The sequence below is a fragment of the Pseudolysinimonas sp. genome (assembly GCF_044239695.1).
In the GTDB taxonomy this organism is placed as follows: domain Bacteria; phylum Actinomycetota; class Actinomycetes; order Actinomycetales; family Microbacteriaceae; genus Pseudolysinimonas_A.
The window spans coordinates 1-48,723 of the sequence record NZ_JBIIAW010000010.1 but is presented as its reverse complement, the minus strand read 5'-3'; the positions used below and the strand labels follow the sequence as shown (position 1 = coordinate 48,723).

The window sequence follows — 48,723 nt, the reverse complement described above, 5'->3', positions numbered from 1 at the left end:
CGAGTTTGGCGGCGCTCGCCCGTCCGATGGAGCCCAGCCCGACGACGAGCACCGTCGAGGACCGCACCGAACCGACGACGCGGTGCTCGCCCCAGACGTGCCGGGCCTGGTCGTCGCGCAGGCGACCGAGGTGGTGGGCGCCGGCGAGGACGCCGAACACCGCGAACTCGGCGAGCGCCTCGGCGTGCACCCCGGCCGACGTCGTGAAGACGATGCGTTCGAGGTCGGCAACGCCGAGCCCGGCGGACTTCACCTGCTGGCCACCGCCGGCCGGGATGGTATGCACCCAGCGCAGTTTCGGGTTCGCGGCGACCGTGCGCGCGAGGGCCTTGCCCGACTGCTGGGGTACGCCGAACAGCGCGTCGGCCGAGTCGACGAGAGCCTCGAACTCGGCCTGCTGCGCGGGGCTACGCCGGAAGCCGGGGTCGTTGCGGCCGACGAGGATGTCGACCGGGCCGAGCAACTCGGCGGGGTAGACGACGTCGAGGCGCGGCTCCAGCCGGGCGAGCCTCTCGACCTCCTCCGGCGGGTGCGGGTTGGTGATGACGATGCGCAGGTCAGACATCCGGGGTCTCCTTCCGCAGCCGGCCGACAACCAGCTCGACGATCTCGTCGGGCCGCAGCGCCACATCCACCGGGATCGCCTCCTCGTCGGGCGCCGGGATCTCGAGCGTCGCCACCTGCGACTCGAGCAGCGCCGTCGGCATGAAGTGACCCTCGCGCCCCTCCATCCGCCCGGCGAGCAGCGTCGGGGTGCCGTGGAGGTAGACGAGCGCGAGGTCAGGAGCCGCCTCCCGCAACCGGTCGCGGTATCGACGCTTGAGTGCCGAACAGGCGACCACGACCGGGCGGTCGAGTCCGGCGGCGATCCGGTCGAGCCACGGGGCGCGGTCGCCATCGGTCAACGGGATGCCGGCCGCCATCTTCGCGACGTTGGCCTCGGGATGCAGGTCGTCGCCTTCGACGAACGGGATGCCGAGCGCGTCGGCGAGGGCGAGCCCGATCGTCGACTTGCCGGTGCCGGAGACACCCATGACGACGACGGGGCGGGAGAAGGTCACCGGATCCACGCTAGTAGCCTGGGGAACCGTGACCACCACTGAAGCCACCGCCAACATCGGAGTCGTCGGACTCGCCGTCATGGGATCGAACCTCGCCCGCAACCTCGCCTCGCGCGAGGGCAACACGGTCGCGATCTTCAACCGCTCGCCCGAGAAGACGGACACGCTCGTCGCCGAGCACCCCGAGGCGAACTTCGTCGCCACCAAGTCCTACGCCGAGTTCGCCGCCTCGCTGCAGAAGCCGCGGGCCGCGCTCATCATGGTGCAAGCCGGCAAGGGCACGGATGCCGTCATCGACGAGCTCGTGAAGGTGTTCGAGCCGGGCGACATCATCGTCGACGGCGGCAACGCGCTGTTCACCGACACCATCCGCCGCGAGAAGGCGGTGCGCGAGACGGGCATCAACTTCGTCGGCGCCGGCATCTCCGGCGGGGAGGAGGGCGCGCTCAACGGCCCGTCGATCATGCCCGGCGGCTCCGACGAGTCGTGGGTCACCCTCGGCCCGATCCTGAAGTCCATCGCCGCCATCGCCGAGGGCGAGCCGTGCGTCACCCACGTCGGCCACGACGGCGCCGGCCATTTCGTGAAGATGATCCACAACGGCATCGAGTACGCCGACATGCAGCTCATCGCCGAGGCCTACGACCTCATCCGCCGCGGCACCGGCAAGACGCCCGCCGAGATCGCCGAGATCTTCGCCGAATGGAACCGCGGCGAACTCGAGTCGTACCTCATCGAGATCACCGCCGAAGTGCTGCGTCAGGTCGACGCCGACACCGGGAAGCCGCTGGTGGATGTCATCCTCGACCAGGCCGGCTCGAAGGGCACCGGCGTCTGGACGGTGCAGACCGCGCTCGACCTCGGCATCCCCGTCTCCGGCATCGCCGAAGCCGTCTTCGCCCGCTCGCTGTCGTCGAAGCCCGCGCAGCGTGCCGCGGCGTCCGCGATGCCCGGACCCGACTCCGAGGGCTGGAAGCCCGCCGACCCCGACGCGTTCATCGAAGGCGTGCGGCTCGCGCTCTACGCCTCCAAGGTCATCGCCTACTCACAGGGCTTCGACGCGATCGTCGCCGGCGCCGAGCAGTACGGCTGGGACATCAAGAAGGGCGAGATCGCCAAGATCTGGCGCGGCGGCTGCATCATCCGCGCCCGGTTCCTCAACCGCATCACCGAGGCCTACGCGGCCGACCCGGGCCTCGTCGCCCTCGTCACCGCCCCGTTCTTCGCCGACGTGATGGGCAAGGCGCAGACCGCGTGGCGCAACGTCGTCGCGGATGCGGCGCACGCCGGCATCCCCGCCCCCGCGTTCTCGTCGTCGCTGTCGTACTACGACGGCCTGCGCGCCGACCGGCTGCCCGCCGCCCTCGTGCAGGGTCAGCGCGACTTCTTCGGGGCGCACACGTACAAGCGCGTCGACAAGGACGGCACCTTCCACACGCTGTGGTCGGGCGACCGCACCGAGATCGAGTCGACCGACTCGCACTAGCCCGCCCCACCGCGGGTTGAGTGCCCGCGCAGCGGGTGTATCGAAACCGCCCCCGAGCCACTCGAAGGTGGGTTTCGATACACCGCCTTCGGCGGCACTCAACCCGCGGTGAGGGGGACGGCGTCGACGAGGGGGGTCGGGGTGCCGAAGCGGTGGGCGGCGATCGAGATCGCCTGCTCGCGGAGGAACGGAAGCATCTCGATGCGGCCGGCCTCGGTGACGGGGCCATCGTGCACGGCGACGTCGGGGCGGCCGCCGATCGCTTCGAGGAAGGCTGATGCGGGTCCACCGACGAGCCGGATGCGGGCATCCCGCAACCCTCGAGCGGAGACGAGCCAGGCATCCCGGTCTTCGACGCGGACGTCCAAGCCGGCGAACGGGGTCGTGTCCCACCCCGGGGGCACCGAGATGGTGAGGGGGGCTCCGGCGGCGAGGCCGGCGAGCACGACGCGGGCCACCTCGACCGGCGACGCGAGGTGGTCGGCGCGCACCGTGACCGGCACCGGACGGTAGCGGAAGGCGTTGCGTTCGGCGGTGAGACCGCTGACGTCGCGCGCGACGCCGAACTCGGCGGCAACCGCCCGGGCGTCGCTGCCTGCGGCGCGGCGCAGGAAGGCCTGCTCGCCGGCGTCGAACGCCGTCACGATCCGCTCCACGGCCTGCGGCAGCGCGCCGTCGAACGGAGCCGCCTCCGCCGCACGGAACGACCCGAGGCCGAGCAGGTAGTTGGGCCCGCCGGCCTTGGTGCCCGGGCCGACGACCGACTTTTTCCAGCCGCCGAACGGCTGCCGCTGCACGATCGCGCCCGTCGTGCCGCGGTTGACGTAGAGGTTGCCCGCCTCGACCCGGTCGACCCAGGTGGCGACCTCACCGGCATCCAGCGAATGGAGGCCGGCGGTCAGCCCGTAGTCGACGGCGTTCTGCAGCGCGAGCGCCTCGTCGAGGTCGCGGGCCCGCATGATGCCGAGCACCGGCCCGAAGTACTCGACGCGGTGGAACTCCGAGTCCGGCTGCACGCCGGTCTTGATCCCCGGCGACCACAGGCGCCCCGCCTCGTCGAGCCGACGCGGTTCGAGCAGCCAGCTCTCCCCCGGCTCGAGCGTCGTCAGGGCCTTGAGCAGCTTGCCCTCGGCCGGCTCGATGAGCGGACCCATCCGCGAGGCGGGATCGGCCGGTGAACCGACGTGCAGCGACCCGACCGCGTCGAGCAGCTGCGCCCGGAAGCGGTCCGAGTCGGCGACCGAGCCGACGAGGATCGCGAGCGACACCGCCGAGCACTTCTGACCCGCGTGGCCGAACGCGCTCGCCGCGACATCCCGGGCCGCGAGGTCGAGGTCGGCGCTGGGCGTGACGACGAGCGCGTTCTTGCCGCTCGTCTCGGCGAGGAGCTTCAGCCCCGGACGGAAGCCGCGGAACTGCTCCGCCGTCTCGAACCCGCCCGTGAGGATGACCTGGTCGACGCGGGGATCGGCGATCAGCCGCTCCCCGAGCGAGGAGTCCGCGAACTGGATGAACCGCAGCACCTCCCGCGGAACGCCCGCCTCCCACAGCGTCTCGGCGAGCACGGCCGCGCTGCGGGCCGAGCGACGCGACGGCTTGAGGATCGTCGCCGACCCGGATGCCAGGGATGCGAGCGTCGACCCGGCCGGGATCGCGACGGGGAAGTTCCACGGCGGGATGACGACGGTGAGCCGCGCCGGCACGAAGGACGCGCCGTCGATGCTGTCGAGGTGGAGGGCGCGTTCCGCGTAGTAGTTCGCGAAGTCGATCGCCTCGGAGACCTCGGGATCGGCCTGGTCGAAGGTCTTGCCGGCTTCGGCCGCCATCACCTCGATGAGATCGCCGCGGCGACGCTCGAGCAGCATCCCGGCCCGGCGCAGGATCGCCGCGCGCCCCATCGCCCCGAGATCGGCCCACGGGCCCGCGGCCGCGACGGATGCCGCCACCAGCTCCGAGAGCGCGGTCGCGTCGGCGACGCCGGACGCCGCGACGGTGGCGGCCCCGAGGTCGCTGCCGGGCACCCGGCTCAGGATGTCGCGCGCCCAGTCGCGATTCACGGCGATCGACGGGTCGCTGTCGGAGGCGTTGCGGAACTCCCGCACGACCTCCGTGACGGGGGCGGTGCGGTCCTGCACGCGGTGCGGGGCAGGCACGTCGGCATCCAGAGCCGTCAGCGAGGCGAGGAAGCGCGAGCGCTCGCGGTCGAACAGCTCCGCGCTTTCGGAGAGCTCGAACACCGCCGACATGAAGTTCTCCTGGCTCGCCCCCTCCTCGAGGCGGCGCACGAGGTAGGCGATCGCCGAGTCGAAGTCGGCCGCGGCGACGACCGGCGTGTAGAGCAGGAGGCCGCCGACATCCCGGCGCACCACCTCGGCCTGGGCGGGCGCCATGCCGAGCAGCATCTCGAACTCCACCCCGTGCGAGACGCCGCGGGAGGCGGCGAGGTGCTTCGCGAACGCGAGGTCGAAGAGGTTGTGCCCGGCGACTCCGACGCGCACGTCGTCGATCCGGTCGGGGCGCAGCGCGGCATCCAGCACGCGCTTGTAGTTCGTGTCGCTGTCCTGCTTGGAATGCCAGGTCGCCAGCGGCCAGTCGTGCAGCGAGGCGTCGACGCGCTCCATCGGCAGGTTCGCGCCCTTCACGACGCGCACCTTGATGCCGGCACCCCCGGCCGCCCGCCGGCGAGAGGCCCACTCCTGCAGGCGCAGGTAGGCGGCGAGCGCGTCGGGGAGGTAGGCCTGCAGCACGATGCCGGCCTCGAGTCCCGTCAAGCCGGGGGCGTCGAGGATCCTCTGGAAGACCGCGATCGTCAGGTCGAGATCCTTGTACTCCTCCATGTCGAGGTTGATGAACTTAGGGCTGGGAGCGGCGGCGGCTTGCTCGAACAGCGGCTGCAGCGCGACGACGATGTCGTCGACGGCCTCGTCGAACGCCCACGGCGAATGCGGCGCGACCGTCGCCGAGACCTTGATCGACACGTAGTCCACGTCGTCGCGGGCGAGCAACCGGGTCGTGCCCGCCAGCCGGCGCTGCGCCTCGCGCGCACCGAGCACGGCCTCGCCGAGCAGGTTGACGTTCGGGCGGGCGCCGCGGGCGCGGATGCGGGTCAGGGCCTTCCCGAGTCCCGGGTCCGTCGCGTCGATCACCAGGTGCGCGACCATGCGGCGCAGCACGGCCCGGGCGATCGGGACGACGATGCCCGGCAGGATCGGGGCGGCGATCCCGCCGAGCCGGATGGCGGCGCGCAGCGGCAGGGCGAGGAACCGCGGCGGGCGCTTCGCGAGCCGGGCCAGCGTGCGGGCGGCGACGCGGCGGTCTTCGGGGCGCACGACGCCGTCGACGAACCCGACGGCGAAGTCGAGCCCTGCCGGGTCCTGGAGCAGGCCGGCGAGACGTCGCGCCGAGACGTCCACGGGGATGGCGGCCGCGTCGGCGAGCCAGGTGCGCACTTGGTCGACGACGACGTCGGCGAGGGCGGCGGGGGTGACGGACTCGGTGCGGGATGCGCTCACGGCGTCAGTATCCGCCCGCCGCTCACATAAGGTAAATCAACGATTACTTCGCGATATCCATCGCTTCTGCTTAAGAATGGTGCGGCATGCTCGACGTGCGACGACTCGCCCTGCTGCGCGAACTCAGCCTGCGCGGCACGATCACCGCCGTCGCGGCGGCCCTTCATCAGACCCCGTCCTCCGTCTCGCAGCAGCTCGCGCACCTCGAGAAGGAGGCCGGCGTCCCGCTGTTGCTGAAGGCGGGCCGGCGTCTGCAACTCACGCCCGCCGCCTCGCTCCTGGTCGAGCACACGACCGGCATCCTCGAACAACTCGAACGCGCGGATGCCGACCTCGCCGCGTCGCTCAGCAGTGCGTCCGGCATCCTGCGGGTCGCGATCTTCCAGTCGGTCGCCCTGGCCCTGCTCCCCCGCGCGCTCGACGTGCTCGAGCGCGACCACCCGGGACTCACCGCGATCGTCACCCAGCGCGAACCCGAGACCGCACTCCACGAGACCTACGCCCGCGACTTCGACCTCGTGATCGCCGAGGAGTATCCGGGGCACGCGGCCCCTCGTCTCGCCGGTCTCGATCGCCGCCCGCTCACCACCGATGCCCTGCGGCTCGCGATCCCGCCCGGCGGCCGCTTCCCCGCCACGACGATCGCCGACGTCGCCGACGCGCCCTGGGTGATGGAACCGCACGGCGCGGCGAGCCGGCACTGGGCCGAGCAGGCCTGTCGGCGCGCCGGATTCGAGCCGAAGGTGCGGTTCGAGACGGCCGACCTCCAGGCGCACGTGCAGCTCATCCGCACCGGCCACGCCGTCGCCCTCCTGCCCGATCTCATCTGGCAGGGCACCGCCCCCACCGTCGACCTGGTGCCGCTGGACGGCGATCCGCGGCGCACGATCTTCACCGCGACCCGCATGACGATCGCCGAGCGACCGTCGGTCGTCGCCTTCCGGCACGCTCTCGAAGCCGCCGCCTCGGAGCTCGACCGCGACACCGGGGGCTGAGCGGGTCGCCCAGCCCGCGCGCCGGATCGTGGAGCGACCACCCATTACCCGCCCCGGATCCGGCGGTCAGACTGGGGGCATGACCGCATTCGTGGGCGTCCGGGACATGACGCGCTGGATCGCCCACCGGGGCGCACCCGCCATCATGAGCGGACTCGCCGAGTACATCGCCGACGACTTCCGCCGCTGGCAGTCCTTCGACAAACGCGAGCGGGTCGCGAGCCACACCCCGTTCGGCGTCATCGAACTGATGCCGATCAGCGACCCCGACTCGTACGCCTTCAAGTACGTGAACGGCCACCCGTTCAACCCGGTGCGCGGGTTCCAGACGGTGACGGCGTTCGGGATGCTCGCCGACGTGCACAACGGGTATCCGGTGTTCGTCTCGGAGATGACGGTGCTCACCGCCCTGCGTACCGCGGCCACCTCCGCTGCCGTCGCCCGGGTGCTCGCCCGGCAGGATTCGCGCACGATGGCGCTCATCGGCGCGGGCAGCCAGTCGGAGTTCCAGGCGATCGCGTTCCGCGAGGTGCTCGGCATCGAGACGCTGCGCATCTGGGACACCGATCCGCTCGCGATCGAGAAGTGCGTGCGCAACCTCAGCCCGCTCGGCTTCCGGGTCGAGGTGGCGACGAGCGCGGCGGACGCGGCGCGCGGCGCCGACATCATCACGACCTGCACGGCCGACAAGGCGAACGCGATCGTGCTGCGCGACGAGGACGTGGTGGCCGGCGTGCACCTCAACGCGATCGGCGGCGACTGCCCGGGCAAGACCGAACTCGACCCGTCCATCCTCGACCGCGCGTCGGTGTTCGTCGAGTTCGAGCCGCAGACCCGCATCGAGGGCGAACTCCAGAGCACCCCGGAAGGATTCCCGGTGACGGAGATGTGGGAGGTGTTCACCGGTCGGCGTCCGGGACGCACCGACGCCGACCAGATCACGCTGTTCGACTCCGTCGGCTTCGCGATCGAGGATTTCTCGGCCCTCCGCTTCCTGCGCGACGAGGTCACCGGTACCGACCTCGTGACCGACATCGACCTCGTCGCGGAGCCCGAGAACCCGAAGGACCTCTTCGGCTTCTCGATGACCCCGGCGCCGGCGGCATGACGGCGATGCGCCTCCAGCGCCGGGGCGACGACCACCACGACTGGTCGATCTACCGCGGCGAAGGCCGGGTGGGGGTCGAGTGGTACTTCCGCGAGACCTCGGCGCTGCCGACCTCGGTGATGCTCTACCACCTCGAGCCCGGCACCGAGGAGGGCGAGCACCTCCACCTCGCAGGCGACGATGCCTCCTGCTCCCCCGACAGCCAGGACGAGCTGTACCTGGTCGTCAGCGGCGAGGTCGTCATGATCGTCGACGACGAGCGCGAGGTGCTCCGGTCAGGCGACGCCGTCTACGTGCCCGCCGGGCCGCGCCACGGGGTGCGCAACGAATCCGACGCCCCCGCCGAGCTCGTGCTCTTCTTCGGCACTCCCGCCGGAAACCCGCTCGCCCAGCCGAAGGACCACCCGTGACCACATCCATCCGCGCCGAGGACATCGCCCCCCTCGCCGCCGGCTGCGCGATCTTCGGCACCGGGGGCGGGGGGTCGGTGCACAACATCCAGCTGTCGGTCGAACGCGCGCTCGCGGAGAACGGTCCGGTCGAACTGGTGACCGTCGACGACCTGGGGCCCGACGACACCGTGCTGCTGCTCTCCGGGATCGGCGCCCCGGCCGTCGGCATCGAGATGCTCAGCTCCGCCACCCAGGTGAGCAGCCTGCTGGCCGAGGCGGAGCGCTACCTCGGCCGGCGCGTGACGACGTTCATGGCGGCGGAGATCGGTGGGGGCAACGGCATCGTGCCCGTGGGCTGGGCGGCCCGCTTCGGCCGGAAGGTGCTGGATGCCGACGGCATGGGTCGCGCGTTCCCCCTCGGCACGATGGTGTCGATGAACGTCGTCGGCGTGCCCTGCGAGTTCGGGATGCTCGCCGACGTCGTCGGCAACGTCACCCTGATGCGCACCGTCGACATCCCGTGGCTCGAGCGCAACGCGCGCGCGATCGCGATCACGAGCGGCGGGATGGCGATCTCGGCGCACTATCCGCTCACCGCCGAGACGGCCCGCGGATCGCTCGTCGAGGGCACGGTCAGCCGGGCCATCGAGGTCGGCCGGGCCCTGCTCGGTGCCGCGGCCCCGATCGCGGCGCTCACCGAATCCCTCGGCGCGGCCGCCCTGATCGGCGGCAAGCTCATCGACGTCGAGCGCCGCACCGTCGAGGGCTTCACCCGCGGCGTCATGACGATCGAAGGCACGGGCGACGACCGGGGCCGCGTCGTCGTGCTGGAGGTGCAGAACGAGAACCTCGTCGCCCTCGAACGCGGCCAGGTCCTGGCGAGCGTTCCCGACCTCATCACGATCGTCGACACCGAGACGGGCGAGGCGATCTCCACCGAGCTCCTGCGCTTCGGGCAGCGCGTCACGGTGCTCGCCTGGGCGTGCGACCCGATCTGGCGCACGCCCCGCGGGCTCGAACTCACCGGCCCCGCCGCCTTCGGGTACGACAACCCGTACGTCCCCTTCGATCTCGAGCGGAGCGTCCGATGAAGCCGAGCACGCTGCTCTCCGTCGGCATCGACGTCGGCGGCACGAACACCGACGCCGTCGTCCTCGACGCCGGCGGGCGGGTGCTCGCCTCGACGAAGCAGGCGACCACCGAGGATGTCACCGGCGGCATCCGCGCGGCGCTCGGAGTCGTGCTCGACACCCTCGGCCCACGTCGCATCGCCGTGCGCCGCGTGATGCTCGGCACCACGCACGCGACGAACGCGATCGTGCGACGACGACCCCTCGACCGGGTCGCGGTACTGCGCCTCGGTGCGCCCGCGACGAGCGAGTACCCGCCGCTCATCGGCTGGCCCGACGACCTCCGCACCGCGATCCTCGCCGGCGCTCGCATCGTCGGCGGCGGGCACATGATCGACGGCCACCCGCTCTCCCCGTACGACGCGGACGAGATCCGGCGGTTCCTCGACGAGATCACCGGTGTCGACGACGCACCCGGCTTCGGGGCGGTCGCCGTCTCCGGCGTCTTCTCCCCGTCGTTCCCCGAGCAGGAGCTCGCGACCCGCGCCCTCGTCGAGCAGCACCTCGGCGCCGACATCCCGGTGTCCCTCTCGCACGAGGTCGGCGCGCTCGGCCTTCTGGAGCGCGAGAACGCGACGGTGCTCAACGCGGCGCTCCACGGCGTCGCCCGCGACGTGACGAACGCGCTGCTCACCGCCGTCGCCGAGCAGGGACTCGACGCCGCAACGTACTTCGCGCAGAACGACGGCACCCTGATGCCCGTCGACCTGGCGGCCCGGTTCCCCGTGCTGACGATCGGCTCGGGGCCGGCGAACTCGATCCGCGGCGCCGCCCACCTCTCGGGCGTGCGCGACGCGATCGTCGTCGACGTCGGGGGCACCACGAGCGACCTCGGCGTGCTGTCCGGCGGCTTCCCGCGCGAGTCGACCCTTCCCCGCGAGATCGGCGGCGTGCGCACCAATTTCCGGATGCCCGACGTCCTCAGCGTCGGCATCGGCGGCGGCACGATCGTCGACCTCGAGGCCGGGGTACCGATCGGCGACTCGGTCGGCTACCGACTGCTCGAGGAGTCGCTGCTCGGCGGCGGGTCGACCCCGACGCTGACGGATGCCGTCGCCGTCGCGGGGACCTCGCCGATCGACGGACTGACCCTCCCGGAGCCGGCCCCCGCGACGGCCGAGGGGCTGACGGCGGGGCTCGCCGTGGCCCGAGAGCGCCTCGAGGCGGCCGTCGAACTGATGTCGCTCGGTCGCGCCGGCCAGGTGCTCGTGGTGGTCGGCGGCGGCGGATTCCTCGTCCCCGACCGGGTGGCGGGAGTCGCCCAGGTGCTCCGCCCGACCGGGGCCGACGTCGCGAACGCCGTGGGCGCCGCGATCGCCCTCGCCGGCGGCCGCGCCGAGGAGGTCTGCGACCAGGCCGACCGAGCCGGGGGCATCGAGACCGCGAAGCGCGCCGCGATCCGACGGGCCGTCGAGGCGGGCGCCGACCCGGGACGGGTGGGGATCGTGGAGATCCTCGAGGTGCCCGTCGCGTACGCGGCCATCCCGACCCTGCGGATCTCGGTGAAGGCCGCCGGACCGCTGCTCTAGGCGGAGCGGAGCCGTTCCATCCGGGCCGCGAGCGCCGGGTTCTCGTACGGCCCGGGCGCCCGCAGCTGCGCCACGATCCGAGCGACGACCTCGTCGGATTTGTCCTGACTCATCTTGTCCTTGCCCTCGAACCGCGTGACACGCAGCCGGAACCCGACGGTGCCGTGCACGATCCGCTCCGCGTAGGCGGAGTTCTCGAGCGTCCCGCGCATGCGGAACGGGTTCGGCAGCGGGTCCTCGAAGTGGTCGACGAGTCTCTCGAGCACGGCGAGGTTCTCGGCGTCGGAGAGCACCTCGGGGATGCCGTAGGCGTGCACCGTCGCGAAGTTCCAGGTCGGCACGGCGGTCGGCAGCCCGTACCAGGACGGCGAGATGTATCCGCTGGGGCCGGAGAACACGACGCACGTCTCGGTCTCGCCGAGTCGATGCAGACGCTCGTCGGGCCGGCCGACGTGGCTGACCAGCACGATCCCGTCCGCGTCGGCATCCTCGTCCAGCAGGAAGGGGTAGTGCGACACGACGACTCCGTCGGGCGTCGCGCTCGCCATCGTCGCCCACGGGTTCGCGCGGATGAGCTCCTTCGCGGCCTCGGGCCGGGCGAGGGCGTAGTCGGGGTTATCGCGCATCAGTCGTCCTTCGCAAGTCGGCGCCAGGCGAGGATCGCGAGGATCGCGGCCTGCGTGGGCAGCACGGATTCGTCGAACACGGTGTGCTCGGAGTGCATGGCGGGCGGCGGTTCCGCGGCGCGGGCGCCGACGAACAGCAGGGTGCCCGGCACCTCGTCGAGCACGTAGGCGAAGTCCTCCGAGGCCATCGCGGTCGCCGGCATTCGCGGCACCCGGTCCGCGCCGAACAGCTCGTAGAGGGTCGCGAGCACCGCCTCGGTCTCGGTCGGGTCGTTGTAGGCGACGGGATAGGAGTCGGCCCACTCGAGCTCGACGGCGGCGCCGTGCGCAGCCGCGATCCCCGACACGAGCGGGGGAACCCGCGTGCGTACCAGCGCGAGGGTCTCGCGCGACAGCGTGCGGATGTTGACGAGCAGTTCGACCGACGACGACAGCACGTTCGGAGCCGTCGAGTCGCTCGAGATGCCGGTGACCGAGACGACGGCCGGATCGACGGCCGGAACCCGCCGAGCGACGAAGGACTGCAGGGCGAGCACCATCTCGGCCGCGACCGGGATCGGGTCGACCCCGAGGTGCGGATACGCCGCGTGGCCGCCCGTGCCGATCACCCGCACGGTGAGTCCGCTGGCGCTCGCCATGACCGCGCCCGGCCGCGTGGTGACGGTACCGGAGGCGAGCACCGAGTCGACGTGGATCGCGTACGCGGCGACCGGCCGCGCGCCCGCCGCATCGAGCACGCCCTCGTCGAGCATCACCCGGGCCCCGGCGAAGCCCTCCTCGCCGGGCTGAAACATCGCGATCACCGTGCCCGGCAGCTCCTCCTGCCGGGAGGCGAGCAGCCGGACGGCGCCGACGAGACCGGCCGCATGCAGGTCATGGCCGCAGGCGTGCATGGTGCCGGTGGTCGCTGCGAAGTCGAGACCCGTCGCCTCGGTGATCGGCAGGCCATCCATGTCGGCCCGCAGCAGCACGACCGGTCCGGGGCGGCCTCCGCGCAGCACGGCGGTCAGCGAGCTGAGCTGCTCTCCCGCGGTGAGCTCGAGCGGGAGTCCGGCGAGCGCCTGACGCAGCAGCGCCTGCGTGTCGGGCAGCTGGAGGCCCACCTCGGGACGCGCGTGCAACCGGCGGCGCAACTCGACCAGATCGTCGGCGAGCGCGCGGGCCTCCTCGACGAACGAGGAACTGGCGGATGTCGGCATCCCGAGGCTCCTTCCCGGTCGCTTCGACGCTACGGACGTGCGCGAACGCGCGGGAGGTGCCTTCGCCCCACCGTTGCCGCGCGGCGGGTGGGCGAAGGCACCAGCACGGGGCCGTCGAGATCAGTCGCCGCCGAGCAGGCCGGTCGGCGCCGACGACGTCACCGAGAAGCCCGAGATGTCGTCGGCGGTCTTCCCGTCGACGGCGAGCTCGGCGAGCACCCGGCCGATCGCCGGCGTGAACTTGAACGCGTGGCCGGCGCCGAGCGCGACGAGGATGTCCGGGTGCTCGTCGAGCGGGCCGATGATGAACCGTCGGTCCTTGGTGATCGCGTACTGACAGGTCACCGTGCGCAGCGCGGTGCCCGCTCCGGGGATCGTCGCGCCCATGAACCCGGACAGCTGGGCGAGTAGCTCCGGCGACGGCTCGAAGGTTCGCTGGGCGGGCGACATCCGGTTCTCCGACATGTCGCGCGCAGCCTTGATCGTCGGCTCGCCGTAGGTCGGGAAGCCGTAGTAGCACTCCTCGTCCTCCCAGATCCAGACCGGGAAGGCATCCTGGGCGTAGGCGTCGGGGTCGGCGGGCTTGAAGTAGGTCACCTGCTCCTGCATCGTGACGAGCGGGATGGCGGCGCCGAGCGGCTCGAGCAGTTCGTTGGTCCAGGCGTCGGCGGCGAGCACGACCTTGCCGGCGTGCACGTCGCCGGCCGAGGTGTGCGCGACGACGCCCGTGGCGTCCGGGGTGAGCGCCTCGACCCGGGTGCGGTCGCGGAGGATGGCGCCGTGCACGCGCGCCTGCATCTGGAGGGTCGCGACCGTGCGCGCCGCGTTCACGATGCCGGAGTCGGGCGTGTAGATCGTCTCGACGTCGTCGCTCACCCGGAATTGGGGCCAGCGCGCCTGGAGTTCCGCGGCATCCAGCAGCTCGAAGGGCACGCCTTCCGCCTCGAGCGCCGCCGTGAAGTCGCCGGCCGAGTAGGGGCCCGACTTCGGGATCATGATGACCCCTCCGGTGATCGTGGTGAGCCGCTCGCCCGACACCTGCTCGAGCTCGGCCCAGTCGCGATAGGCCGACTTGGCGAACCGCACGTACTCGGGCGCGCCGTAGGAGGTGCGGATGATGCGGGACGTGTCGTGGGAGGCGCCGCGCACGTGCCCCAGTTCGAACTGCTCGAAACCGACGACTCTCACCCCCTTGCGGGCGAGGTGGTAGGTGGCCGCGCTGCCGAGAGCGCCCATGCCGATGACGGCGACGTCGAATGACTCCATGGATCTGCCTTGCTGTCGTGGATCGGGTGAGGAAAGGGACTTACAGCACCTTCGCGAGGAAGGAGCGGGTGCGTTCGTGCTGGGGGGCTCCGAGCACCTGGGCGGGCGGGCCGGTCTCGACGACGACCCCGCCGTCCATGAACGTGACGGTGTCGGCCACCTCGCGGGCGAAGCCGATCTCGTGGGTGACGACGATCATCGTCATCCCGTCGGCGGCGAGCCCGCGCATGACATCGAGCACCTCACCGACGAGTTCGGGGTCGAGCGCCGAGGTCGGCTCGTCGAACAGCATGAGCTTGGGCCGCATGTTGAGAGCGCGGGCGATCGCGACGCGCTGCTGCTGGCCGCCGGAGAGGGAACGCGGGTAGGCGTCCGCCTTGTCGGCGAGACCGACCCGGTCGAGCAGGTCCCGCCCGCGGGCGCTGGCATCCTTCACCTTCTCCTTGCGCACCTGCACGGGCGCCTCGATCAGGTTCTCGAGCACCGTCATGTGCGGGAAGAGGTTGAAGTGCTGGAACACCATCCCGATCTCGCTGCGGCGCAGCGCGATCTCGTCGTCGCGCAGCTCGTAGAGCCTGTCGCCGTGTTTGCGGTAGCCGACGAGTTCGCCGTCGACGCTGATGCTGCCGGCATTGATCTTCTCGAGGTGGTTGATGCAGCGCAGGAAGGTGCTCTTGCCCGACCCCGAGGGTCCGAGCAGGCACATCACCTGCCCCGTCTCGACGGTCAGGTTGATGCCGCGCACGACGTGATTGGCGCCGAACTGCTTGTGCACCTCGATGGCTTCCACCATGGGGCGGCCGGTCATCGCCGGGCCTCCTTTTCGGGCTTGGCATGTCGCGGGATCAGATCGCGCAGCCACACCGTGAGGAATGAGCTCTCGCGCGCCCGGTCGCCGCGCTTGTAGCGGCGCTCGAGGAAGTACTGTCCGGTGCTGAGCACCGTCGTGACCAGGAGGTACCAGAGGCTCACCGTGATGAGCAGCGGCACGACCTGGAAGTTCTGCGAGTAGATGATCTGCACCGAGAACAGCAGATCCGGGATCGCGATGACGCTCACCAGGGAGGTGGTCTTGAGCATCGAGATCGTCTCGTTGCCGGTCGGCGGGATGATGACGCGCATCGCCTGCGGGAGCACGATGCGGCGGAACACCTGGAACCGGCGCATCCCGAGCGCCTCGGCGGCATCCTTCTGACCGGGGTCGACCGACAGCAGGCCGGCACGCACGATCTCGGACATGTAGGCGCCTTCGTTCAGCCCGAGGCCGAGGATCGCCGCGAGGAACGGGGTGATGAGCGCGTTGGTCTCGACGGCGAAGAAGGTCGGCCCGAACGGGATGCCGAGTCCGAGCGTCGGATACAGCGCCGCGAGGTTGAACCAGAAGATCAGCTGCACGAGCAGCGGGGTGCCGCGGAAGAAGCCGACATAGGCGCCCGCGGCGGCGGCGACCACCGGATTCCGCGACTGCCGGCCGACGGCCATGATCACGCCGATCACACTTCCGACGACCATGGCGATGAGTGTGAGCAGCAGCGTCGTGCCGAGCCCGCGCAGGATGCGGCCGTCGAGGAAGTAGCCGAAGACGGTCGGCCACCGGAAGTTGGGGTTGGTCACCAGCGACTGCGCGAGCATCGCGGCCAGCAGCAGGATGACGACCGTCGCCGTCCACTGCCCCCAGCGGCGCAGCGGGACGACCCGGGTCGGGGCCCCCTCGTGGGGAGCCCCGACCGTGAGCGAATCGGGAGAGGTCACGAATCAGTCCAGCTGATCCGCGGACGTGTAGAGCTCCGACTCCTCGATCGCGCCCGCCTCGACGCCGAACGCCTCGAGGTTCTCCAGGTAGGCACCGCTGGCGATGAGGCTGTTCATCGCGGCGACGAACGCCTCGCCGTAGGGCGAGTCCTTCGCCAGGGCGAGACCCCACAGGCTCGGGTCGTAGTTCACGTCGAGCGCCTCCATCACGCCGCCCGACTGCGCCGCCTGATACACCGACGGAGCGAGGTCGTTCATCGTCGCCTCGACCCGGCCCGACGTGAGCGCGAGCACCGCGTCGGCGGCGGTCGGGAACGTCGAGATCTCGATCGCGGGCTCGCCGTCCGCTTCGCACTGCGCGGCGAACTCCGGCATGTAGACGTCGGCGTAGACCGAGCCGATCTGCACGCCGATCTTGTGGCCGCACATCGTCTCGAGACCGATGTCCTCCGGGTTGCCGGCGGCGACCAGCAGCGACGTACCGCCGAGGTAGTCGCTCACGAAGTCGACCGACTCGAGGCGGTCGGCGGTGATGCTCATCGCCATCGCCGCACCGTCGGTCTTGCCCGACTCCATCGCGGGGATGACGGCGTCGAACTTGATGTCGTCGAGCACGATCTCGACGCCGAGCACCTCGCCGAGCAGCCGGACCTGCTCGATCTGGGCGCCGCTCAGCGTCGTGCCATCGGCCGCGAGGTCGAGGAAGGGCGGGTAGCCCGGCCCGGTCGCGATGTGGATCTCGGTGGTGCCCTCGGGCAGGAGCGCCGCGGCGGCCGCGTCGTAGTGCGGACTCGCGCCGGGGTCGTCCGCCGGGGCGTCGGACCCGGCGCAACCGGCCAGAAGGGCGACGGTGCCGAACAGGGCGACGCCGGTCAGGATGCCGCGCCGGGAGGCGCGGGTGAGGGACGACTTCATGGAACTCCTTCAGTGCTGTCAGGGGAGCAGACGTGGGGCGGTGGCCCGTCCGGAGGCCCGGGCCAGCGACGGTCCCGGGGGCCTCCGGACGAGTGCCGCTCACTATAGAAATCGGCCGATTCGGCTCTGTTACAGTGCGTGCTCAGTGCAATTCAATCGTCGCCGAATTGCACTGAGCACCGGAGGGGCCGCCATGACCGAGCACGTGACCGCCGCGCTGCGCGTGCTCCAGGACGTCGCCGGCCGACCGGATCCGACGGCCCCCCGGGCGGTGGGCTCGATCGCCCGGGACCTCGGGATGACGCTCAGCCGGGCCTCCCGGCTGTGCGCCGAACTCGAGGCGACCGGGATGCTGGAGCGCGGTGGCGCCTACGGCCACTACCGGATCGGCGCGGCCGGCGTCCGCCTCTCCGGCCGCGCCGCGGCGCCGTTCGCCCGGTCCCTGCGGTTCGCCCTGCTCCTCGCCGCGCAACAGACCGGCGAGACGGTCCTGCTCGCGGCACGCGGCGTCGACGGGTTCCGCGTCATCGACGCGGTCGAGTCGCTCTGGACGCTGCACTCCCCCGCGGAGGTCGGTGACCGCGTCACGGAAGGTGCGGTGCTCGAGGCCGCGGGGATCCTGGCAGGCGCCCCCGCGGAGGCCGGCCGGGCCGCCGTTCCGCTCTCCGAGTCGCCGATCGGCATGGGCGTCGAGATCGCCTCCCCCGTGCTCGGCCCGTCGGGAGAGTGCTTCGCGGTGCTCGCCGTGCGGCTCCCCGCCAACCGCCTCGAGCAGAACGGGCCGCGTGCCCGGCGCGCCGTCGTCGCGGCGAGCCGGACGATCTCGCGCACCCTCGAGGACTGGCTCTCGTCCCCTCCCGCGGCGACCGAACCGCAGGCCGCGACCGAGGCGACGAGTCCGCTGGAGGCGGCCCTCGCCATCCTGCGGGTGCTCGCCGATCGGCCCGACTCGGTCGCCGGCGTCTCGCGGGCCACCGGATTGCGACCCGACCGGGTCCAGCGGCTCATCGATTCCTGCCGCAACGCCGGACTGCTGCAGCACAGCCACGACCGCACGACCCGGTTCCAGCTCGGCTGGATCGTGCAGGGCTGGTACCGCGCCGCCAGCGTGCCCACGATGGTCGAGCACGGCCGGCCGCGCGTGGCCGAGGCGGCGAACCGCACCCTCACCTGCGGCTTCATCACGATCCTCAAGGGGATGCGCAGCTTCACCATCGTCGAAGAGCTGGGGCTCGCGGGCGACGGGCTGCGGATGACGCCGTGGCTCGGTCGCGCGCATCCGATGATCGGCTCGGACGGCGGTCCGACGCTGACGATGGACTTCCGCAGCGACGAGATCACGCTGCTCTTCCCCGCCCGGCACACCCCGCAGGAGCTCCAGCGCTTCCTCACGCACGCCGATCTGGTCGCCCGCGACGGAGTCCTGACGATGGAGGCGTTCGACGACGCCGGTCTCCTCTCGATCTCCGCGCCCGTGCGCGACGCGAGCGGGTCGGTGATCGCGGCGGCCTGCATCGTCGGCACGACGGCGTACATGCGAGCGAATCTGAACGATGTCGAGGAGGCGGCGCGGCGGCTCGCCGTCGAGGTCACCGCGCTGCTGCAGCCCTGACATCGCCCACCCCGGGGCGGACGCGGGTGGGCGTTCGGCACATTCCCGAGCCCCACCCGCCGCCATAATCTCGAGGAATGCCGCACACGATGACCGACGACATCCCGATCTACTACGAGGTCACCGGCGACCCGGACGCTCCCCTCGTGGTGCTCATCTCGGGCGGCGGCGCGCAGCTGCTCAGCTGGCACGAGGACTTCGTCGCCCTCCTCCACGCCGAGGGCTTCCGGGTCGTGCGGTTCGACAACCGCGACACCGGGCTCTCGCACCTCACCGGCGGACCCGAGGACCTCGACGGCGGCTACGGCATGGAGGAGATGGCGGATGACGTCATCCGCGTGCTCGACGATCTCGGGGTTTCCGCCGCCCACCTCGTCGGTCACTCGATGGGCGGCATCATCGCCCAGCTGACGGTGCTGCGCCACCCGTCCCGGGTGCTGAGCGTCGGACTGTGGTCGACCCTGCCGGGCAAGGACCTCGACCACGTCCTGCACGCCATGCCCGACACCCTCACCGTTCCGGAGTCGTACCCGGTCGAGCAGCTGCAGGGCTTCGCCGCCGACTACGCCCGCGTGCAGAGCGGAACCTACGACCCGCGCGAGGAGTGGCAGCGCGCGAAGGCGGCCGAGGCCTTCGCGCGCGGCTACCACCCGGCGGGCTTCACCCGGCAGTGGCAGGCGATGCTCCGCGCACCCGAACGCCTCGAGCTGCTGCGCGGCGTCACGGTGCCGGCGTTCGTGGTGCACGGCCGCGACGACGCCACCCTGCATTGGGCGGGGGCGGTCGCGATCGCGCAGGCGATCCCGGATGCCGAGCTGCAGATCCACCCCGGCATGGGCCACCTCCTCCCGTGGGAGCTGTGGCCCGAGCTCGTCGCCGGCATCGTGCGTGCGGCGGGACGATCGCACACGAACTTCGCGTGAACAGTGGTGAGCTGACACATATCCGGTTCCAGAAGCCCGAATTAGCGTCGAGACCCATAACCCCCCGTCCCGGTTCGACGACGCACCGGAGGATGCAGACCCCGGTCGGCCGACGAGGACAGCCCCACCCGGTACCACCCCCGCACGGCCCGGCCATTCCCCGGCGCCGACACCTACGAGGAGGCAATCGAATGAGGAAATCCATCGGCATCGTCGCGCTGGCGACAGCCGCGGCGCTGGTGTTCACCGGCTGTACGGCAGGCGGCGGAGGCGACGACGACGAGTCGACGCTCTACGTGCTCATGCCCGACACCGAGATGGGCTGGGACCCGGCGACCAACGTCAACTTCCCGTCCACGTACCTCGGTCTCGTGCAGCGTCGTCTGACGACGTGGGCGTTCACCGCCGACGGCGTCGAGGTCGTCCCCGACCTCGCGACCGACACCGGCACGCCCAACGAGGACGGTTCGGTCTGGACCTACACCTTGAAGGACGACATCTTCTTCGAGGACGGCACGCCGATCACCTCGGCCGACATCAAGTACGGCGTCGAGCGCACCTACGACGACGAGCTCGCGGGCGGCCTGCACTACCACAACGCCCTGCTCGTCGGCGGCTCCGAGTACACCGGCCCGTACGACGGCGGCGACCTCGCGTCGATCGAGACGCCCGACGACCAGACGATCGTCTTCAACCTCACCCAGCCCTTCGGCGACTGGCCGTGGCTCGCCGCGATGAACCCGTTCGTTCCGGTTCCCGCCGGTGAGGGCGAGGACGTCGCCGCCTACGACCAGAAGTCGGTCGCCTCGGGTCCGTACATGATCGAGTCGAACGAGGCCGGCAACGAGACCGTCCTCGTGCGCAACGAGTACTGGGAGCCGTCGAGTGACGACGCCCGGACCGCCGAGTACGACAAGATCGTCTTCCGGCAGAGCCAGAACCCGTCGACGGTCGCGCAGACGCTCATCTCCGACGTCGGTGACGCGCAGCACTCGATCAACTCCTCCGGCCTGAGCGCCGCCGAGCTCGCGCTCGTCAGCGCCGACCCGGCCGCCTCGGAGCGGCTCATCACGTCGGACGGCGGGCTGCAGTTCTACGTCGCCCTCAACAACGACAGCGAAGAGCTCGACGACATCCTCGTGCGCCAGGCCGTGCAGTACGCGGTCGACCGCGAGGCGATCGTGCTCGCTCTCGGCGGAGAAGAGGCGGCGGTCGCCACCTCGACGGTCATCCCGAACGGCATCAACGGCCACGAGGAGTCGGACCTGTACCCGCGGGACGTCGAGAAGGCCAAGGAGCTGCTCGCCGAAGCGGGATACGCTGACGGCGTGACGCTCGACCTGTGGGTCGCCAACGAGGACACCGCGGCGGCCGAGGCACTGCAGCAGGCTCTCGCCGAAGCGAACATCACCGTCAACATCAACCCGCTCGACCTCGGCGTGATGTACGGCGATGCGATGGGCGGCAACCCGAACTACGACATGTTCCTGTCGTACTGGATCGGCGACTACCCGAGCCCGGGTGCGTACATCGAGCTGATCTTCCAGTCGAAGTACATCGACGGCGGCTACAACCTCGCCCGCATGGTCGACCCGGAGATCGACGCGGCCATCGCCGCCGCGATCGCCGAGCCGGACATCGACGCGGCGGTCGAGAAGTGGACGGCGATCGACCAGTCGATCATGGAGACCGGATCGTTCCTCCCGCTGTACCTCACCCGGAACGCGTTCCTCCCGGGCAGCGGGATCGCGGCGTTCGATGTGCCGGCCTTCCCGTCCTACCCGAACTACCTCACGCTGAGCCAGGCCGAATGAGCGGGCAGGGTCGCGCCGAGACCATCCTCGCGGTGAGCGGACTTCGGATCGCCTTCACCCCGCGGACGGCCTCGGCCGGCCCTGTCCCGCCCGCCGTCGACGACATCTCCTTCGAGCTCCAGCGCGGTCGCGTGCTGGCGCTGGTCGGGGAGTCGGGCTCGGGCAAGAGCGCGACGGCCATGTCGATCCTCGGGCTGCTGCCGCCGACCGCCACGGTCTCCGGCAGCATCCGGCTCGAGGGCGACGAGCTCACGACCGCGGATGCGGCGCACCTGCGTCGCATCCGCGGGGGGCGCATCGGCACGATCTTCCAAGAACCGATGAGCGCCTTCACCCCGGCGTACCGCATCGGCTGGCAGATCGCCGAGGCGATCACCGCGCATCAGCCGCGACTGCGCGGCGCGGTCGTCCGCGACCGCGTCCTCGAACTCCTCTCCTCGGTCGGGCTCCCCGACCCGGCGCGCACCGCGCGCGCCTACCCCCACGAACTCTCCGGCGGCCAGCTCCAGCGGGCGATGATCGCGATGGCGATCTCCTGCGACCCGGTGGCCCTCATCGCCGACGAGCCGACGACCGCGCTCGACGTGACCGTGCAGGCCGGCATCCTCGAACTCCTGCGCTCGCTGCGGGACACGCGCGACACCGCCGTGCTCCTCATCACCCACGACATGGGCGTCGTCGCCGACCTCGCCGACGACGTCGTCGTGCTGCGGGCAGGCAAAGTCGTCGAGACGGGCCCGGTCGGCACGATCTTCGCCGCCCCCGAGGGCGACTACACGCGCGAGCTGCTCGCCGCGGTGCCGAAGCTCGACCGCATCCGCACGACCGACCGGGTCGTCGCCGCCGAGCACGTCGCGACCGGCGACGACATCGCCGCAGAGGCGGTCGACGCGCGCATCGTCTACGGCGGTCGCGGCCTGCGCGGCGGCGTCGTCGCCGTCGAGGGGGCGTCGTTCCGCATCCCGCACGGGCGCACCTACGGACTCGTCGGCGAGTCCGGATCGGGCAAGTCGACGATCGGCCGCGCGTTCGCCGGCCTGCTGCCGCTGCGCTCGGGCACGATCCGGGTCGCGGGCGCCGACATCGCGAAGGCATCGGCCGGCGAGCTGCGCCGCATGCGCCGCAGCATCGGCTACGTCTTCCAGGACCCGGCGTCGTCGATCAACCCGCGCGCGCAGATCGGGGACGCGATCACCGAACCCCTGCGGCTGCACACCCGTCAGACGGCCGACGCGCGCCGTGCGCGGGCCGCCGACCTGCTGGATGCCGTGCACCTGCCCCGCGCGACGATCGACCGCTTCCCGCACGAGCTCTCCGGCGGTCAGCGGCAGCGCGTCGCCATCGCGCGGGCGATCGCCCTGCACCCGACCCTGCTCATCGCCGACGAGCCGACGAGCGCACTCGACGTCTCGGTGCAGGCGCGCGTGCTCGAACTGCTCGCCGAGCTCCAGCGCGAGCTCGGGTTCGCCTGCCTCTTCATCAGCCACGACCTGGCCGTCGTCAAGGAGCTCGCCGACGAGGTCGGGGTGCTGCGCCGCGGGGTGCTGCTCGAGTCGGGGCCGGGCGAGCGGGTGCTGACCGCTCCCGAGCATCCGTACACCCGCCGGCTTCTCGCCGCCGCGCCCGTCGCCGACCCGGTCGAGCAGCGCGCGCGGCGTGAGGTGTGGCAGACCCTCACCCCGACCGACGATGAAGGAGTGGCGGCATGACGGCGACCGGAGTGGTGCGCGACGACGCCGCGGTGCCGAGTCGCAAGACGGGCTTCCGCACTCTCGTCGGCACGCTGCGACGCGACCCGATGGCGGTCGCGTCGTTCACGGTGATCGCCGCCTTCCTGCTCGCGGCACTCGCTGCCGACCTGCTCAGCGGACTCACCGGCAACGACCCGTACACCTATCATCAGGATCTGCTCGACGGGCGCGGCCAGCCCGTCGGCTGGGGCGGCGGCATCAGCGCCGCGCACTGGTTCGGCGTCGAACCGCTCACCGGGCGCGACCTGTTTTCGATCGTCGTGCACGGGGCGCGCACCTCGCTCTTCGTGGGCATCACGGCGACGCTGGTCGCGGTCCTGATCGGCACGATCGTCGGCATCACGTCGGGCTATTTCGGCGGCTGGTACGACCGCGTGGTGAGCCGGGTCGTCGACGTGCTGTTCGGGTTCCCGATCCTCGTCTTCCTCATCGCCCTGATGGCCGTCATCCCTCCGGACCTGCCCCGGCCGCCGTTCATCGTCCTGATCATCGGCCTCTTCGGCTGGCCCCCGATCTCGCGCATCGTGCGCGGCCAGGCGCTCGCCCTCCGCGAGCGCAACTTCGTCGTCGCGTCGAAGGCGATGGGGGCGCGCTCGTGGCGCATCGTCCTCGGGCAGGTGCTGCCGAACGTGGGAGCGACGATCGTCATCGTGACGTCGATCATCATCCCGTCGATGATCGCCACCGAGGCCGTGCTCTCGTTCCTCGGCGTCGGGGTCACCCCGCCGACGCCGTCCTGGGGTCGCACGATCAACGAGGCGATCCTCTGGGTGCGCACGAGCCCGATGTACCTGATCTTCCCCGCCGCGGCGCTGTTCCTCATCACCCTCGCGTTCAACGTGTTCGGCGACAGCCTGCGCGATGCGCTCGACCCGAGGACGGCCCGCCGATGAAAACGGAACTCGCATGAAGCTCGCTCGGTACATCGCGTTCCGGCTCGCCGGCGTCTTCGTCGTGCTGCTGTTCATCGCGGTCGCGACCTTCGCGATCTTCTACCTGCTGCCCTCCGACCCCGCGCGGCTCGCCTGCGGCCGACCGTGCTCCGAGGCGGACCTCGTGAAGATCCGCGAGTACATGGGCGTCGACCAGCCCTGGTTCGTGCAGCTCGGCGAGTTCCTCAAGGGCATCGTGTTCGGGCGATCCTTCGGCACCGGCGGATCCACGGTGTGCGACGCGCCGTGCTTCGGCTACTCGTTCCGGCTCAACGCGACCGTCACCGACCTCATCGCGGCGCGGTTCCCGGCGACCGCGTCGATCGCGGTGGGCGGCGCGGTGCTGTTCCTGATCCTCGGCGTCGCCGGCGGCCTGCTCGCCTCGCTCAAGCGGAACACGATCGTCGACCGCGGCATCATGCTCTTCTCGATCACCGGGGTCTCGACGCCGGTGTACCTCGCGGGCGTGCTCGCGATCCTCGTCTTCGGCTTCTGGCTCGGACTCCTGCCGGTCTCGGGCTACATCCCGTTCGAGGACTCCCCGGTGGAGTGGTTCCGGAGGCTCGTGCTGCCGTGGATCGCGATCGCCTTCGTGTACGCCGCGGTCTACGCGCGGCTGACCCGCGGCGAGATGCTCGAGGTGCTGGGGCAGGACTACATCCGCACCGCGCGCGCGAAGGGCTTGCGCGAGAGTCGCGTCGTCGCCCGCCACGGGCTGCGCACGGCGCTCCTGCCGGTCATCACGGTCTTCGGCCTCGACCTCGGCGCCCTGCTCGGCGGCGCAGTGATCGTCGAGCGGGTGTTCGCGATCCCGGGGATGGGGTCGCTGCTCATCGAGTCGGTGTCGTTCGTCGACGTGCAGGCCATCGTCGGGCTCACCCTCTTCGCGGCCTTCCTCGTCGTGCTGCTCAACGTCGCCGTCGACCTCGTGTACGGCATCCTCGACCCACGGGTGCGCGTCGGATGACCCTCTTCACCAACGCGGTCGTCTTCACGGGCCGCGACGAGAACGATCGGGCTTCGGCGCTCCGCATCGAGGAGGGGCTCGTCACCTGGGTCGGCGACGCCGCCGAGGTCGCGGGAGAGCCGTCGACGAACCTGGGCGGGCGCACGGTGCTGCCCGGACTGCTCGACCTGCACACCCATCCCGCGGTCATGGCGACGCGCACCGAGTTCCTCGACCTGCTGCCGCCCGCGGTGACCTCGCTCGCCGGGCTGCTCGAGCTGCTGCGCTCCCACCCCGCCGTGGGCAACGGTGCCGACGCCTGGATCCTCGGGTCGGGCTTCGACGACGCCGTCTTCCCCGAGGGTCGCGTGCCCGACCGGCACGACCTCGACGCCGTGTCGACGACGCAGCCTGTGCTCGTCTGGCGTTGCGACAGCCACTCCGCGTCGGCCAACACCCGGGCGCTCGAGATCGCCGGCATCACCGCCGCGACCCCAGACCCGGCCGGGGCGCGCTTCGAACGGGATGCCGACGGCATCCCGACGGGCGTGCTCACCGAGATCGCGGCGGTCGACGCGGTGGCGGCGCACCTGCCCGATCCCGGCGGGCCCGAGTACGCCCGCCGGCTCGCCGGCTTCGACGAGCACTTCCTCTCCCACGGCATCACCGGGATCTGCGACCTGCTGTCGACGTTCGTGCCCGACCCGGTCGCCACCTTCCGCGCGGCCCGCGACCTGGGGTTCCGGCCGCGCGCCGCGCTCTACCCGGGATGGTCGCCCGACCTGCCCGACCTCGCGCCCGGGGACGCCGAGGGGCCGGTGCGCATCGCGGGGTGCAAAGTGCTCGTCGACGGCGCCTTCTCGAACCGCACCGCGTGGGTCGACGACGCCTACCCCGACTCGCACGAGCACGGCATCCCGACCCTGACCGACGACGAGCTGCGCGCCGCTCTGGGCTGGGCGCGGCGCAACGGCGTGCAGCTCGCGGTGCATGCGATGGGCGACCGGGCCCTGCATCACGTGGTCGACCTGATCGGCGACGAACAGCCGTGGCTCGCCGGCATCCCGTCGGTGCGGTTCGAGCACGCGACGCTGGTGAGCCCCGGCCTCCTCGCGCGGATCGCCGGGGCCCGGGTCGGGTTCGGGATCGCGACGCACACGATCTTCCTGTTCGCCGAGACGGCCGCCTACCGCAGCAACCTCGGGCCGGAGCAGGCCGAGGTTGCGTATCCGATCAAGTCGCTGTTCGCGTCGACCCTGCCGCTCGCACTGTCGTCCGACCGCCCGGCGACCGCGTGGCACGACGCCGACGACGTGTTCGTCTCGGTGGAGGCCGCCGTGCGGCGTCTCGCGCACGACGGCTCCGACATCGGTCAGGCGGAGGCTGTGTCGGTCGAACAGGCCCTCCTGCTGTACACCTCGCGCGCCGCCCGGCTGGTCGCCTTCGACGCCGCGGTCGGTGTGCTGGCGCCTGGCGCCGCCGGCGATTTCGTCGTGCTCGATCGCGACATCTTCAGCGTCCCCGCCGCCGAGATCTCGACCGTACGGGTCGCGGAGACGTGGATCGCCGGAGAGAAGGTCTGGTCGGCCTAGAGGTCGAGCACGATCTCCGGCGTGAGCGAACGCGACACGCAGGGGTAGATCGTCGTCGACGACGGATCGGCCGTGAGCGAGTCCCGGTGATCGGGAACACCATCCAGGACGGTCACGGCGCACGATCCGCAGACGCCGCGCAAGCAGGACCCGGGCAGATCGAGACCGGCGCCCTGGAGCGTCCCGAGCATCGGGCGGTCAGCGGGAACCTCGACCCGGAGTTGCGACCGGGCGCAGGCGACGGTGAACGCCTCGTCGGGGCCGTGCGCCTGCCGCCGCGGCTCGAAGCGCTCGAGGTGCAGCCGCACCCCGGGCGGCAGCGCCGCACTTCGCTCCGTGAGCTCGTCCGTGAACCCGCCGGGACCGCAGGCGTAGACGTCGGTTCCGGTCGGCAGTCCGGCCAGCACGGCGCCGAGGTCGAGCCGGCCCTGCTCGCCGCTCAGGTGCACGCTCACGCGCTCGCCGAAGCCCGCCAGCTCGGCCGCGAACGCGACGTCGTCCCGCCGTCGGGCGAGAGAGATCATCCGCCAGTCGGCGGCTGCGACCGCGAGGTGCCGCGCCATCGCGAGGATCGGGGTGATGCCGATGCCGGCGGCGAGCAGCAGATAGCGGTCGGCGGGGCCGAGGGGGAACAGGTTGCGGGGCGGGCGCACATGCACGGTGCTGCCGACCCGCAGGAAGCGGTGCACGTAGGCGGATGAGCCGCGCGAGAGCTCTTCGCGCAGCACCGCGATGCGGTACGCCCGCACGTCGGCGGGGTCGCCGCACAGCGAGTACTGCCGTTCGTGCCGGGTGACCAGCTGAACGTCGATGTGCGCCCCCGGCTCCCACGACGGAAGCACCCGGCCGTCGGGATGCTCGAGCCGGATCGTCACGATCGACGGTGTCTCCCGCACCACGTCGCGGACGACGAGGGGCATCATGCCCGTGCGGTCGCGCATCAGTACAGCGTCCGGTAGCCCGTGATGCTCGCCTCGTCGATCACCTGGGCGACGTCGGCATCCCAGCCCGACATCGCGGCCCAGATCGTGCCGGCGCTCGGGACCTCGGCGGCGAGATCCTGCATCTCGGCATCCCAGAGCCCCGAGCGCAGCAGTGCCCGGCCGCAGTGCAGGTAGACCTGCTCCGTCTGCACGACGATCGCGAGCTGCGGCACGACGTGATCCTGCTCGAGCATCGCCAGCACGGCCGGGTCGTCGGTGATGAAGGCCGTGCCGTTGATCCTCAGCGTCTCGATCATCCCGGGCACGAAGCAGAGCAGCCCGACGTGCCCGTTCTCGAGGATGTTCGTGAACGAGTCGGCCAGCCTGTTGCCGAGCCGGTCGGGGATGACGACGGTGCGGTCGTCGAGCGCTCGCACGAAACCGGGATAGTCGCCGCGCGGGGAGCTGTCGCAGCCGCCGTCGGCCGCCGCCGTCGCGAGCACGCAGAAGGGGGAGTGCGCGAGGAACGCGAGACAGTTGTCGTCGAGGGCGTCCGAGATCTTCTGCGTCGTCGCCGCCTCCGGCGTCCCGAGGCGGACGCGGAGGCCCTCCAGATCGACCCGGCTCAGTTCGCTCGGCAGCATGGCGGACCTCTCGATGTCGGGAACGTTAAAGCGCGTTCCAGGTGAAGCGCCCGGCGAGCAGCGTCGCCGCCACCGGCAGGGTGCGCAGCTCCTCGCCGGAGAGGAGAGCGGGGTCGCGATCGAGGACGGCGAGGTCGGCGACCTCTCCCACCGCGACCCGGCTGCGCACGGACGCAGCGTGGGCGACCTCGAACGGGATGATCTGCTCGGGGTGCCAGGGGGCTCGCCCGGAGCGGGCGCGGGTGGTCGCGGCGGAGATCGAGATCCACGGGTCGAGCGCGGCGACGGGGGCGTCCGAGCCGAGCCGCAACTCGGCCCCTGCGGCGAGCAGCGACCCGAACGCGAACGCGCGTCCCGTGCGCCCCGCCCAGTGGATGTCGGCGACGTCGCGGTCGTCCATCGCGTGCTCAGGCTGCACGCTCGCGATCACCCCGAGGGCGGCGAATCGCGGGAAGTCGCGCTCGGCGACCAGTTGCGCGTGCTCGATGATCCCGCGCATCCGCAGGCTCTCGAAGGTGTCGAGAACGTCGCTGTTGGCGCGGTCGCCGATCGCGTGCACGGCGGCTTCGATGCCGGCCTCCCGGGCGCGGATCAGCAGCTCGCGCAGGTCGTCGACGGGCACGCTCGCGATGCCGTAGGGATGCCCGTGGTCGGCGCCGGCCGCCGGGTACGGGTCCCAGCACAGCGCGGTGCGCGTGTTCAGCGAACCGTCGACGACGACCTTGAGCCGCCCCATCCGGACGAGCCCGGGATGCGGTGACCCGGCGACGTCGAGCGGGTCGCCCGTGCGCACCCCGAGCGCGATCGCCTCGTCGAGCCGGTCGGGCCAGACGGCGGCCTCGACCCGCAGCAGGTCGACACCCGCGGCGACCCGAGCGGGCCAGTCCCGGAGGTTGTCGGCGTGCTCGTACTCGACGACGCCGACGACGCCGCGGCGGGCTGCGGCGAGCGCCGCCTCGCGGAACGCCTCGTCGGTGAGCGCCTCGGCCTCGCCGAGATTCTTCGCCGCGTTGATCCAGGCGTTCTCGCGGGCGAGGCCGGTGGCATCCGTCTCGATGCCCCAGCGCTCGCGGGCGGTGCGGTCGAGCCAGGCGCAGTGCAGGTCGCCGCTGATCAGCACGACCGGCACGTTCGCCCCGAGGGCGTCGATGCCCTCCCGGGTCGGTGCATCGGGCCAGGTTCCGTCGCGGAAGCCGTAGCCGACGAAGACCTCGCCCGGGTCGCGCGGGTGGGCGCGGAGTTCGGCGCGCACGAGGTCGAGCGTCTCGGCCGCGCTCCGGGCGCGCGTGAGGTCGAACCGCCGGCGCTGGATGACGTACTGGGTGAAGTGCAGGTGCGCATCCCACAGTCCCGGGCTGAGGTAGCGGCCGCCAAGAGCGACCTCCTCGGCGCCCGCGGCGTCGACGGTTCCGGGGGCGCCGATCGCGGCGATCACCCCGTCGCTCAGCAGGACGTCGGCCGGTGACCCGGTGTCGAGGAGGGCCTCCCGCAGCAGCAGCGACGTCATCTGGTCTCCCGGGTCAGACCGCGCCCGCGGCGCGCAGCCCGGCGACCTGGTCGGCGGTGTACCCGGCGATCCCCCGCAGCACGACGTCGGTGTGCTCGGCGAACCCGGGCGCCGGCCGGGCCGGCTCCGCGGGGGTCGCCCCGAGCTTGATCGGCTGTCCGAAGATCCGCAGCGGACCGAAGCCGGGCTGCTCGACCTCCACCACCATGTCGCGCTCCGCGGTGCCGGGGTCGTCGACCACCTGGTCGATCGTGCGCACGAGCGTGATCGGCAGCACGTCGCTCGCCATCGCCTCGAGCTCGGCGCCGGTGTGCCGCGACAACCACTCGACGACGATCGGCCGCACGCGCCGGAGGTAGGTCTGCTCATCGAAGCGCTTGCGCATCGTGTCGATCTCGGGATCGTCGGCGAGTTCGGGCTGCCCGAACACGGCGCAGGCATCCCGCCACAGCTTGTCGGTGTAGGCGCCGAAGAACACGTGCCCGTCGGCGCACGGGAACAGCTCGTACGGCCGCACCCAGCTGTGCGCGTTGCCGGTCGGCCGCGCGATCTTGCCGTCGACCGTGTAGTCGACGACCGCGGACTCGGTGAGGGCGATCACGCTGTCGACCTGGGCGACGTCGACGAGCTGCCCCTCCCCCGTCGCCTCGGCGTGCCGCAGGGCGAGCAGGGTGCCGGTGATGCCGAACAGCGTCGCGGCGAGGTCGCCCATCGTGACGCCGACCCGGGTCGGGATGCCGTCGGGCTCGCCGTTCATCGACCACAGGCCACCGGCCGCCTGGGCCGTGCTGTCGAAGGCCGGGCGCCGGCTGCGGGATCCGGTCTGCCCGTAGCCCGAGATCGCCGTGTAGACCAGGCGCGGGTTGACCGCCGCGAGCACGTCGTAGCCGAGGCCGAGCTTCGCCATCGTGCCGGGGCGGAAATTCTCGATCACGATGTCGGCGTGCGCGACGAGGTCGAGCAGCGCCTGCTTCCCGCCATCGGTCGCGAAGTCGAGGGTGATCGCCAGTTTCCCGTTGTTGTACTGGGTGTAGTACCCGCTGAGTTCGTCGTCGCCGGCCTTCAGGTACGGCGGGAAGCCCCGGGAGACGTCGGCGTCCCGCGGGTTCTCCACCTTGATGACGGTCGCGCCGAAGTCGGCGAGCATCTTGCCGCAGTACGGGCCGGCCAGCACGCGCGACAGGTCGAGCACGACGACGCCGGCGAGCGCGCCCGGACGGGTCGGGAGGCCGGGCAGGCCGAGCGGAAGCGCGTTGACAGGCACTCCTTCAAGCTAGGCGCTCGCGCGGACGACCGGGGATGGTGGTTCCGGACATGCTCCCGCCGGAGTCGTGTGACATTCCTCCGCCTCCTCGGCTTGAGGAATGAACCGCGCATGAGGCACGCTGAGGAACGACGGTCGCCCGAGACCGACGTGACGAGAGGGTTCCGCGTGGCGGACGACGAGCAGGCGACGGCGATCAGCGCCCTCATCGACGCCGTCGTCGGCCCCACCGCCGTCGGTGACGCCCTCGAAGGTCTGGGCCTCGAAGGCGTCGCCGCGACCGACCTCGCCGAGCGTGCGCACCGGGCCCGCGCCGAGCACACCCGCCTGCGCCGCCGGGAGCACGAACTGTCGGCGCTGTTCTCGAGCGCGCGCGAGCTCGCCGAGCTGCGGGACACCGACGCCGTGCTGGCCCGGCTCGTGCAGCGCGCCCACGAGATGATGGGCGGCGACGTCACTTACCTCTCCGAGTTCGACGCCGCGACCCGCGAGCTGCGCGTGCGTGAGACAGCCGGTACGGTCAGCGCCGAGTTCCAGCACCTCCGGGTTCCGCCGGGCCGGGGGCTCGCGAGCGTCGTCGTCGAGACCCGCACGCCGCAGTCGGTCACCCGCTACGCCGAGTACGAGCAGGAGCGTCACGACCAGGGCATCGACGACGCCGTCGCCGCCGAGGGTCTCGTCTCGATGCTCGGGGTGCCGATGCTCTCCGGCGATGACGTGCTCGGCGTGCTGTTCGTCGCCAACCGCGAGGCCTACGCCTTCGCCCCGGAGGAGATCGCGCTGCTCTCCGCCCTCGCCGACCACGCCTCCGTGGTGCTTCAGACGGCGCAGACCCTGCGCGAGCTGCGCGAGTCCGAGGACGAGACGCGGCAGGCGCTCGAGCGGCTCACCGGCCACATCGCCGAACGCGATCGCGCCAACACCGTGCACCAGGAACTCGTGCAGGCGGTGCTCGCCGGCGGCGGCTTCTCGCCGGTTGCCGAGACACTCGCCTCGGCGCTCGGTCGCACGGTCGCGATCGTCGACGCCCGCGAGCAGGTTCTCGCGGCCGCGGGGCTCCCGCTCGCCCCCGGCATGCTGCAGATCGCGGATGCCGTGCGCGGCGCGATCTCGGAGAGCCGGCGCTCGGGTCACTGCGTTCCGATCACCGACCCGGGCGGGATCCGCGCCGTCGCCGCGCTGACCGCGGGGTCCCAGGACTTCGGGGCGGTGCTGCTCGGCGACGGCGAGTTCGAGCTCGGTGCCGTCGACTTCCGCACGATCGAGCGCGCGGCGCAGGTCGGCGCGCTCCTCGCGCTGCAGCAGGAGGCGATCGCCGGCGCCGACCATCGCGTGCAGAGCGAACTCGTCGCCGACCTCCTCGACGACGTGCCCGAGCGCCGGGCCGACGTCGAGCGGCGTGCCCGGCGGATCGGCGTCGCGATCGACGAACTCGATGCCCTTCTACTGTTCGCGGTCCCGGGCGAGCACCGCACGGCGGCCGCTCGCGCGATCGGCCCGTTCCTCGACGACCGCGCCCTCGTCGGCGAGTACCGCGGCTTCGTCGTCGCGGCCTACTCGTCGGTACGCTCGCCGGTCGACGCCGAGCAGTTCCGCGCCCGCGTGGCGCACGCCATTCAGCGTCCCGTGCTCGCCGTCATCCCGCCGGCGGCACCGGGCACGCTGCCGGCGGCGTTCATCGTCGCGATGCGCACCGCCCGGCTGCTGGCGGCGCTCGAGATCGACGACTTGGCGACGAGCACCGACGACTACCTGCCGTACTCGGCGGTGCTCGACACCGACGCGAGCACCCTGTCGGGGTTCCTGCGTGACACGATCGGCGCCGTGCGCACCTACGACGCCGATCGTGGCACCGATCTGCTCGGCACACTGAGGGCGTTCGTGCGCAACAACGCGAGCCCCACACGGACAGCGCGCGCCCTCAACTTTCACACCAACACGATCCTGCAGCGCCTCGAACGGCTCGACCGCGTGCTCGGCGACGACTGGCGCGACGACGAGCGGCTGTTCCGCATCGGGATCGCCGTGCGCCTCGACGACCTCCGCGAGCGGCTCCTCCGTCCGACCACCCCCTCCTGACCGCGGCGCACGGTGCCGCGAGAGGCGGCGTTCGATCCGCACATGGTCTCGCCGAGAGCGTGGAGGATGCGCCCATACGCCCACGCGCACCCCGTTCGTAGGGTGAACCGACGCGTACCAGGGAGTGCGCGCTGACACGACCGTGGAGGAGCGCCCGTGCCGATCAACAGCCGACTCTCGGGGCTGCGCGACTCCGACCCGCTCGAGCGCCGGCGGCGCGTCGCCGAGGGTGCGGAACTCGAGGCCGGCGCGCTCAGCGCTCTCGACCCCGCGGCAGGCCTCACGCTCGAGCAGGCCGACCATCTGATCGAGAACGTCGTCGGCCTGATCGGGGTGCCGGTCGGCGTCGCCACCAACTTCACGGTCAACGGCCGCGACCACCTCGTGCCGATGGCGACCGAGGAGCCGAGCGTCGTCGCCGCTGCGTCGAACGCCGCGCGCATGGCCCGCGTGCACGGCGGCTTCCACACCTCGACGACCGGCGACGTGATGATCGCCCAGATCCAGGTCGTGGATGTCGTCGACCCCGAAGCCGGCCGCCTGCGACTGCTCGAGGCCCGCGACGAACTGCTCGCCGCGGCGGCCGCCTGCGATCCGGTGCTGGTCAGGTTCGGCGGCGGCCCGATCGACCTGCGGGTGCGCGTCCTGCCGACCCGCACCGGCGTGCATCTGGTGGCCCACCTCCACGTCGACGTGCGGGATGCCATGGGCGCCAACGCGGTGAACACGATGGCCGAGGCGCTCGCCCCGCGCATCGGCGAGCTCGCCGGCGGCCGGTCGCTGCTGCGCATCCTCAGCAACAAGGCCGACCAGCGCCTCACTCGGGTGCGTGCGGTGTTCGACGGAGAGCTGCTCGGCGGACCCCAGGTGGTCGCCGACATCGTGCACGCGAGCGCGTTCGCCGAGGCCGACCCCTACCGGGCGGCGACCCACAACAAGGGCATCATGAACGGCATCACCGCCGTCGTGCTGGCGACCGGCAATGACACCCGCGCCGTCGAGGCCGGCGCCCACTCGCACGCGGTGCTCGACGGGCGGTACACGGCCCTCTCCCACTACGAGCTGGGGCAGGACGGCCACCTGGTCGGCACGATGGAGCTGCCGCTCGCGGTCGGCCTCGTCGGCGGGGCGACCCGCGCGCATCCCGTCGCCCAGGCGGCGGTACGGCTGCTCGGAGTGACTACGGCGCGCGAACTGGCCGAGATCGTCGCCGCCGTCGGGCTGGCCCAGAACCTCGCCGCCCTGCGCGCCCTGTCGGCCGAAGGCATCCAGCGCGGCCACATGACGTTGCATGCGCGCACGATCGCCGCGTCGGCCGGCGCGAGGCCCGACGAGATCGCCGACGTCGCCGAGCGCATCGTCGCCGACAAGCGCATCCGCCTCGAGTACGCCGAGGAAGTGCTGGCCGAACTGCGGGCCGCCAGGTGAGCGAGGCGGCCGCCTGGCATCCGGCGCCGCAGCCGGTGGCGGATGCCGCGCTGCCGAGCCGCGTGCGCGTCTACGAGGTCGGCCCGCGGGACGGCCTCCAGGCCGAACCCGAGATCCTGCCCCCGGAGGTGAAGACCGAGTTCGCCCGGCGACTCGCCGCCACGGGGCTCGGCGCCGTCGAGGTGACGAGTTTCGTGCCGGCGCGCTGGATTCCCCAGCTCGCCGACGCCGAAGAGGTCGTCGCCGGCCTCGGCCCCACCGCCGGGGTGCGGCAGATCGCGCTCGTGCCGAACCTGCGCGGGTTCGACCGCGCCCTCGCCTCCGGCATCCGCGAGGTCGCCGTCGTCGCGAGCGCGACCGAGAGCTTCGCCGCCGCCAACCTGAACACCACGATCGAGGGCTCGCTGGCCATCTCGGAACAGGTCATCGCCGCGGCGGGTGACGCCGACATCCCGGTGCGCGCCTACCTCTCGATGTCGTTCGGCGACCCATGGGAGGGCCCGGTCGCCCACGACCGCGTCGCCGCCCTCGCCGCACGGCTGCACGAGGCCGGCGCGTCGACCGTCGCCTTGGGCGACACGATCGGCACCGGCACCCCGGCGCACGTCGACCGCGTCGTCGAGCTCACCGCGGCCGCCGGGGTCCCGCGCGAGCGCCTCGCCCTGCACCTCCACGACACCTACGGCCAGGCGCTCGGCAACGTGCAGGCCGGGTTGCGCGCGGGCGTGCTGGAGTACGACAGTTCGGCCGGCGGCCTCGGCCGGTGCCCGTTCGCGAAGGGGGCGACCGGTAATCTCGCCACCGAGGACCTCGTCTGGCTGCTGCACGGGCTCGGCATCGAGACCGGCATCGACCTCGAGGCGCTCGTGCGGGTCACGCAGTGGATGTCCCGCACGCTCGGGCGTCCGCTGCCGTCCCGCGTCGCGACGGCCCTCACGGCCGCAGGCGTGGCCTGACCGCTGAAGGAAGGACCGGATGCGCACCGAGAGACTCGACCTCCGCGCCGCCGCGCTCTACCGCGGCACCTTCGCCCCGACGGCCGCCGAGCCGGTGGACGGCGGCGAGCTGCCCCCGGGCTGGGAGGGCCTGACCTTCCCGTTCGACGTGCCGTTCGCCGACCTCCGCCCCGACGGCACCCCCGCCCGCGACGGCATCCTTCCCGAGATCGACCTGCCGCGGCGGCTGTACGCGGGCGAGGACACCGTCTTCCACCGCCCGCTGCGCTTCGGCGCCGAGATCGCCCAGGAGGCGCGCGCGGGATCGATCGTCGAGAAGACCGGCCGCGCGGGGCGACTCGTGTTCGCCGACGCCGAGCGCGAGTACCTGATCGACGGCGAGGTCGCGATCGCGAGCACCTGGCACGACGTCTTCCTCGAGGCGGCCGACGCGGACGCGCCGCCCGCACGCGTCGAGCCCGCGCCCCCCTCGGCCGACTGGACCGAGGACGCGGCCCTCGATGCGCGGCAGCTGTTCCGCTTCTCCGCGCTCACCTTCAACACCCACCTCGTGCACTACGACCGGAGCTGGGCGAGGGGGGTCGAAGGCCTCGACGACCTCCTCGTGCACGGGCCGCTGACTCGCATCCTGCTGCTCGATGCCGCCCGCCGCCACGACGACCGCACCGTCGCGGCGTTCCGGTTCCGCGCCGTCGCCCCGATCTTCGTCGACCGCGGCTTCCGCCTCCAGGGGTCACGCGCCGACGGGTCGAGCGAGGTTCTGGCGGTGTCGTCCGCGGGCGGCGTTCTCGCCCGCGGCACGGTGACCTGGGCCTGAACGGACCCTGCTCCGATCGACATGGCCCGACTTCGCGATGGGCAGATCCGACGTGGCCGGCCACGGAGAACCCGGGGGAGACTGAGCACATGGCCTTTGCCGAGCTGAACGGCGTTTCCGCCTACTACGACGTGACCGGATCGGGTGAGCCCGTGATCTTCCTCCACGGCGGCTTCTGTTCCGCCGAGGTCATGCGCGAACTGTCGGAGCAGCTCTCCGGCTACGCGGTGCACGCACCGGAGCGCCCCGGTCACGGCCGCACCCCCGACCGGCCCGGACCGTTCCACTACGACGACGGGGTCGCCGACACGATCGCGTTGATGGATGTCCTCGGGCTGACGTCGGCGCACGTTCTCGGGTTCAGCGACGGGGCCGACATCGGCATGCTGCTCGCGCTCGCCCATCCCGACCGCGTGCGATCGCTCGTGCACATCAGCGGCAACCTCCGCCCGGGCGACGACGTCTACCGGCCGGAGGAGGACCACGCCGCCGCCATGCCCGCGGCCGAGTCGGAGCGGGTCTCGCTCGAATACGCCGAGCTCTCCCCCGACGGCCCCGAGCACGCCGACGTCGTGGGCGCGCGCATCCTGCACATGTGGGAGACGGAACCGGCCATCGATCCGGCGAGCCTCGCGACCGTCGACCTGCCGGTGCTGGTGATGGCCGGCGACCGGGACATCATCGCGCCCGAGCACACGGCTCTCATCCACCGCAGCATCCCGGGCGCGCAGCTGGCGATCGTGCCGGCGACCTCGCACATGCTGGTGCGCGAGCGTCCCGGCCTCGTGGGTCGCATCGTGCAGGAGTTCCTCGACGCCGTCCCGCGGTAGCCGAGAGCGGGACGGCGACGTCAGCCGAGCCCGACCAGCACGCCGGCGACCGCCCCGAGCAGCACGACCGCCCACGGCGGAGCCTTCGCGACGACGAGGAGCACGAACGCGGTGACCGCGAGCGCGAAGGTCGGCCCGTCGACGATCGCGGTGGTGAAGACCGGGTCGTAGAGCGCCGCCGCGAGGATGCCGACGACGGCGGCGCTCGCTCCGCGGATGAATCCCTGGGCGCCCGGGCGGCGGCGCAGGGCGTCCCAGAACGGCAGCACGCCCACCAGGAGGAGGAAGCCGGGCAGGAAGACGCCGACGAGGGCGAGAGCGGCCCCGGCCACGCCGCCAGGCCCCGGTTCGGCGAGGGCGCCGAGGTAGCCCGCGAAGGTGAACAGCGGGCCGGGCACCGCCTGCGCCGCCGCGTACCCGGCGAGGAAATCGTCGGACCCGACCCAGCCCGGCGCGACGACCTCCGCTTCGAGCAGCGGCAGCACGACATGACCGCCGCCGAAGACGAGGGCTCCCGCGCGGGTGAAGGCGTCGAGAAGCGCGACGGCGGGAGACCGGACGAGCGCGGCGAGGATCGGCAGGCCGGTCAGCAGGATCGCGCACGTCGAGAGGGCGACGACCCCGGCCCAGCGCGGAACCCGGAACGTCGCGGGCTCGACTGCGGCGTCCGGGGTGGCGCGGCACAGCAGCATCCCCGCGGCTCCCCCCGCGAGGATCGCGACGATCTGGCCGAGCGAGCCGGGCACGACGACGACGAGCACGAGTGCCCCGACGGCGATCAGCGCGCGCCGCAGATCGGGAGTGAGGGTGCGCGCCATCCCGACCACGGCTTGCGCGACGATCGCGACGGCGACGACCAGCAGACCGCTGAGCGCGCCCTGGGCCAGCGGCCCGTCGAACCAGGAGACCCCGAAGGCGAACAGCACGAGCAGGATCGCGGACGGCAGGGTGAACGCGCTGAAGGCGGCGAGCGCACCGAGCGGACCGGCGCGCAGCAGCCCGAGCGCGAACCCCACCTGGCTCGACGATGGCCCCGGCAGGAACTGACTCAGCGCCACGAGCTCGCCGTAGCCGCGTTCGTCGATCCACCGGCGACGCTCCACGAACTCGGTACGGAAGAAGCCGAGGTGGGCGATCGGGCCGCCGAACGAGGTGAGTCCGAGCCGGAGGAACGCGAGGAAGACCTCGCCCGCGTTCCCCCTGCGAGTCTCGGGGGCGGCATCGGTCACGCGGGCATCGTACCGAGCGGCGGGAAACGAGTGGTTGAGTAGGGACGATGGCGCACGACGACGATCCCCCGGAGCTCCGCGGCTACGTGCCGAGCGAGGGCAAGCCGCTGCGGCATCCGATGACGATGCGCGTGATGCGGGTGACGATCGTGCTCGGCGTGCTCGGGCTCGTGCTGCCGAGCCTCTCCGCGACGATCGCGCTGCAGGCGCGCACCGCCGAGGCGCTGTGCTCCCGCGCGACCGACCCGATCGACGCCGACCCGGTGATCCGGTTCGAGATCGCCGGCCCGGCGGGCCCGTCGTGGTACTGCTACGCGCGGGAGTTCGGCGGCGACGAGGTGCTGCTCGGCTCGCTCGGCCTCATCCCGGGCTGAGAGTTCTCCGGGAAGCCCCGCGGCTCCCCAGGTTTCCCCGGGAACCGCCTGTTAGCCTCACCGGCGCATGTCATTCGCTACGAAACCGCCGTCCCCGCACCTCAACCGTCACGCCCTCGGCATGACGGGAGGCTCGTTGATCCTCGTGGGTCTGCTCGCGATGGCCCCCCTCGCCGCGCCGCCGTCGATCGCCGAGCAGCAGGCCGACTACGCCGCCGAGAACGCGCAGGACTTCGTCGTCAACCCGCGGCACGCCGACCTCGCCGCGATCAGCGCGCTCCCGGCCGCCCGCGACGCGTTCGGCGCGACGCCCGGCCCTGAGACGTTCATCGCGGGAGGCACCAACCACGACTGGGCGAAGCTCGTGCTCGTCTACGCGGGCTGGCCGGTCACCGACAGCAACGTCACCGTGATCACCCGGTGGATGCGGCAGGAGAACGGCGCCGACGACTGGTACCGCCGCAACAACCCCCTCAACATCGGCATGGGCGGTTTCGCGTCCTACTCCAGCCTCGACGAATCGGCCCGCGTCGTCGCGAAGGCGCTCACCACGAGCAGCGGGTACCGCGACATCGCCGCCGGGTTCGCGGCCTCCGCCGACACCGCGACGATCGAGTACGCGATCTGGGCCTCACCGTGGGCCGGTGGACACTACGCCTGGGGCGGCCACTGGCACTACACCCCGGTGGATGTCGTCACCGCTCCGCGCAGCGCCTGGGGCCGATAGCTCAGGCGGCGCCGTCGAACATCGAGGTGACCGACCCGTCGTCGAACACCTCGTGGATCGCCCGCGCGATGAGCGGCGCGATCGGCAGCACCGTGAGACGATCCCACCGCTTCTCCGCCGGGATCGGCAACGTGTCGGTGACGACGACGGAGTCGATGAACTCGCTCTGCAGGATCTCGGTCGCCGGGTCGGAGAAGATCGGGTGGGTCGCGGCGACGATGACGCCGAGGGCGCCGTTCTTCTTGAGCGCCTCGGCGGCCTTCACGATCGTGCGTCCGGTGTCGATCATGTCGTCGACGATGAGGCAGACGCGGCCCGCAACGGGTCCGATGATCTCGTGCACGCTGACCTGGTTCGGCACCAGCGGATCGCGACGCTTGTGGATAATGGCCAGCGGCGCGCCGAGTTTGTCGCTCCAGATGTCGGCGACGCGCACCCGCCCCATGTCGGGCGAGACGACGGTGAGGGTGTCGGCATCCAGCTTCGCCTTGAAGTGCTCGAGCAGCACGGGCATGGCGAACAGGTGGTCGACGGGGCCGTCGAAGAAGCCCTGGATCTGGGCGGCGTGCAGGTCGACGCTCATGATGCGGTTGGCGCCGGCCGCTTTGAACAGATCGGCGACGAGCCGCGCCGAGATCGGCTCGCGTCCGCGACCCTTCTTGTCCTGACGGCCGTACGGGTAGAACGGGGCGACGACGGTGATGCGCTTGGCGCTCGCCCGCTTCGCCGCGTCGATCATGATCAGTTGCTCCATGATCCACTCGTTGATCGGAGCGGTGTGCGACTGGATGACGAAGACGTCGGCGCCGCGAATACTGTCACCGTAGCGGGCGTAGATCTCGCCGTTCGCGAACGTGCGCGCCTCGGTCGGGACCAGCTCGGACTCGAGCTCCTGGGCGATGTCTTCGGCGAGCTGGGGATGCGCCCGGCCGCTCACGATCACGAGACGTTTCTCACCGGTGATCTTGATGGCCGACACGGCTTTGCTCCTCGCCCTTGGGACTCCAGCCTACCGGGTCCCCTGAGCGTCGTCCCGGTCACTCCTGAGCATCGGCTGCGGACTCCGCCTGCGCCGCGGCCTTCGCCGCCGCCGCTTTCACCGCGACCGCGGCTTCGTGGTGGCGGGCGGTCCAGCCTTCGACGAACTTCAGCTGCGAGACGCTCACCGCGAGAGCCCCCGCGGGCACGTCGCGGCGCACGACGGTACCGGCCCCGACCGTGGCGTCATCGCCGATCGTGACCGGGGCGACGAACGAGTTGTGGGTTCCGGTGTGCACATGGGCGCCGATCGTCGTCGCGTGCTTGTTCACGCCGTCGTAATTGGCGGTGATCGCCCCCGCGCCGATGTTGGTGCCTTCGCCGATCGTCGCGTCGCCGATGTACGAGAGGTGCGGAACCTTCGCCCCCGCGCCGATCTTCGCGTTCTTCGTCTCGACGTAGGTGCCGATCTTGCCGCCGTCGCCCAGCTCGGTGCCGGGGCGGAGGTAGGCGAACGGCCCGACGGTCGCCTTCGCGCCGATGACCGCGAGGGTCGCGTCGGCACGCTTGATGACGGCATCCTCCCCGACCTCGCAGTCGAGCAGGGTCGTGTCGGGGCCGATGCGGGCACCGCGAGCGACGGTGGTCGCCCCCGCGAGGTGGGTGTTCGGCAGCAGCTCGACGTCTTCGGCGAGCGTCGCGCGCAGGTCGATCCAGGTGGTCGCCGGATCGTGCACCGTGACGCCGGCCAGCTGCCAGCCGCGCACGATCATCGCGTTGAGCCGCGCGGCGGCCCGCGCGAGCTGCACCCGGTCGTTGATGCCCTCGACCACCCAGGCGTCGGGAGCGGGCACGGCTTCGACCGGACGACCGGCGGTGCGCAGCATCCCGATGACGTCGGTGAGGTAGCGCTCGCCCTGGGCGTTCTGCGCCGCCAATGAGGGGAGGTTCGCCCGCAGCGAGGCCACCGTGAAGACGTAGGTGCCGGAGTTGACCTCGGTGATCGCCCGCTCGTCGTCGGTCGCGTCGCCGTGCTCGACGATGCGGCTGAGGCCACCATCGGCATCCCGGACCACCCGCCCGTAGCCGGTCGCATCGTCCACGATCGCCGACAGCAGGGTCGCGGCCGCCGTCGCCCGCCGGTGGGCTTCGAGCAGGCCGGCGATCGTGCCCGCGTCGAGCAGCGGCACGTCGCCCGACACGACGACGACGTCACCATCGAAGTCGTCGGGCAGCGCGGACACCGCGACCTCGACCGCGCGGCCCGTTCCGGGGATGTCGTCCTGGTCGACGACCATCGCCCCGGGGAGGAACTCGGCCACCGCGGCGGCGACCAGGTCGCGTTCGTGCCGCACGACCGTGACCACATGGGCGGCGGAAAGTTCCCGGGCGGTGGCGAGCACGTGCCCGAGCAGCGGGACTCCGGCGAGCTCGTGCAGCACCTTCGGGCGGGACGACTTCATCCGCGTCCCCTGTCCGGCGGCGAGGACGACGATGGCGAGCCGGAGATCGGTCATTCCCCTATTGTCGCCGTTCGCGGGGGCGGCGCGACCTCAGCCCGCGACGGCGCACCAGTACTCGAGGATGATCACGACCCCCGACGGACCGTCATCCACGCCGAGGCTGCCCACCAGGACGGCGTCGTTGAGCCAGGCGTAGTCGCCGTCCCGCGGAGCCTCGATCTTCAGCGACGTGATTCCCAGCCGGCCGGCCGGACGATCCGTGATGACGCCATCGTTGGCGACCGACAGCAGCACGCCGTCGCGGGTGCGGATGACGTACCGGGCCGACACCGTCTCGGACCCGTCGGCGCGCACGAGGTTCCAGTCCGCGCCGAGCGGGAGCACCTCGCCGAACAGCTCGGGTCCGTCGACGGTGCCGGCGCCGATCGGGATCACCCGCCGCCGCCCGTCGGGGACCTCCCCCGCCTCCAGGAACTCTCCGATGCCCACCCGCAGACGGGCGATGAGACGCAGCTCGAGGACGGGATTCATCGCGAGACCTCCGTGGAGTCGGTCGGCACCTCGACGGGCGCCCAGTCGTCGGAACCCTCCTGCCCTTGCAGGAGGTGGAGCATGCGATATCGCCGCGGCGCCACCCCGAACTGGCGGGAGAACGCGCGGCTGAGGGCGGCGGGGTCGGGGATCGCCCAGCGCTCGGCGATCGTGCCGATCGGGACGCGCACCAGTCGGGGGTCGACGAGGTCGTCACGGATCCGTTCGAGCCGCCGTTGCCGCACGAGCGCCGAGACCGTGGTGCCGTTCGTCGCGAACACCCGGCGCACGTAGCGCGGCGACAGGAAGTGGGCCGCGGCGAGGCGTTCGGCGGAGAGATCCGGGTCGGAGAGGTTCGCCTCCACCCAGATCACGAGCGAATTGAACAGCGACATCGCGGTCGCGGTCCCGGGTACCCGCGCGTCGGCGATCACGGCGTGGGCCGCCGCCACCACCGCGTCGCCCAGGTGGGCGCTCGCCGCGATCGACGGCTGGGAGTCGGGGCGGGCGAGCGCCGCGAGGATCCCGCGCAGCACGTGGGCGGAGGGGACTGCCGAGAGGTCGGTGGCGATGACATCGGCGAACGAGCTGTGCCGCAGCGCGATCGACGCCGTCGGGATGCGCACCACGAGGTACTCGTGGTGTCCGGGCGAGGTGATGCGGTAGCGCTGCGCCCCGGTGTAGAAGGCGAATCCGCCGGCACCGAGCCGTACGGTGTGCCCGCCCTGGCTGACGGTGAGATCGCCGTCGAGGACGAAGCCCAGCACGACCCCGCGCCAGCGCCGCGCCGTCGGGAGCGGCTCCACGTCGACCGCCTCGCCGACGACCATCGCGACATCGAGCGTGCCGATCCGGAACTGGCGCTCGATCCGGGGGCCGGGGCCCTCGGTGCGCACCAGGATCGCGTCGGAGGTGTCCTGCGGACGGTCGCCGACGGCGGTATCCGACGCGAGCCAGCCGTAGAGCAGCACCTCGCGGTGCTCGGGCGACTCCCCCTGCGGTGAGCCGGCTCCGGCGTCGGTCACGCCGTCGCCTTCTTCGGTGTCGGCGCCGACCGCCGCCGGGCGAGGCGGGCGAAGGCGACCGCGATGAGGAGGGCCGCCCCGTTGAAGACCTGGTTCACCCAGGACGGCGTCCCGACGAGGGTCAGTCCGCTGACGGTCACCGCGATGAAGAGGATCGCGACGACGACCCCGGGCACCGAGGGGCGCCCGAGATCGATCACGATCGTGCTGAGCAGCACCGCGGTGAGCGCCGGGAAGAGCATCATCATCCCATTGTCGGAGGTCGCGCCGCCGTTGCGGGCGAGCAGCAGCACTCCGCCGATTCCGGCGATCGTGCCCGACGCGACGAAGGCGAGCAGCTGGGTGCGCCGCACGTCGACCCCGAGCAGATGGGTGGCGCGCGCGTTCGACCCGACCGCGTAGAGCCGGCGTCCGAAGACCGTCTGCGACAGGATCCACCAGGCGACGAGCGCGACCAGCCCCGCGACGACGATGACGCGCGGCACGCCGAGCCAGTCCCGCGATCCGATGTCGGTGAGCTCGGTGGGGATGCCGGAGCTGATGCGCAGCCCTCCCGTGTAGGCGAAGATGACGCCGCCGAGCAGGGTCGCGACCCCCAACGTGGAGATGAACGGATTGACGCCGGCGTAGGCGATGAGGAGGCCGAGCACGGTGCCGACGATCGTGCCGAACAGGATGCCGAGCACGATGGCCGCCGGCAGCGGCACCGCGAAGTGCGACAGCGCGGCACCCGTCACGACCGAGGAGGAGGCCGCGACCGCCCCGACGGAGAAGTCGAAGTAGCCGGCCGCGAGCGGGAACACCGCCGCGACGGCGATCAGCAGCGGCACCCCCTGGTTGGCGATGAGCGCGCGGATGTTCCGAGGACTCGCGAACACCTCTCCCGACGCCGGCAGGAGGGCGAACAGGGCGATGAGCGCGACGACGAGCACGACGAGCGCATACCGCTCGATGAGCGTGCGCCAGGCGATCCCGGGACGGGCGGGGAGGGGGGTCGGGTGGGTCACGGGCTCAGGCTCCGGTCTCATGCATGGAGTGGGTGATGGTCTCGCGGCGCACGTCGCTGCCGCGGAGGTCGTCGGTGATGCGGCCGCCCTGCAGCACGATCACCCGATGGCTGAGCTGCTCGAGCTCTTCGAGGTCGCTCGAGACCACGACGACGGCGGCCCCGCGCTCGGCGGCCCCGCGGATCAGCACGTGGATCTCGTCGCGGGCGACGGCATCCACACCCTGGGTGGGTTCGTCGAGCAGGATCACGCGCGGGTCGGCGCGCAGCCAGCGGGCCACGATCACCTTCTGCTGGTTGCCACCCGAGAGGGCGGCGAGCGGAACGCCCGCGGACGGCGCACGCACCCGGAATTCCGCCATCGCCGCAGGGGCGTCGGCCCGCTCGCGGCGGGACGACAGCCGGCCGAGGCGGCGGTAGCGCTTCAGGATGACGGCGGAGAGGTTCTCCCACACGGGGCGATCGAGGTAGGCGGCGTCGCGCTGACGATCCTCGGGGACGAGGGCGATCCCCGCGCGGACCGAGGCGCCCGTGGTGCTGTTCGCGACGAGGGCCGCGTCGACCGATACCGTCCCGGCAGCTCGGAGGTCACCGAAGATCCCGCGGAGGAGCGACGAGCGACCCGAGCCGACGAGGCCGGCCACCCCGACGATCTCCCCCGGCCGCACGTCGAGGTCGAGGTCGCGGAGCGGCCCGGCGCTGAGCCCGCGCACCGAGAGTACGGGCGAGGTGGACGCCGCGGGCGCTGCGGCCCGGGCGGGCGCCTCGTCGCGGGTGTGCCCGGCGATCAGTTCGACGATCCGCTTCTCGGAGAACTCCGAGATCGGGCCGTCCCCGACGACGGACCCGTCGCGGAGGATGGTGACGTCGTCCGCGATCTCGGCGACCTCGCCGAGTCGATGGCTGACGAAGACGATGCTGTGGCCGAGTTCGCGCAGTTCGCGGATCGTCGCGAACAGGTGGGCCACTTCGTCGACCGGCAGGCTCGCCGTCGGTTCGTCGAGGACGAGCGTGGCGGACTCGGAGTCGACCCCGTCGAACGCGCGGGCGATCGCGACCAGCGTGCGCTCGGTCGGCCGGAGCGTCCGCACCGGTTGGCGCGGGTCGAGCGCGAGCCCCCGGCGCTCCAGCTGGGCGCCGACGTGGCGCGCGAGCGCGCGGTCGTCGATGCCGCCGAGGCGTGTGCGCGGGTAGCCGGTCGCGAGAGCGAAGTTGTCGGCGAGCGAGAGGTCGTCGACGAGACCGAGATCCTGGTGGACGAACCGCAGCCCGGCGGCGGCCGCAGTGGCCGGACCGTAGTCGACGCTCGCGTGCGGAACGCCGCCGAGCTCGATGACGCCACCCGGGTCCGGGGCGACGACGCCCGCGATCATCTTCAGCAGGGTCGACTTGCCCGACCCGTTGCCACCCAGGAGCGCGTGGACGCGACCGGGACGCAGGACCCAGTCGACCTCGTCGACGACGCGGGTCGCGTAGGTCTTCGACAGCCGGGTGACCCGGAGCACGAGCTCCGGGTCACCCTGATGCGGATCAGTCACGATGTGCGACGGTCTCTCGGTCAGCCCGCGGCCGCCCAGAGCGCGGAGTAGCCCTCACGGTAGTCGACGGGTCCTTCGAACGGCTCGCCCTCGGCGGGCCAGTCCGACTCGTTGCTGGCGTCGTAGATCTGCCAGCCGATCGTCGACGGCACGGGCTCTTCGCCGTTGTAGAACCGGTTGATCCCGTCCAGCAGCGACCAGGCGGCCCGGCCGTTCGAGAATCCGATGCAGGCCTGCACGCCGCCGCCGGCACGCATGAAGGCGATCGTGTCGACGACGCACTCACCGCCGAGCACCGTCACGTCGCCGAGGTCGGAGGCTTCGAGCGCCTGCTGCACGCCCAGCGAGAGCATGAAGTCGAGGTCGGTCACGACCGCGGTCGCGTCGGTCGCCTGGAGGAACCCGGTCTCGAACATCGTGCGCAGGTTGGGCACGTCCGGCGGGGTGATCGTGACGGTGCCGACGATCGAGCAGCCCGCGCAGGTGGCGAGCTCCTCGGTGAAGCCCTGCGCGATGTAGTCGCCGATCGCGACGCCGGCGAACGCGACGTGCAGCACCTGCGCGGTGCCGCCCGTCGCCGAGATCAGGTAGTCGGCCCGCAGCTTGCCCACCTGGGTGAAGTAGTCGGCGACGTCGGCGAAGTCCTCGCCGTACTGCACCGAGACGTCGAACAGCGACTCGGATCCGCCCTGCGTCGGGTCGGAGCAGTCGAACGCCGAGATGCCCGCGACGGTGACGCCGGCCTCCTTGGCTTCGACGAGCGCCTGCTTGGTCGCTCCGCAGTCGACGCCGGCGAGCACGAGCGTGTCGGCACCGGCCGCGACGCCCTGACGGATGCAGGTCGACCAGACACCCGGGTCGTTCTGCCCGTCGCAGACGCCGGCGGTCCAGCCGAGCACCTCCGCGCCGGCCTGGATCTCTTCGGCGATCTTCGCCAGACCGCTCACCTGCTGGAACGCCGAGACGACCCAGACGTCGTGGTCGGGCGAGACGGCGGGCGAGGATTCGGGCAGCGGCCCGGACGTTCCCGCGAACGCGGAGTCGACGTTGGCCTGCACCTCGGCGGAGACGTCACCGGCGACGTCGTCGGTGACGTCCGGGGCGGGGGCGCTGCACCCGGCGAGGGTGAGCACGACGCCGGCGAACGCGGCGATCAGGGCGCGCTTCGCTGCGCGCCGGGGGTGGGAGAGATTCATTCGTCTTCGACTTTCTCTTGGATGGGTGGGGGTGCTGTTATCGGTAGCCGTCGGGAATCCGGGTGGTCCACCCGAAGTGCTCCTCGACGGAGGAGGCGAGTCGGAGCAGCTCCGCCTCGCCGAACGGCCCGCCCACCAGTTGTGCGCCGATGGGCAGCCCGAGGTCGGACGTGTGGACGGGGAGGGAGATCGCGGGAAGGCCGGCGATGTTGCAGAACGCGGTGAAGGCCACCATCTGGTTCTCGGCGACGCGCGGGCCGGCGAAGTCGTCGTTGGCTTCAGCGAGGACCGTGCCGACGAGCGGCGGCGGGGCCGCCATCGTGGGGGTGAGCAGAACGTCGAAGTCGCGCCCCCACTGCGCGGCGACCGGCGCCGTCTCGGCATAGAGCCGCGCGGCGGCGATCGCGTAGTCGGCAGCCCCGAACTCGGTGGCTCGGCGGCGACGCGCCGCGATGTACGGCTCGGCCAGCTCGGGCTGGTCGTAGGGGGTCGCCCACAACCACGCGTTGACGATGACGTCGAGGAAACCCATGACGGCCTCGAGGCTGAACAGCTGCGGGCGCGCGGGCTCGACGATGTGGCCGAGTCCTTCCAGCGCGGTCGCCAGCTTCTCGGCGGCGACCCGGGCCTCGCGGTCGACCGGAACGCCGTTGGGGGCGTCGAGCAGCAGCCCGATGCGGAGGCGCCCGGTCGGAGCGCCGATCTCGGCGGCGAACGGGCGTTGCGGGGCCGGGGCGGTATACACGGCACGGCGGTCGACGCGCGAGAGCTCGTCGAGGATCGCGGCGGTGTCGACGACGTGCCGGGTGATGACGCCGTCGGTGATCGAGTGCTCCCAGCTCGGGATGAGCGTCGGCACTCGGCCCCGCGACGGCTTGAGGCCGACGAGTCCGGTCGCGGAGGACGGCATCCGGATCGACCCGCCCCCGTCGCTGGCGTGGGCGACCGGCGTGTAGCCTGCCGCGACCGCGACCGCCGCACCTCCCGAGGAACCGGCCGGCGAGTACCGCGGGTCCCACGGGTTGCGGGTGACCCCGAAGCGCTGGTTCTCGGTGACCGACATCGGGCCGGCCTCGGGCGAGTTGCTGCGCCCGAACAGCACGAAGCCCGCGCGACGCAGCTGGTCGACGACGATATCGCTGTGCTCGCGCGGAGCGTCGCTCACCCCGAGCGAGGCGAACGTGCCGGGCTGCCCGGCCACCCAGGTGAGCTCTTTGATGGGGAGCGGGATGCCGTGGAACGGAGGGAGGTCGTCGCCGCGCGCGACAGCGGCGTCGGCCGCCCGCGCGTCGGCGAGCGACGTCTCGTCGTCGCGCCAGATGATCGCGTTGAGCTGCGGATCGAACCGGTCGCGCCGCTCGATGGCCTCGGTGACGAGCTCGACCGACGAGATCTCGCGGGTGCGGATCGCCGCCGCGAGGCTCACGGCCGATTGGTGCAGAACGGTCACGCCAACTCCTTTGTCTGCGATGAGAGTCGCAGGGAGCGTCCCGCAATAGTTGGCTCTGACGGTCGCCTTTTTGGCTAAAGCGGACCTAACTAGTCAGTCACGGTCACCGACTTGAGCATCCGGTCGTCGTCGCCTTCAGCCGCCGCCGAACGAACACCTCGAAACTCCCCCGAAGATCGAGCAGCGCGCACAACAAAAAAAGAGTCGTGCGGGCGGT

41 protein-coding genes and 1 pseudogene are annotated in these 48,723 nt (G+C 71.8%); 20 read left to right on the top strand and 22 right to left on the bottom strand.

The annotated features are described in order from the left end of the window. Nucleotides 1-565 (bottom strand): annotated as a pseudogene (locus tag ACILQS_RS03135) (D-2-hydroxyacid dehydrogenase); the annotation flags it as partial. Then, entirely contained in the window at nucleotides 558-1,061 is a 504-nt protein-coding gene (locus ACILQS_RS03130; RefSeq protein WP_395638642.1) for a gluconokinase, read from the bottom strand. The pseudogene ACILQS_RS03135 and the gene ACILQS_RS03130, both read right to left, overlap by 8 nt. A 79-nt stretch (nucleotides 1,062-1,140) precedes the next feature. On the opposite strand from ACILQS_RS03130, the gene gndA reads away from it, so the two are divergent. Beyond that, entirely contained in the window at nucleotides 1,141-2,547 is a 1,407-nt protein-coding gene (gene gndA, locus ACILQS_RS03125) for an NADP-dependent phosphogluconate dehydrogenase (protein ID WP_395638643.1), read from the top strand. A 98-nt stretch (nucleotides 2,548-2,645) separates the two neighbouring features. Here gndA and ACILQS_RS03120 read toward each other — a convergent pair whose 3' ends face one another. Beyond that, nucleotides 2,646-6,059, bottom strand: coding sequence for a bifunctional proline dehydrogenase/L-glutamate gamma-semialdehyde dehydrogenase (locus ACILQS_RS03120; RefSeq protein WP_395638641.1), 3,414 nt, complete (start codon nucleotides 6,057-6,059; stop codon nucleotides 2,646-2,648). An 86-nt stretch (nucleotides 6,060-6,145) separates the two neighbouring features. On the opposite strand from ACILQS_RS03120, the gene ACILQS_RS03115 reads away from it, so the two are divergent. From ACILQS_RS03115 to ACILQS_RS03095, 5 genes are all read left to right on the top strand, one after another. Next, nucleotides 6,146-7,054, top strand: a complete 909-nt coding sequence (locus tag ACILQS_RS03115; protein ID WP_395638640.1) for a LysR family transcriptional regulator — start codon at nucleotides 6,146-6,148, stop codon at nucleotides 7,052-7,054. 79 nt (nucleotides 7,055-7,133) lie between these two features. Beyond that, nucleotides 7,134-8,162 carry an ornithine cyclodeaminase gene (locus ACILQS_RS03110; protein WP_395638639.1) on the top strand — a complete coding sequence of 343 codons (1,029 nt, stop codon included), beginning with the start codon at nucleotides 7,134-7,136 and terminating at the stop codon, nucleotides 8,160-8,162. After that, entirely contained in the window at nucleotides 8,159-8,572 is a 414-nt protein-coding gene (locus ACILQS_RS03105) for a cupin domain-containing protein (protein ID WP_395638638.1), read from the top strand. The genes ACILQS_RS03110 and ACILQS_RS03105 overlap by 4 nt, the downstream gene beginning before the upstream one ends. Continuing rightward, nucleotides 8,569-9,645 (top strand): DUF917 domain-containing protein, encoded by a 1,077-nt coding sequence (locus tag ACILQS_RS03100; RefSeq protein WP_395638637.1) that lies wholly within the window; start codon nucleotides 8,569-8,571, stop codon nucleotides 9,643-9,645. The genes ACILQS_RS03105 and ACILQS_RS03100 overlap by 4 nt, the downstream gene beginning before the upstream one ends. Next, nucleotides 9,642-11,213 (top strand): hydantoinase/oxoprolinase N-terminal domain-containing protein, encoded by a 1,572-nt coding sequence (locus tag ACILQS_RS03095; RefSeq protein WP_395638636.1) that lies wholly within the window; start codon nucleotides 9,642-9,644, stop codon nucleotides 11,211-11,213. The genes ACILQS_RS03100 and ACILQS_RS03095 overlap by 4 nt, the downstream gene beginning before the upstream one ends. Here the strand turns inward: ACILQS_RS03095 and ACILQS_RS03090 are convergent. From ACILQS_RS03090 to ACILQS_RS03065, 6 genes are all read right to left on the bottom strand, one after another. Continuing rightward, nucleotides 11,210-11,839: an FMN-binding negative transcriptional regulator gene (locus ACILQS_RS03090; RefSeq protein WP_395638635.1), complete on the bottom strand. Its 630-nt coding sequence runs from the start codon at nucleotides 11,837-11,839 to the stop codon at nucleotides 11,210-11,212. The genes ACILQS_RS03095 and ACILQS_RS03090 overlap by 4 nt on opposite strands. Then, on the bottom strand, nucleotides 11,839-13,038 hold the full coding sequence (locus tag ACILQS_RS03085; protein ID WP_395638634.1) for a M20 family metallopeptidase: 1,200 nt from the start codon (nucleotides 13,036-13,038) through the stop codon (nucleotides 11,839-11,841). Before ACILQS_RS03085 ends, ACILQS_RS03090 begins: the two co-directional genes overlap by 1 nt. Before the next feature lie 120 nt (nucleotides 13,039-13,158). Beyond that, the gene (solA, locus tag ACILQS_RS03080) at nucleotides 13,159-14,304 is read right to left on the bottom strand and encodes an N-methyl-L-tryptophan oxidase (RefSeq protein WP_395638633.1); all 1,146 of its coding nucleotides are present in this window, start codon (nucleotides 14,302-14,304) and stop codon (nucleotides 13,159-13,161) included. Between the two features lie 40 nt (nucleotides 14,305-14,344). Then, the gene (locus ACILQS_RS03075) at nucleotides 14,345-15,112 is read right to left on the bottom strand and encodes an amino acid ABC transporter ATP-binding protein (RefSeq protein ID WP_395638632.1); all 768 of its coding nucleotides are present in this window, start codon (nucleotides 15,110-15,112) and stop codon (nucleotides 14,345-14,347) included. Further along, nucleotides 15,109-16,056 (bottom strand): amino acid ABC transporter permease, encoded by a 948-nt coding sequence (locus tag ACILQS_RS03070; RefSeq protein ID WP_395638631.1) that lies wholly within the window; start codon nucleotides 16,054-16,056, stop codon nucleotides 15,109-15,111. Before ACILQS_RS03070 ends, ACILQS_RS03075 begins: the two co-directional genes overlap by 4 nt. 3 nt (nucleotides 16,057-16,059) lie before the next feature. After that, nucleotides 16,060-16,971 (bottom strand): transporter substrate-binding domain-containing protein, encoded by a 912-nt coding sequence (locus tag ACILQS_RS03065; RefSeq protein WP_395638630.1) that lies wholly within the window; start codon nucleotides 16,969-16,971, stop codon nucleotides 16,060-16,062. A gap of 193 nt (nucleotides 16,972-17,164) precedes the next feature. Here ACILQS_RS03065 and ACILQS_RS03060 point away from each other — a divergent pair, with 193 nt between their 5' ends. The 7 genes from ACILQS_RS03060 (at nucleotide 17,165) to ACILQS_RS03030 (ending at nucleotide 26,541) form a co-directional block, all read left to right on the top strand. Next, a complete protein-coding gene (locus tag ACILQS_RS03060; RefSeq protein WP_395638629.1) occupies nucleotides 17,165-18,583 on the top strand; it encodes a hypothetical protein in 1,419 nt (472 codons plus the stop codon). Nucleotides 18,584-18,660: 77 nt separating this feature from the next. Beyond that, complete coding sequence (locus ACILQS_RS03055) at nucleotides 18,661-19,506, top strand: alpha/beta fold hydrolase (RefSeq protein WP_395638628.1); 846 nt, start codon at nucleotides 18,661-18,663, stop codon at nucleotides 19,504-19,506. A gap of 191 nt (nucleotides 19,507-19,697) precedes the next feature. Then, nucleotides 19,698-21,320, top strand: a complete 1,623-nt coding sequence (locus ACILQS_RS03050) for an ABC transporter substrate-binding protein (RefSeq protein ID WP_395638627.1) — start codon at nucleotides 19,698-19,700, stop codon at nucleotides 21,318-21,320. Continuing rightward, nucleotides 21,317-23,029: a dipeptide ABC transporter ATP-binding protein gene (locus ACILQS_RS03045; RefSeq protein WP_395638626.1), complete on the top strand. Its 1,713-nt coding sequence runs from the start codon at nucleotides 21,317-21,319 to the stop codon at nucleotides 23,027-23,029. The genes ACILQS_RS03050 and ACILQS_RS03045 overlap by 4 nt, the downstream gene beginning before the upstream one ends. Further along, a complete protein-coding gene (locus tag ACILQS_RS03040; protein WP_395638625.1) occupies nucleotides 23,026-23,964 on the top strand; it encodes an ABC transporter permease in 939 nt (312 codons plus the stop codon). The genes ACILQS_RS03045 and ACILQS_RS03040 overlap by 4 nt, the downstream gene beginning before the upstream one ends. A 13-nt stretch (nucleotides 23,965-23,977) precedes the next feature. Then, nucleotides 23,978-24,970 carry an ABC transporter permease gene (locus ACILQS_RS03035; protein ID WP_395638624.1) on the top strand — a complete coding sequence of 331 codons (993 nt, stop codon included), beginning with the start codon at nucleotides 23,978-23,980 and terminating at the stop codon, nucleotides 24,968-24,970. Continuing rightward, complete coding sequence (locus ACILQS_RS03030) at nucleotides 24,967-26,541, top strand: amidohydrolase (protein WP_395638623.1); 1,575 nt, start codon at nucleotides 24,967-24,969, stop codon at nucleotides 26,539-26,541. The genes ACILQS_RS03035 and ACILQS_RS03030 overlap by 4 nt, the downstream gene beginning before the upstream one ends. Here the strand turns inward: ACILQS_RS03030 and ACILQS_RS03025 are convergent. From ACILQS_RS03025 to ACILQS_RS03010, 4 genes are read right to left on the bottom strand one after another with little or no spacing between them, the layout of a single operon-like run. Further along, nucleotides 26,538-27,482 (bottom strand): PDR/VanB family oxidoreductase, encoded by a 945-nt coding sequence (locus ACILQS_RS03025; protein WP_395638622.1) that lies wholly within the window; start codon nucleotides 27,480-27,482, stop codon nucleotides 26,538-26,540. The genes ACILQS_RS03030 and ACILQS_RS03025 overlap by 4 nt on opposite strands. Beyond that, nucleotides 27,482-28,108, bottom strand: a complete 627-nt coding sequence (locus ACILQS_RS03020) for an MSMEG_1061 family FMN-dependent PPOX-type flavoprotein (protein WP_395638621.1) — start codon at nucleotides 28,106-28,108, stop codon at nucleotides 27,482-27,484. The genes ACILQS_RS03025 and ACILQS_RS03020 overlap by 1 nt, the downstream gene beginning before the upstream one ends. Before the next feature lie 25 nt (nucleotides 28,109-28,133). Further along, a complete protein-coding gene (locus tag ACILQS_RS03015) occupies nucleotides 28,134-29,615 on the bottom strand; it encodes an amidohydrolase (protein ID WP_395638620.1) in 1,482 nt (493 codons plus the stop codon). Nucleotides 29,616-29,628: 13 nt separating this feature from the next. Beyond that, nucleotides 29,629-30,879, bottom strand: a complete 1,251-nt coding sequence (locus ACILQS_RS03010; protein ID WP_395638619.1) for a CaiB/BaiF CoA transferase family protein — start codon at nucleotides 30,877-30,879, stop codon at nucleotides 29,629-29,631. Nucleotides 30,880-31,047: 168 nt separating this feature from the next. Between ACILQS_RS03010 and ACILQS_RS03005 the strand changes: the two genes are divergently transcribed. From ACILQS_RS03005 to ACILQS_RS02985, 5 genes are all read left to right on the top strand, one after another. Beyond that, complete coding sequence (locus tag ACILQS_RS03005; protein ID WP_395638618.1) at nucleotides 31,048-32,958, top strand: helix-turn-helix domain-containing protein; 1,911 nt, start codon at nucleotides 31,048-31,050, stop codon at nucleotides 32,956-32,958. A gap of 156 nt (nucleotides 32,959-33,114) precedes the next feature. Next, nucleotides 33,115-34,386, top strand: a complete 1,272-nt coding sequence (locus ACILQS_RS03000) for a hydroxymethylglutaryl-CoA reductase, degradative (RefSeq protein ID WP_395638617.1) — start codon at nucleotides 33,115-33,117, stop codon at nucleotides 34,384-34,386. Next, nucleotides 34,383-35,342, top strand: coding sequence for a hydroxymethylglutaryl-CoA lyase (locus ACILQS_RS02995; RefSeq protein ID WP_395638616.1), 960 nt, complete (start codon nucleotides 34,383-34,385; stop codon nucleotides 35,340-35,342). Before ACILQS_RS03000 ends, ACILQS_RS02995 begins: the two co-directional genes overlap by 4 nt. Nucleotides 35,343-35,361: 19 nt before the next feature. Continuing rightward, nucleotides 35,362-36,159, top strand: coding sequence for a MaoC family dehydratase N-terminal domain-containing protein (locus tag ACILQS_RS02990; RefSeq protein ID WP_395638615.1), 798 nt, complete (start codon nucleotides 35,362-35,364; stop codon nucleotides 36,157-36,159). An 89-nt stretch (nucleotides 36,160-36,248) separates the two neighbouring features. Continuing rightward, nucleotides 36,249-36,989 (top strand): alpha/beta fold hydrolase, encoded by a 741-nt coding sequence (locus ACILQS_RS02985; RefSeq protein ID WP_395638614.1) that lies wholly within the window; start codon nucleotides 36,249-36,251, stop codon nucleotides 36,987-36,989. Between the two features lie 20 nt (nucleotides 36,990-37,009). Here ACILQS_RS02985 and chrA read toward each other — a convergent pair whose 3' ends face one another. After that, entirely contained in the window at nucleotides 37,010-38,218 is a 1,209-nt protein-coding gene (gene chrA, locus ACILQS_RS02980) for a chromate efflux transporter (protein WP_395638613.1), read from the bottom strand. A 47-nt stretch (nucleotides 38,219-38,265) separates the two neighbouring features. Between chrA and ACILQS_RS02975 the strand changes: the two genes are divergently transcribed. Both ACILQS_RS02975 and ACILQS_RS02970 read left to right on the top strand, forming a co-directional pair. Then, on the top strand, nucleotides 38,266-38,592 hold the full coding sequence (locus ACILQS_RS02975; protein ID WP_395638612.1) for a hypothetical protein: 327 nt from the start codon (nucleotides 38,266-38,268) through the stop codon (nucleotides 38,590-38,592). Nucleotides 38,593-38,659: 67 nt separating this feature from the next. Further along, nucleotides 38,660-39,319 (top strand): hypothetical protein, encoded by a 660-nt coding sequence (locus tag ACILQS_RS02970; RefSeq protein WP_395638611.1) that lies wholly within the window; start codon nucleotides 38,660-38,662, stop codon nucleotides 39,317-39,319. A 1-nt stretch (nucleotide 39,320) separates the two neighbouring features. Here ACILQS_RS02970 and ACILQS_RS02965 read toward each other — a convergent pair whose 3' ends face one another. Genes ACILQS_RS02965 through ACILQS_RS02930 form a run of 8 tightly spaced genes read right to left on the bottom strand, consistent with a single transcriptional unit; the run spans nucleotide 39,321 to nucleotide 48,506 of the window. After that, a complete protein-coding gene (locus ACILQS_RS02965; protein WP_395638610.1) occupies nucleotides 39,321-40,298 on the bottom strand; it encodes a ribose-phosphate diphosphokinase in 978 nt (325 codons plus the stop codon). Between the two features lie 58 nt (nucleotides 40,299-40,356). Next, nucleotides 40,357-41,814: a bifunctional UDP-N-acetylglucosamine diphosphorylase/glucosamine-1-phosphate N-acetyltransferase GlmU gene (gene glmU / locus ACILQS_RS02960; RefSeq protein ID WP_395638609.1), complete on the bottom strand. Its 1,458-nt coding sequence runs from the start codon at nucleotides 41,812-41,814 to the stop codon at nucleotides 40,357-40,359. 36 nt (nucleotides 41,815-41,850) lie between these two features. Continuing rightward, nucleotides 41,851-42,291 carry a DUF3237 family protein gene (locus ACILQS_RS02955; protein ID WP_395638608.1) on the bottom strand — a complete coding sequence of 147 codons (441 nt, stop codon included), beginning with the start codon at nucleotides 42,289-42,291 and terminating at the stop codon, nucleotides 41,851-41,853. Then, nucleotides 42,288-43,316, bottom strand: coding sequence for an AraC family transcriptional regulator (locus ACILQS_RS02950; RefSeq protein ID WP_395638607.1), 1,029 nt, complete (start codon nucleotides 43,314-43,316; stop codon nucleotides 42,288-42,290). Before ACILQS_RS02950 ends, ACILQS_RS02955 begins: the two co-directional genes overlap by 4 nt. Continuing rightward, nucleotides 43,313-44,323 carry an ABC transporter permease gene (locus tag ACILQS_RS02945; protein ID WP_395638606.1) on the bottom strand — a complete coding sequence of 337 codons (1,011 nt, stop codon included), beginning with the start codon at nucleotides 44,321-44,323 and terminating at the stop codon, nucleotides 43,313-43,315. The genes ACILQS_RS02950 and ACILQS_RS02945 overlap by 4 nt, the downstream gene beginning before the upstream one ends. Nucleotides 44,324-44,327: 4 nt before the next feature. Continuing rightward, nucleotides 44,328-45,860: a sugar ABC transporter ATP-binding protein gene (locus tag ACILQS_RS02940; protein WP_395638605.1), complete on the bottom strand. Its 1,533-nt coding sequence runs from the start codon at nucleotides 45,858-45,860 to the stop codon at nucleotides 44,328-44,330. A 20-nt stretch (nucleotides 45,861-45,880) separates the two neighbouring features. Continuing rightward, nucleotides 45,881-47,056 (bottom strand): sugar ABC transporter substrate-binding protein, encoded by a 1,176-nt coding sequence (locus ACILQS_RS02935; protein ID WP_395638604.1) that lies wholly within the window; start codon nucleotides 47,054-47,056, stop codon nucleotides 45,881-45,883. A 37-nt stretch (nucleotides 47,057-47,093) separates the two neighbouring features. Next, nucleotides 47,094-48,506 carry an amidase gene (locus ACILQS_RS02930; RefSeq protein ID WP_395638603.1) on the bottom strand — a complete coding sequence of 471 codons (1,413 nt, stop codon included), beginning with the start codon at nucleotides 48,504-48,506 and terminating at the stop codon, nucleotides 47,094-47,096. Nucleotides 48,507-48,723 lie beyond the last annotated feature (217 nt).

Excerpts from the sequence above, each read along its gene's own strand:
- gndA (WP_395638643.1), top strand. The coding sequence starts at position 1,141 with ATGGGATCGAACCTCGCCCGCAACCTCGCCTCGCGCGAGGGCAACACG.
- ACILQS_RS03115 (WP_395638640.1), top strand. The coding sequence starts at position 6,146 with ATGCTCGACGTGCGACGACTCGCCCTGCTGCGCGAACTCAGCCTGCGC.
- ACILQS_RS03110 (WP_395638639.1), top strand. The coding sequence starts at position 7,134 with ATGACCGCATTCGTGGGCGTCCGGGACATGACGCGCTGGATCGCCCAC.
- ACILQS_RS03105 (WP_395638638.1), top strand. The coding sequence starts at position 8,159 with ATGACGGCGATGCGCCTCCAGCGCCGGGGCGACGACCACCACGACTGG.
- ACILQS_RS03095 (WP_395638636.1), top strand. The coding sequence starts at position 9,642 with ATGAAGCCGAGCACGCTGCTCTCCGTCGGCATCGACGTCGGCGGCACG.
- ACILQS_RS03090 (WP_395638635.1), bottom strand. The coding sequence starts at position 11,839 with ATGCGCGATAACCCCGACTACGCCCTCGCCCGGCCCGAGGCCGCGAAG.
- ACILQS_RS03085 (WP_395638634.1), bottom strand. The coding sequence starts at position 13,038 with ATGCCGACATCCGCCAGTTCCTCGTTCGTCGAGGAGGCCCGCGCGCTC.
- solA (WP_395638633.1), bottom strand. The coding sequence starts at position 14,304 with ATGGAGTCATTCGACGTCGCCGTCATCGGCATGGGCGCTCTCGGCAGC.
- ACILQS_RS03075 (WP_395638632.1), bottom strand. The coding sequence starts at position 15,112 with ATGACCGGCCGCCCCATGGTGGAAGCCATCGAGGTGCACAAGCAGTTC.
- ACILQS_RS03065 (WP_395638630.1), bottom strand. The coding sequence starts at position 16,971 with ATGAAGTCGTCCCTCACCCGCGCCTCCCGGCGCGGCATCCTGACCGGC.
- ACILQS_RS03060 (WP_395638629.1), top strand. The coding sequence starts at position 17,165 with ATGACCGAGCACGTGACCGCCGCGCTGCGCGTGCTCCAGGACGTCGCC.
- ACILQS_RS03055 (WP_395638628.1), top strand. The coding sequence starts at position 18,661 with ATGCCGCACACGATGACCGACGACATCCCGATCTACTACGAGGTCACC.
- ACILQS_RS03050 (WP_395638627.1), top strand. The coding sequence starts at position 19,698 with ATGAGGAAATCCATCGGCATCGTCGCGCTGGCGACAGCCGCGGCGCTG.
- ACILQS_RS03045 (WP_395638626.1), top strand. The coding sequence starts at position 21,317 with ATGAGCGGGCAGGGTCGCGCCGAGACCATCCTCGCGGTGAGCGGACTT.
- ACILQS_RS03040 (WP_395638625.1), top strand. The coding sequence starts at position 23,026 with ATGACGGCGACCGGAGTGGTGCGCGACGACGCCGCGGTGCCGAGTCGC.
- ACILQS_RS03035 (WP_395638624.1), top strand. The coding sequence starts at position 23,978 with ATGAAGCTCGCTCGGTACATCGCGTTCCGGCTCGCCGGCGTCTTCGTC.
- ACILQS_RS03030 (WP_395638623.1), top strand. The coding sequence starts at position 24,967 with ATGACCCTCTTCACCAACGCGGTCGTCTTCACGGGCCGCGACGAGAAC.
- ACILQS_RS03025 (WP_395638622.1), bottom strand. The coding sequence starts at position 27,482 with ATGCGCGACCGCACGGGCATGATGCCCCTCGTCGTCCGCGACGTGGTG.
- ACILQS_RS03020 (WP_395638621.1), bottom strand. The coding sequence starts at position 28,108 with ATGCTGCCGAGCGAACTGAGCCGGGTCGATCTGGAGGGCCTCCGCGTC.
- ACILQS_RS03015 (WP_395638620.1), bottom strand. The coding sequence starts at position 29,615 with ATGACGTCGCTGCTGCTGCGGGAGGCCCTCCTCGACACCGGGTCACCG.
- ACILQS_RS02990 (WP_395638615.1), top strand. The coding sequence starts at position 35,362 with ATGCGCACCGAGAGACTCGACCTCCGCGCCGCCGCGCTCTACCGCGGC.
- ACILQS_RS02985 (WP_395638614.1), top strand. The coding sequence starts at position 36,249 with ATGGCCTTTGCCGAGCTGAACGGCGTTTCCGCCTACTACGACGTGACC.
- ACILQS_RS02975 (WP_395638612.1), top strand. The coding sequence starts at position 38,266 with ATGGCGCACGACGACGATCCCCCGGAGCTCCGCGGCTACGTGCCGAGC.
- ACILQS_RS02970 (WP_395638611.1), top strand. The coding sequence starts at position 38,660 with ATGTCATTCGCTACGAAACCGCCGTCCCCGCACCTCAACCGTCACGCC.
- glmU (WP_395638609.1), bottom strand. The coding sequence starts at position 41,814 with ATGACCGATCTCCGGCTCGCCATCGTCGTCCTCGCCGCCGGACAGGGG.
- ACILQS_RS02955 (WP_395638608.1), bottom strand. The coding sequence starts at position 42,291 with ATGAATCCCGTCCTCGAGCTGCGTCTCATCGCCCGTCTGCGGGTGGGC.
- ACILQS_RS02935 (WP_395638604.1), bottom strand. The coding sequence starts at position 47,056 with ATGAATCTCTCCCACCCCCGGCGCGCAGCGAAGCGCGCCCTGATCGCC.